Origin of the sequence: Streptococcus sp. 1343 (assembly GCF_013277355.1) — a bacterium.
GTDB lineage: Bacteria > Bacillota > Bacilli > Lactobacillales > Streptococcaceae > Streptococcus > Streptococcus pseudopneumoniae.
In genome coordinates, this window is sequence record NZ_VMMT01000035.1 from 1 (window position 1) to 41,925 (window position 41,925).

Sequence of the window (41,925 nt, forward strand, 5' to 3'; positions counted from 1 at the left end):
AGATGTTTTTTGATTTTAGGATAGTATTATTTTATCATATAAATTAGGAGAGCTCAAATCAATTTAGAAGTGAATAGCATAAAAAGGAGGGGTAGGCATTCCCTCCTTTTGTGTTTTTTATAAGTTGTTTTCTATAGAAAGCTTACATCATGCCGCCCATCATGCTTGGATCCATTGTCGGAGCCGGAGCTACTGGTTCTGGTTTATTGGCTACAACTGCTTCCGTAGTCAAAATCAAGCTGGCTACAGATGCTGCATTTTGAAGAGCTGAACGGCTCACTTTAACTGGGTCGATGATTCCCTCTTCAATCATGTTGACCCACTCGCCAGTTGCTGCGTTGAAGCCTGTACCAACTTCAGCATTTTTCAAACGATCGATAACGATTGAACCTTCAAATCCTGCATTGTGGGCGATTTGACGAACAGGTTCTTCCAAAGCACGGAGAACAATATTGCGTCCTGTTGCTTCGTCTCCTGTCAATTCCAAGGTAGCAACAGCTGGAATCACATTGGCAAGAGCTGTTCCACCACCTGCAACAATACCTTCTTCAACAGCTGCACGAGTAGCGTTGAGGGCATCTTCAATGCGGAGTTTCATTTCTTTCAACTCAGTTTCAGTTGCGGCTCCGACCTTAATAACCGCTACACCACCTGACAATTTGGCCAAGCGTTCTTGCAATTTTTCACGGTCAAATTCAGAAGTTGTAGTTTCGATTTGAGACTTGATAACCGCAACACGGTGAGAAATCGCTTCAGGATTTCCTGCACCTTCTACAATAACCGTACTATCTTTGTCCACGGTCACTCTCGCTGCTTGACCAAGAGCTTCAATTGTCGCATCTTTCAACTCAAGACCAAGGTCTTCTGTGATAACTGTTCCGCCTGTTAAGATGGCGATATCTTCAAGCATGGCTTTGCGACGGTCACCAAAACCAGGTGCCTTGACTGCTACTACGTTGAAGGTTCCACGAATCTTGTTCAAAACAAGAGTTGGAAGAGCCTCACCATCCACATCATCCGCAATAATCAAGAGTGGACGATTGCTTTGGAGAATGCTTTCCAAAAGTGGCAAGATTTCTTGGATATTGGAAATTTTCTTGTCTGTAATCAAAATGTACGGATTTTCAAGGTCAGCCACCATTTTTTCGCTATCAGTCACCATGTACTGTGAAAGGTAACCACGGTCAAACTGCATTCCTTCTACGACTTCAAGCTCTGTTTCCATACCACGTGACTCTTCGATGGTGATGACACCGTCTTTGCCAACTTTTTCCATTGCTTCAGAGATGTACTCACCAACTTTTTCAGAACGAGAAGATACGGCTGCAACTTGAGCGATAGCTTCTTTATTGGCAACAGGGATGGCGTTGTTTTTCAAAGCTTCAACTGCTGCGGCAACTGCTGTTTCAATCCCACGACGAATACCGATTGGATTTGCGCCTGCTGTGACGTTTTTGATTCCTTCACGGACGATTGCTTGGGTCAAAACAGTTGCAGTTGTAGTTCCATCACCTGCGATATCATTGGTTTTTGAAGCTACTTCTGATACCAATTTGGCACCCATATTTTCAAAATGGTCTTCTAATTCGATTTCTTTGGCAATGGTCACACCGTCATTGGTAATCAAGGGTGAGCCAAATGATTTTTCAAGAACGACATTGCAACCTTTTGGTCCCAAGGTTACTTTAACAGTATCTGCAAGGATATCGACACCACGGACCATAGCTGAACGGGCATCTGATGAAAATTTAATTTCTTTTGACATACTTACTTTCTCCTTCTATTCTTCAATGATTGCCAAGATGTTAGCTTCGCCTACGATGATATACTTTTCATCGCCATCTTTGACATCAAGACCTGCGTGGGCTTCAACTAAGACACGGTCTCCAGTTTTAACACTTGGAGCAACCAAGTCACCGTTCAAGGTACGAACACCTTGTCCAGTAGCCACAACTTGGGCTGTTTTGGTTTTTTCTTGGGCTGAGCCTGCAAGGACAAAGCCCCCAACGGTTTGTTCTTTTTCTTCTATTTTTAAGACCACACGGTCCCCTAATGGTTTCAACATCTGATTTCCTCCATAATGAGATAGATATTATTAGCACTCTTTGAACTTGAGTGCTAATTCATAATTCTATTGTATCACTTGGTCAGAAATAGTCAAGAAAAAAGTCTGACTTTCTCAAGATAAAAAGCCTGAGACCAACTCAGACTTTTTAATTCTTAAAATGGCAATTCTTCCTCTTCCAAGACTAGGTCTGCCAAGTCTTGACCTGCATTATTTTCACGCATGGCACGTTGAGCACGACTTTCCAAGAGTTGGAATCCAGTAACAAGTACTTCAGTCACATAGTTCATTTGACCATTTTTCTCAAAGCGACGGGTACGCAATTCTCCATCCACAGAAATAAGACTACCTTTGGTTGCATAGCTTGCCAAGGTTTCTGCTAGTCTGCCCCATAGAACCATATTAACAAAATCAGCTTCACGTTCCCCGTTTTGGTCTTTGTAACGACGGTTGACTGCAATAGTCGCTCGCGCTACTGACTTGTCATTGTTGGTTTTGTGCAATTCTGGTGTAGACGTTAAACGTCCAATCATGATAACTTTATTATACATATTTTTTCCTCCTACTTATCTATTCGCAGGAAATCAAAAAAAGTTACAGAAATTTGTAACTTTTCGAGAAAATTTTTTATTTTTTATGAACCATGAAACCTGTCGCCTGTTGATTGGCCATAATGGTCATATCTGTAATCTGAACACGACGAGGTTGACTGGTCACATAGACTACTGTGTCTGCAATGTCTGGTGCCTGCAAGGCTTCGATTCCCTGATAAACCGTCGCAGCCCGCTCTTTGTCACCATGAAAACGTACCGTCGAAAAATCTGTTTCGACAATTCCAGGCTGAATGGTCGTCACCTTGATATCCGTTGCGATGGTATCAATTCGCAGACCATCTGAAAAGGTCTTAACCGCTGCCTTGGTAGCTGAGTAAACAGCGGCACCAGCATAGGCGTAGATTCCTGCGGTTGACCCCATGTTGATGATATGTCCTTGATTGGCTTTTACCATTGCTGGCAAGAAAGAGCGAGTGACTGCCATCAAACCTTTGACATTGGTATCCAGCATGATCAACATATCCAACTCTTCATAGTCCTGATAGGGTGCCAAGCCTAGAGCCAGTCCGGCATTGTTGACCAGAATATCAATCTGACCTATCGTTTCTAGAATATCAGAGCAGACAATCTTTACCATGATCATATCCGTCACATCTAGTTGAAAGGTCCAGACATTTTGATTTGGGAAAGCTTCTGCAAACTCCGACTTGAGGACTTCTAGTCTGTCTGTCCGTCGTCCGGTTAGAACGACATTCTCACCCTGCTCCAGATAAGCACGCGCAATCGCTTCACCAATACCTGATGTCGCTCCTGTAATTACTACATTTTTTGCCATCTCATTTCCTTCTAGCTGGTCTATCAGATACTAACAGCTTCTTAGGCGGTCCAGTGTTTAGCTGGATCAAATGGAGTTCCAACAACTTGGTCTTCTGATAATTCAATAACACCACGTTTTTGCGGAGCATTTGGCAGATGCAATTCACGAGGACTGCACATCATGCCAAAACTCTTTTCACCACGAAGTTCACCTGGGAAAATAAGATTGCCTTTGGGCATCATAGCTCCAGGAAGAGCCACAATGGTTTTCAACCCAAGACGCGCATTAGGAGCCCCTGCAACGATTTGTACAGTCTTGTCACTTGATACTGCAACTTGGCAGATGTTGAGGTGGTCACTATCTGGATGAGCTACCATCTCGACAATTTCACCAACAACAAACTTAGGTTCCTTGTCATTGATAATTTCTTCTTTAAAACCTTCCGCCTGCAATTCTTGGTTCAAACGAGCGACTTGCTCATCTGTCAAAAAGACTTGACCGAACTCTGCAATTTCAAATAAACTTGAAACTTCAAAAATATTCCAAGCCACTGTTTCCCCATTATCTTTGAGAAAAACACGGGCTACCTTGCCTTTGCGTTCTACATCCAGTTTGGCATCTCCGCTATTTTTCACGATGACCATAAGGACATCACCGACATGTTCTTTGTTGTATGTAAAAATCATTGTTTTCTTTTTCTCCTATTTCAGTCCTGCTAAAAAGTCGTTAATTTGTTGCTTACTTTTACGGTCGCGATTAACAAAACGACCAATTTCCTTGTCCTTTTCTAGAACAACAAGGCTAGGAATTCCATAAACATCCCAGAGTTTAGCCAAATCCATATACTGGTCTCGGTCCACACGAATAAAGGTGAACTCTGGATTGGTCTCCTCAATTTCTGGCAAGGCAGGATAGATATAACGACAATCGCCACACCAGTTTGCTACAAAAAGGAAAACCTTCTTCCCATCTTTTTCCACTAAAGATGCTAATTCTTCTAAACTTGCTGGTTGTATCATAAGACTTCCTCCTCATAGACTAGGTCTTCATTTTCATAGACAAAGGTATAATGACGGCCATCCTCAAAAATGACGCCACCAACCAAGCTCTCTAGACTGCTTTCATAGACTTGAACATAGAGGGTCGCAATTTCCCCCATGTCTGAAAAATGGTCTCGCACAATCGCTGTCAACTCTTCCTGAGTCTTCATGAGCTTACGGTCATCTGCAACTTTTTTCGTAGCAAGGGCAAGGCTCCCAATACCAAGCAGGGCCAGACCTGCCATCCACATTTTTTTAGCTTTCATACCATTCATTTTAACACAAAAAAGGCTTTAGGACAAATGAGGAAGCAGCAGAAAAGCAAGTAAAAAGCCTCTTCCTTTAAGGAAAAGGACTTCTTATACTCAATGAAAATCAAAGAGCAAACTAGGAAACTAGTCGCAGGTTGCTCAAAGCACTGCTTTGAGGTTGTATATAGAACTGACGAAGTCAGCTCAAAACAGTGTTTTGAGGTTGTTGATGAAGCTGACGTGGTTTGAAGAGATTTTCGAAGAGTATTATTCTTATTGCCAGGCACCTAAGTTGCCAACGTAGTAACCATCAGGTGTGTAGGTATTGCGAAGCATCTTACCTGATGAAGCTAGATCATACCACTTGCCATTATCTTTGACCCAATCATTCGCAATCATGGCACCAGAAGAACTTACATAGTACCATTTTCCCTTGTCATAAACCCAAGCGCTTGCTTTCATGGCTCCTGAGCAATTAAAGGTTCAAAAAACTGTCCAATATCCTTCATTTTTTTAAAGCATTTTACACTACATCATCCACGCTGTAGGACATAGATACATCAAACGTAAGAGCCAAAATATCGAAAAATATACAACTTTTAAAGGCAACATTTCATTTTTTAAAGTCTAACAACCATAGAACTGAAATCAGAGCAAGGCTTCAATTTCCTACTCTTAGTACGCCTATTTTGATGATTGAAGTGAAGATTTTTTATTTAACGTAGACAATTCCCAACTTCCCAAAGGCCACATCTCCACGGATAATCAAGGTTTTGCTGGTTGGGGCTAGAGGGGCATCTGCCTTGGCTACACCACAGAAAGTTTCCACCTTCAAATCAACTCTCCAATGTTGGGGAACATAGATAACTGCATTGCCAAAACCAACTTCTACTTTCAGGGTTGCAGTGTCTCCTAAAATCTCTGCATTGTCGTAATATATCTTGGCATTTCCGAAGCCAACTTCTACTTGGTCTTCTACCAATTCTTGATTTTGCTTGTAGAAAGTCCCAGTCCCAAAAGCGACTTCCTTATCTGTAAGAATGGTCTTTTCACCATCATACCACCATTTTTTCCCGTTCCAAGTTCTGTTAGAATGAGTGAGTACGCTGACACCCATTACGATTAAAATACTAGCCCAGAACAATGACTGATTTGGAATCGGTAAAATGTCATAAAAATGATTAGCAATCATGAGAGCTACAAAAGTTGTAAAAACTGCTGATGTCAGATGACGACGAAGCAAAGCTTCAACTGATTGATAGGCAAAAAATGCAATACCAAGCAAGGGCCAAATATGCCCTCCCAGAGAAGGGATTCCAAAATTTCCTTGTAATAATATTAAAGCCGCCAAAATAAGCAACACAATACCAAATGCTTTCTTTTTCATGTTCTTACCTCATGTTTCTTAGATTTTCTTTTAGGAGGGATTGGTAATGCCGTGACACATGAACCTCCTTGTGGGTCTGATAAAAGGAAATGGTGCCCGTTCCTGAAAAGGACTTGTCCACCGAATAGATTTGCCGAATATTAGCGATCGTTGACTTGGATACCCGACTAAAATAACGAGGAAGGATAGCCTCTAACTCATAGAGTTTAAGCCGAACCTCGTAGGCGTCTTTCTGGGTATGGGCGTAAATCTTGCTACCTTCTGTCTCAAAGAAGAGAATTTCCGACAAGTCCAGATAATATTCACCTGTTCCCTTGTAAAAAATCAACCTAGGAGACTTGGATTCTTGCAAGAGGCGCTGTAAATCCGCAATCTCATCTGTCAAAGCCGCTGCCTTGATGACAATTTCAGTTTCCTCTAAATTGCTGTCAATTTCGATTCGTAACTTCATTCCATCTCCTTTCTGACTCTACTATATCAAAGGCAAAATAAGAAAACAAGAGCAAAAAAGCAAGTGGTTACTTTAGGCACGTAAGTGGTTCTAGGACCGCCTTATACTCTTCGAAAATCAAATTCAAACCACGTCAGCGTCGCCTTACCGTACTCAAGTACAGCTTGCGGCTAGCTTCCTAGTTTGCTCTTTGATTTTCATTGAGTATTAACTTACAGGTCAAAATAGAAAGAAAAGCACACCCCACACAAGACCACAAATATAACCAACTACTACATCCTTGGGATAATGCACTCCCCCTAAGACTCTCACTAGACCGAGGAGGGCTGATAATGTCAAACAAATCATCCCCATAGTTAGACTAGCATGCAAGCAAGCCATGGAGATAATGGTTGCTGAAAAGACATGACGACTGGGCATAGACTGACCAGGACTATCTCTGTCAAGCAAGGGTTTAATATCCCATTCCTCATAAGGCCTAGGGGCATTGATTTTCTTACGGAAAAGAGACAAAATTACAAAACCTGACGCAGGGACAAACACATAGATACAGACCTGTTTCCCTAAGCCTTCTTGGAAATAGGTAGTGGCTAACAAGGTTAGATAAACTATAGGCATAACTACTGTCATCAACCGATTGAAAGTTCTTAACAAGCTCAGAAGAAAGGGCTTATTTTCAATCTTACTAGCAATGTGGCCATACCATTCTTGATAATTTTTCATTTCAATTTCTCATATTTTTCTAGAACTTGTTGAGATGTTTTCCCCTTGGCAAGCCAATCTACTAATTTATCCAAGCGACGTATTTCTTGCAACAAAGGATCATCAATTTCCTCAATACTAACCCCACAAATCTTTCCTGTAATCGCTATCCGTTCAGGAGCATAAGACGGCGCCTGTCGAAAAAAATCTCCATCAGTAAGATCTTTATTCAGACAAGTGAGGATGTCACTCACTTCATAACCTGTCAGCCAACTGGTCACTTGGTGAACGGATTCTGCCCTTCCCCCCTTTCGCTCGACCTTGGCAAGCAAGGCTAGATAGACCGCAACAAATTTCATATTGTATAATTTCTGACTCATACTTCTCTCTTTCTATGTATACTAGTATAAATAAGAAAAAGAAGGCCGTCAAGCCTTCTTTCGATTTATTCTTCTGCTTCGTATTCTGTAAATTGACTGTTGTAGAGGTCAGCGTAGAAACCAGCTTGCGCCATTAGCTCATCATGATTGCCTTGCTCGATGATATTTCCATCTTTCATAACCAGAATAAGATCAGCATTACGAATGGTTGACAAGCGGTGGGCGATGACGAAGGAAGTTCTGCCCTCCATCAAACGATCCATGGCTTTCTGAATCAATTCCTCTGTACGGGTATCAACAGAAGAAGTCGCCTCATCTAGGATTAGGAGTGGCGCATCTTTTAACAAAGCACGAGCAATGGTCAAGAGTTGTTTTTGTCCGACAGACAAGGTCACTGTATCATCCAAGACGGTATCATAAGCATCTGGTAGGGTCATAATAAAGTGGTGAATCCCTACAGCCTTGCTGGCTTCAATCACACGCTCATCACTAATACCTGTTTGGTTATATATGAGATTGTCGCGAATAGTCCCTTCAAAGAGCCAAGTGTCCTGCAAGACCATTGAAAAGGCATCATGTACTTCCGAACGCTTCATCTCCTTGGTATCCACGCCATCGATGCGGATACTTCCCTTATCAATCTCATAAAACTTCATCAAAAGATTGACAATGGTTGTCTTCCCAGCTCCGGTCGGTCCGACAATGGCAACCTTTTGACCTGCATGAGCAGTCGCAGAAAAGTCATGGATAATGGTTCGCTCTGGTGTATAACCAAAGGAGACTCGATCAAAGACTACTTGACCTTTCATATCGCTCAATTGTCTTTCTTTATGGGATTCGTCTTCCATTTCCTCTTCAGCTAGGAATTCGAAGACACGTCCCATGGCTGCACTAGCCTGCTGCAAACTAGTAATCCCTTGGGCGATTTGTGAAAGAGGCTGAGAAAAGATACGAACGTAGGCCATAAAGGCAACGATAATCCCGATACTGATGTGCCCATTTAAGGCCAAGGCCGCACCAACGATAATCACCAAGGCATAGCTAAAGTTCCCAATAAACATCATAATCGGCATCATAATCCCTGAAATAAATTGAGATTTCCAGATACTATCATACAGACGATGGTTTAATTTCGCAAACTCTTCTTTCGTGCTCTCGATGGCATTGTAACTGGTCACCACATTATGGCCAGAGTACATTTCCTCCACATAGCCATTGACAGCCGCCAAATCCTGTTGTTGACTCTTAAAGAAGCCCTGCGATTTGCCCATAAAGACGAACACGAAAACAAAACCAATAAGGGTTGACACAACCGTCACCAAGGCTAAAATCCAGTTCATTCCAAACATGGTTACCAAGACTGCCACGACCAGTAAACTAGATGAAAGAACTGTTCCCAGACTTTGATTGAGGGACTGAGCTGCAGTGTCAACGTCATTGGTTACACGAGACAAAGTATCCCCCTGAGAGTGTCCATCAAAATATCCCAATGGTAGGCGATTGATTTTCTCTGCAATAGCTCTTCTCAAACGCTCTGAAAAACGTTGAATAGCTGTTGTAAACAGAAAGGCCTGTAAATAATTTGATAGAAGTCCGATCACATAAATCACGGCCAAAAAACCACCAATAGCTGCAACCGCCGCGACATCCACACTTGTTTCCAGACCACTGGCAATAATATTAGTCATTTCCTTGATGCGAATCGGCCCATAAACAGTAATGATATTGGATACGATTGTTGCTAGAAAGGCTATCAGAAGGGCAAACTGGAGGCCTGCAAGATAGGGTTTACTCTGTTTCCAAAGAGACATTTTCTTATTTTCCATGTTCCAATTCCTCCTTCGATAGTTGTGAATAGGCAATTTCTTGGTAAACTTCGTTATTAGCTAGAAGTTCCTTGTGGGTGCCTTGTCCCACGACTTTTCCTTGATCCAAGACCAAAATCAAATCAGCATCCATAATCATTGAAATACGCTGTGCGACGATGAGTTTGGTCATAGACTTGGTTTTCTCTGCTAGCTCTTGACGAAGAACTCGATCTGTCTTGTAGTCCAAGGCTGAGAAGGAGTCATCAAAGATGAGGATTTCTGGCTTCCGAGCTAATGCACGCGCAATTGCTAGACGCTGTCTTTGACCACCTGAGAAGTTGGTTCCTCCTTGGGCCACTTCTGACGCTAAGCCCGCTTCCTTGTCTTCGATAAAGTTCTTAGACTGGGCCAATTCCAAAGCTTGCCACATAGCCTGCTCACTAAGTGGTGTTTCTTGACTCTGTCCAAAGTCTAGATTGCCCTTGACATCACCTGAAAAGAGAACCGCTTTCTGAGGAATATAGCCAACCTTGTTGCGCAAATCTTCTAAGGCATAGTCTTGAACATTGACACCGTCCACCAGAATTTCTCCTGCTGATACATCATAGAAACGTGGAATCAGATTGACCAGAGTTGATTTACCAGAACCTGTTGACCCAATAAAGGCCACTGTTTGACCAGCTTCTGCTCTAAAGCTAACATTCTCAATAACCGCCTCCGAATTTGCCGCATAGCGGAAGGTCACATCCTTAAATTCGACCTGACCTTGGAGGTTTTCATCAGCCTGCTGCACTTGAGCAGGATTTTGGATAGAAGAATGCAAATCTAAAACTTGATTAATCCGCTTAGCAGAGACCATGGTTCGGGGAAGAACGATGAAGAGCGCCCCCATGAGAAGGAAGCCCATGACAACCTGCATGGCATAAGACATGAAAACAACCATGTCACTAAAGAGAGGCAGACGCGCTGTCGCAGCAGCATCGTTGATTACATAGGCCCCAATCCAGTAAATCGCCACACTCAAACCACTTGAAATCCCCATCATGATGGGATTTAAAATGGCCATAAGACGGTTGACAAACAAATTCAAGCGTGTCAATTCATCATTTGCTGCTGCAAATTTTTCATTTTGGTAATCCTCTGCATTATAGGCACGAACGACACGAATACCTGTTAAACTCTCACGAGTGATACTGTTCAGTTTATCAGTCAGACTTTGAATCAAGGACTGTTTCGGAAAGGCTAGCGTCATCAAGACTGTTGTCATTAAAACGTTGACAATCACTGCCACAAGTACGGCCCAGAGCCAGTATTCTGAATGACCTAAAATCTTCCCGATAGCCCAAATAGCCATAATTGGACCACGCGTAACCACTTGCAAGCCCATAGTAATCAACATCTGAACCTGAGTAATATCATTGGTGGTACGAGTTAAAAGACTGGGAATAGAGAATTTCTTAATCTCTGTCTGCGAGTAATCCAAAACTCGGTTAAAATATCACTTCTCAGCCTACTAGTATAAGAAGCCGCCACTCGGGATGCAAAAAATCCAACTGCAACTACGGACAAGAAGGCAAGAAAGGACATTCCCACCATCATACTCGCCGGCTGCCACAACTCATCTAAATTAGTTCCTTGACTACCTAGCAAATCCGTAATTTTCGAGATATAGGTCGGCACTTCCAACTCCAGATAGACCGAAAAGCAAGTAAAGAGAATGGCTAGTAAAATCATCCCCCATTCTTTTCTACTAATTCGTTTGGCTAATTTCTTCATTCTCTCCTCCTATTCCCTTGATATTTGCCTGTAGTTGACCGAGAACTTTCTCAAAAATCAGTAATTCATCTTCATCAATGTCTTCCATCAACTGCTTGTCTATGCGTTCAAAAAAAGCCTTAACCTCTTGCATCTGAGAACGTGCTTTGTTCGTCAGACGAACAAATTTAGCCCGCTTATCGCTGGGATTCTCCTCCAATTCCACCAAACCATTTTGCACCATACGCTTGACCAAATTACTAGCAACAGACTTGGTAATATTGAGTTCCTGCTCGATATCTTTAATCAAGACCAAGTCTTGGTTTTTCTCACGATTATCCAAAAAACGTACAACCTGACCTTGAGGCCCACCCATAAATTCAATACCACAACGTTTGGCTTCCTTTTGCACCATGAGGTGAATCTGATGACCAAAACGCTTAAAGACTAACATCGGTTTGTCCATACAAACTCCTTTCTAACTATCACATTTAGTTCCCCTAGGAACTAAATAAGTTTCCGTGAGAACTATTTTACCACTTTGAAAAGAGATGTCAAGAAAAAGTTTCCTAGAGAACTATTTTTTTGATTTAAAAAATCCCAAGTGATTTTTTCACTTAGGATCATATTTGCTAGGTTAATTTAGAACCCGTCTACGTTTGTGTAGATTTTTTGTACGTCTTCGTCGTCTTCAAGAACGCTGTAAAGTTTTTCAAAGGTTTCAAGGTCATCGCCTGACAATTCCACTTCTGACTGAGGAATCATTTCCAATTCAGTCACTTGGAATTCTTCGATACCTGACTCACGAAGGGCAACGATAGCCTTGTGAAGGTCAGTTGGAGCTGTGTAAACTGTGATTGTACCTTCTTCTGCTTCTACATCATCCACATCCACATCTGCTTCAAGCAATTGCTCAAAGACTGCATCGGCATCTTCACCTGCAAATACGATAACTCCCTTGTTGTCAAAGAGGTATGAAACCGAACCTGAAGCGCCCATGTTTCCTCCGTTTTTACCAAAAGCTGCACGGACATTAGCCGCTGTACGGTTGACATTTGAAGTCAAAGTATCCACGATCAACATAGAACCATTTGGTCCAAAACCTTCGTAACGTCCTTCTGTAAAGGTTTCGTCTGTGTTTCCTTTTGCTTTATCAATCGCTTTATCAATAACGTGTTTTGGCACTTGGGCTTGTTTAGCACGGTCGATAACGAATTTCAAAGCTGAGTTTGATTCTGGATCTGGATCACCTTTTTTAGCTGCTACATAGATTTCTACACCAAATTTTGCATATACTTTAGAGTTAGCTCCATCTTTAGCCGTTTTCTTGGCTACGATATTGGCCCATTTACGTCCCATTAGGAATCTCCTTTTTTCACATTTTAATCTTTCTTATTATAACACAAGTTTTTTCGATTTTCACTAGAGGAAATGGATTTTATTCAGTAAATCCAACTAGGATAGCACTTTTGTTGCCAAGATGGTCTTGCCTTTCCATCCTTATCAACATTCAAAAAACAAACTAGACCATTATCTGAAAATAGAAAGTTTCTACCAAGTTTGACAAAGTCCGCTCAAACTACTGTTTAGAGTTTGTAGATATAATCGACAAAAACAATCATACTGCACCTTTTATTGACAGTCTACTCCAGACATATCATAGTTCAAGTAAATACTTTGAAATTCAACAGTTCTTATAGGCGCTATTGTATTCTAAGAAATCAATAGAAGAATTTCTAACCAAACATCTATTACTCAATGAAAATCAAAGAGCAAACTCGAAAACTAGCCACAGGTTGCTCAAAACACTGTTTTGAGGTTGCAGATAGGGCTGACGTAGTTTGAAGAGATTTTCGAAGAGTGTAATTTATGTGTTCCTGAAACAGAAATGTATGCTCTTTTTGATTTCACATGATACTGAAGTTAGACTAGTACAACGGCACTTCTAAAACAAGTAAAAGGTAGCTAATTCCCTGTATAGCAAGGAGTTTCACTACCCATTTTACTTTTTCTTACAGCTACGGTTTGATAGACTCATTTTAAAATCACGAGCCTAGTCATTTTCTACCTTATCCTCTACCTGAGGATAAAGAGTCGTTCCCCAAATAGAAATCGTCCGCTTACGCACTAGTGGCAAATCGGTTTTTTCATAAACCGTACGCCACCATTCCCAGGCAAGTCCGGTACACTCTCTAATTTTGACAGAGAGATTGCGAACATTCCCTTTTAAAGGAATACTAGTGGTAAAATGAGCCGTCAAATCCTGCCCATTTCTGTCCCAAGCCTTAGGAGTCAAAACTTCCTTACCTTGATTATCATAGGATAATTCATCCCAAGTAATGTAATATTGGGCAACATAGGCACCACTATGATCCAAAAGTAAATCTCCGTTTCTATAGGCTGTCACCTTAGTCTCAACATAGTCTGTACTGTTTTGAAAGGTCGCAACTACATTGTCCCGTAAAAAAGAAGTTGTATAAGAAATCGGCAAACCTGGATGATTGGCTGTAAAGCGACTGCCTTCTTGAATCAAGTCCTCTACCATATCCACCTTGCCTGTTACAACTCGGGCACCCGAACTCGGATCCCCTCCTAAAATAACCGCCTTCACTTCTGTATTGTCCAAAATCTGTTTCCACTCTGTCTGAGGAGCTACCTTGACTCCTTTTATCAAAGCTTCAAAAGCAGCCTCTACTTCATCACTCTTACTCGTGGTTTCCAACTTGAGATAGACTTGGCGCCCATAAGCAACACTCGAAATATAGACCAAAGGACGCTCTGCAGAAATTCCTCTCTGTCTTAAATCCTCTACCGTTACAGTATCTTGAAACACATCTCCTGGATTTTTAACAGCATCTACGCTGACTGTATAATAAATCTGCTTAAAATTAACAATCTGAATCTGCTTTTCGCCCGAATGGACAGAATTAAAATCAATATCAAGAGAATTCCCTGTCTTTTCAAAGTCAGAACCAAACTTGACCTTGAGTTGTTCCATGCTGTGAGCCGTGATTTTTTCATACTGCATTCTAGCTGGGACATTATTGACCTGACCATAATCTTGATGCCACTTGGCCAACAAATCGTTTACCGCTCCGCGAACACTTGAATTGCTGGGATCTTCTACTTGGAGAAAGCTATCACTACTTGCCAAACCAGGCAAATCAATACTATAAGTCATCGGAGCACGATCGACCGCAAGAAGAGTGGGATTATTCTCTAACAAGGTCTCATCCACTACGAGAAGCGCTCCAGGATAGAGGCGACTATCGTTGGTAGCCGTCACGGAAATATCACTTGTGTTTGTCGACAGGCTCCGCTTCTTTCTTTCGATAACAACAAACTCATCGGGTAGTTGATTCCCCTCTTTGATGAAACGATTTTCAATACTCTCTCCCTGATGGGTCAAGAGTTTCTTTTTATCATAATCCATAGCTAGTATAAAGTCATTTACTGCTTTATTTGCCATATTCTTCCTCCTAATAAGTTCCTGGATTGAGTTGCATAAACTCAGACTTGTTCAGCGAAATCAGCCGTGGTTGGACTAAGTGATCCAAAATTTCCTCGTACAATTCTTCTGAGACATTGCGTCGCCGTCTAGCTAGATAAGAAGTCGGAATGACCGTATTATCCAACATAAATACCTTATCTAAGTCAATCAAGGTTGGTCTTGTAAAAGGATTACGAGCTAGATCCGGCTCTTCTATCATAAAGTTCTTGACCAAACGTCTGGTCAAGAGAGCTGGTTTGAAGGTCTGATTTTTAACCAACTCTTTGTTTTTAGTCATGCTGTTGTCAATACAAATATACATATGATTCTTCACAGCCAAATCGCTACTAATAGTCGGAAAAGGCAAATAAAGAGCTACAACATCTCCTCTCTTAATCAAGCAAGAGCACCCCCTTTTCTCCTAATGTAACATAGACAGGATTGACCAAGTCTTCTGATTGACTCAGTGTTTCCAAAGTTTGAGTTTGGCGCCCTGTCAATTTAGTAGCATCTTGTCTCTTCAATACAAAATGCTTGTCGCCAATAACCTTGACACTATAATCCTTCTCCAAAGCTGACTGGTAAATCCACATCAGATATTGTCTGTCCTGAGAACTCAAGAGAGAAGGATGTTCAAGTCTCCCGATAGTCTGATAAAAATCAAAAACAGGAGCCAAAGCTTGCCAATCTGACTGGCTAGTTGTCAAGGCTAGAAAAAGGGCTTTGCGAGCTGATACTTCTTGATTAGCCTTGAGAGTCCCCTTGCCCTCCAAGTTTTTTAAAAAGTGGGAAACTCCAGAAAGCAAATCTTTCTCTAACTGCGAGAAATAAAAACCTTGCCTTCCCAGACACAAGTCTCTCAAGTCGCTTTCTCTAGCAAATAAGAGTTCAAACAGTTGATAATAAAAGAAAAATATCTGGCACTGAGTTGCGCTCATCTTTTCCTTGTCGGCTTCTTTTTTTAACCAGAGCAAGGGCAATAGGTAGCTGGATTGAGACATTTCCTCCACCTCCTACTCTTTTTTCTCTGGAGCATCTGCACTAGCTGCCACTTCTTTTGACTGGATACTTTCCCACTGGTTGATTTCCTCTGAGATAAGACCTTCGCATGTCTTGACAAATAGGGCAAAAGTCTTGGTTTTTCCTGCATATTTCTCTGTTTGGCATTGATAGAGGAATTTTTCTCTCTCCAGGAGTTGCGCAGTCTTTTGGTAAGAAATCCAATGTTCCTTTGCATTATACAAATTGAGAATCCCTTCACACAGCAAGCCTAAACTGGATAAGGCAACCGAAATCAAACGGTAGCGATCACCTGGCATAGGAACAGCACAAAAGACAGCTATGAGGAAACCTGCCACGATTTCTGTTATTTTTAATACCTTATAGCGTCTACGATGTTGAACGCTTTTCTTTAAAAAATGAGCTATCTGCACGTCCAATCGATCTGTCAGGTACATTTCTTCTGGCGTCATGTTCGTAACCCCTTTCATTTACTTTGATAATCATAGTATAACATATTTGAATATCAAAGTATAGTAAAAACTGAACTATAACTTATTATAAAATCTAAATATGAAATATTTGTGAAATAAGGGAAAAATATCACAAAAAGGATGGAACAAAAAGTTTCAAAATGATAAAAACGCATAATACCTTGCCTTAAAAAGCTTGATATTATGCGTTTTATCAGAGAAAGATTTTCTGAATGTTCACCTCAAATTGAGTTTTTCCAACATTCTATCAATCACTATTCTAGCTGGTTTCCGACTCGGCTAAGTTTGACTTATCTTAACTGAGCAAGAACAGCTTTGAGTTTCTCAATCAACTCCTCTTCTGTGTGGTCAGACTCTTTCTCATTGGCTAGGAAGGCAACTGCTTGAGCGAGAGCTTCTCGTGCTTGGTCAAGGACTTTCGCATCTACATTTGTAAGGTCGCTTTCTTGCAGAACCTTAGTCAGTTCCTTAGTCAATTTCTTGAGTTCTGACTCTTTCTTGCGACGAGCGATGAGGAAGAGAAGGAGACCAAGAAGGGCGAGCAGGCTAGCAATCATGGTACCATATGGAAGATGACCTTGCTCTTTGCTTGTTTCTTGCATTTCCTCTTTATCCTTAGTCGCTTGCTTACCTTTCAAGGATTCGAGTGCTTCTTTGATCTTAGCAGTCATCTCTCTCAAGTCTGCTTCCGTCAAGTCAGTATTTCTAAGGGCTTCTTGACCCTCTCCGAGAATGATCTTCACAGCGTCGATGACAGATTGATCAATACCATCCAAGTCTTTCAAACGAGTTTCCAAGTCTCCAATCAAATCTCTTAAGACGGATTTATCAACCTGTTTCTCTTGACTCGATTGAGTGCCACCAGCAAAGGTTACACTTCTCCGGTTACGGATTGGTGGTGTCACACTGGTGTTAGTGTTGCCACCGTTATTAGTGTTGCCACCGGTGTTGGTGTTGCCACCGTTATTAGTGTTGCCACCGTTATTAGTGTTACCACCATTGTTAGTGTTGCCACCGGTGTTAGTGTTGCCACCAGCGTTAGTGTTGCCACCATTGTTAGTGTTGCCACCATTGTTGGTGTTACCACCGGTGTTAGTATTGCCACCATTGTTGGCGCTTGCTGTGGCTGTGACCTTATTGATTTCAGCAATACCAGCAGTCTTCGCATTCTCTACATCAGTTTGTGTCTTAGCTTTATCAATCTCAGCTTCCGCTGCTGTAACTGCTGCCTCTACTTGACGATTAGCGGCTTCCTTCTCTTCATTTGTGATATGAGGAGTTCCTGCTAGAGCGTTTTTCTTCTCGTCAGCTTTTCTGCGTAGTTCTTGCTTAGCTTGAGTGTTAGCAGTTCCTGTGGCTGTAACGTTATTAATTTCAGTAACTCCTGTAGTTTTGGCTGTATCTACCGCTGTATTTGTTGTTGCTGTATCTACGTTTGAGATTGCTGTTGTTTCTTTCTCTGTTACTGTTCGCTTAGCTGTAGCTTTTTCTTCATCTGTTAAGCCTGCTTGTTTGTCTATCTCACCTCGTTTAGTATTTGCGGCTTGTTTGATAGCTTCTTTTGCTTCAGGTTTTTTAGTTCCTGTGGCTGTAACGTTATTAATTTCAGTAACTCCTGTAGTTTTGGCTGTATCTACCGCTGTATTTGTTGTTGCTGTATCTACGTTTGAGACTGCTGTTGTTTCTTTCTCTGTTACTGTTCGCTTAGCTGTAGCTTTTTCTTCATCTGTTAAGCCTGCTTGTTTGTCTATCTCACCTCGTTTAGTATTTGCGGCTTGTTTGATAGCTTCTTTTGGCAAATCTTTCCCTATCGGGTTCACGCCGTTAATATTTTCCAACCCCTTGTGCAAGGCATCATCCACCTTAATAAGGCTGTCGGCATTTTCAATATCGCGTGTAGCTTGACGTGCATAGGTATTAACTATTGCAGTAGCACCATCTCGCTCTACAGACGAAAGGCTTCCATTCTTACCAAGGCTATCATTTTTACGTTGTCTCGCTTTCTCTATTTCATCCTTAGCATCACCTTTTGCCTCGGCATATGTTCTGGCATGCCATTGGTTTGCAAGAAATAATTCGGCCCCCTCTCTGCCTCTTAATCCAAAAGCATATACCAGTTTTTTAACATCATTATTTCCCACGGTATTAAATGACAATCTATATTTTCTGTCACTATTGGGCAATTCAAAATAGTATAACTCTCCTCTACTTGAATTGATAATGTCAAACTTTCCATCTGAAACCTTTTGATTTTCTCGGCTTTCAGCTCGTCTCTCATAAGGATTGGTTCCTCTAGGTCCCCTCCTTGCCAAATCGTTTAGACTTCCAGACGGCATTGGATTCAATGTGAATCTATTATTAACGCCAGTAGACGTCGTAGTCCCTTTAGTAACCCTACCAAATTGCGCTCTTGAGTCTCTAAGTAGTTCTAAAATACTACTAGTATTTGGAGATCTAGTTGTAGTTCCTCCACTTTTTTCTGTTATGCTAAAAGCATCCGAATTGTGTTTAAATTCTTGACCCGAAGGAACAGTAAACCAAACTTGTGTATTCCCCGGTAATCTCCTGTGCTGATTATTAATTTCAATATCCCAATGAAATCCATCTTCCGTTGATGTTACTGTAGCTTTAATATATTTTTCAGCCTCTGATACCAGCTTCGTTGAGTTATCTCTATATTTTCTATTTGAATAGAAAACATAGGTATACTTATCATAAGGAGAATTTCCCCTATCACCTGATTTCTCAAAATAACTTTCTTGAGCTGTTCTAAAGGCTTCAGAGTAGTTTTCGCCAGCTCTTGCAGCTCTTGTAACTCTCGAACTACGAAAGTCAGAGTAGCCACCATCACGTGGTTGAGGAGTTACTCCTCCAGCTGTAGTTTCCTCACCATATTTTTCTTCCAGCACTCCTTCGATGAGGTCTCGGGATTTTTTCAGGTCGACTAGGGCAGCTGCAAAATCTTCTTGGCTGATGGTATCACCCTTAGAAAAAGCTTCATTGAACTTATCAGCTGCTGCTTTTGCTGCTTGGATTTTATCTTCCGACGCTTGATTTTCTTTAAGTCGTTTGACAATAGACTCTAATTCATCTTTTAGTCCATAGACGCCGTTTTCACCTTCTGTCGTATTAGTGTAGGTTGGGAGTTCTCGTGGAGTAGATTGAGAGTTGGCTTCAGGTGCTGCTTCCTTTCCTCCATCAGTTGGACTAACTTGGTTCGCAACTGCTCCAGGCTCGATTGTTCCCCCTCTTTTACGACGCTTTCCACCAGTTGCTTGCTCAGTTGCAGTTCCGTTTGGTTCGACAAGCTTATTATTTGTCGAACTTGCTTCACCCAAGTCTGTCAATTTTGGTAGCGATGGCTCCAAGGCTTGATTGACACGGCTCGTCAGCTCTTCCATAGCTCTTACTTGCTCATCAACTTGCGCTTGCGTCGCTTTTGGATTTTCTAAGACAGCCTTAGCTGCTGCTAGACCTGCTTCCACTTCATCGTGAAGCGCTTTCATGGAGCTAAGAGTTAGTTTTTCCAACAAAGCTTGCAGATTGCCTTGGGTACTTTTTGCCACTGTCGTATCAGCGGCAGATATAGCCTGGTCTTGCTCTTTTACTCTCTCTGATTGAGAAGTTTCTTGAGCAGCTGGTTTTGCCTCTGGTTTGGTAGGAGCAAGGTCAGCTGTTTCCTGCCCCTTACTAGCGTCCTCGGCTTTAGTCTCTGGAGAGTTTGACTCCCTTGTAGACTGGAGCTCAGCCGACGGTTCAGTCTGAGAGACCTTCTCTGACTCTTCCCCATCTGAATTTCCAGCAGATCCAGCAACTACATCACTGGCTGTTGCCGAAGATACCGCAGGTGCCTGCGCTTGCACCCCATTTGCAAAGAACATCAGAGCCGCAACCGCAACGCTAGCAGCCCCAAAATGGTATTTACGGATGGAATAACGGAAAATTTTCTCTCCATTACCATCATTCTTTTTCTTGAACATAAGTGAATCCTTTCCTCGCCTGAGGGTTTCTCCGAGCTTAGAAAGCGCGCAAAAAGCCGACAGACGATAATATATCAATTATATAGTAACACTTCTGACATACAAATCAACCCCACCGCTGATAGTATAGAGTCAGGAAATGCAAGAAAAAAGCGACATTATATATATATGCACAGATGTGTAAAGCCTTTTGATACAACCTATTTTTTAACAAAGATACAATAGTTATACTACATTTATATATGCTCAACATCCTCTGTGCCAATGTTACAATATTATTACATTTTGATTACACAAACATTTCGAAATATATGATAGAAGGCTGAGTATTTTATAGTAATTCTCTTCCTATCAATTAGGTCAACAGTCGAGTGTTACACCCTATCCTCATCAAAGGACTATGATCAGCATTTCCTAGCCGCTAGGACGCTCCAAATCACCTATTCTAAGTCCATCACTAGCTTGGTCAGTAAGATACCTACGACAAGGCGACGTTGACGTGGTTTGAAGAGATTTTCATTGAGTATAATTTTAACTTCTTACTTTTCATTCCTATTCCTTAAATAAAAAGCTCACTAAAAAAGTGAGCAACATTTCCAATGAGATACTTCTGTTGACGAGCGCGTCTCTCCGCCCCCTCATTGCCTTGCGAAGAGGCTTGGCGAATCGAAAGGAGGTGTTTTTTCCTGTTTTCAATTCTACTTATTTTTGCACATTTTTTTAATTTTATCAAACAAAAAAACGCAAGTCGAAGCCTGCGAAAAGTTTTTTATAACCATTTAATTTCTTTCACATCTGTTTTACGAACTTTAGCATATTTCTTAGCGCTTGTAAAATGTAGAGTAACCGGTTTAAACACTCCACTTTTATCTCTTCGTAAACCTAAAATTGCGGATCTTTTGTTTCTATCTTCAAAAAATATGACGTCCAACTTCATAGTGTTTTTAGATAAATCTTTGGCTAGGATACAACAACTTGTTATCTTAGAATAGAAGATATCACCGATAAAACTATACAAAGATATCCTTTCTATAACATCGTTGTACATGGGATTATTTTTATATTCTTCCAAAATAAAAACACCAGCTTGAATAGCAGGTATTGTTTGACTAGCATAATCTCGTGTGATTTTGTGCAAGCCAAATAAGTGATGTAAATCAGTCAAGCAAAAATCTACTTCGAAAGTCTCTAAATGCTTATAATTCGTTGATACTTGACATGTTTTTCCATCGAATTTCTCTTGATAATCTAAAATACAATCAAGTAATTTCAACGACAAACTCCATATTTTCTCAAAATAAAAAAAGCACGGGGCAGTTCTCACTACTGCCCAAAGTGGATGATTAGAGTCGGCTTCTCTAACTCCCTATGTTGTGCTTATTAGGCTTATCGCAAGGGAACAGTTTTTAGCTCTGCCAAGCCACATAGCGTGCTTACTACTATGTGTCCATGTCTCCATGGATTGCCGAGCGGTTTAACGACGTTTTGGGAGTCGGGATAACGAGAAAAGTGATACTTTTACGTTTTTTCCAACTTAATTATGACATCTTTCTTTAAAAAAGTCAATATTTATCGCTTTCTTTAACGAAAAAAATCCCACAAGAACGAATCCTGTGGGGAGATACACATTTTAGAAAAGCTTTCCTTTATTCTACTATTTTTCTTGTATTTTATCATTCAGTATGATAAAATACAAGTTTTTTGATAAAATAACCAAAAACTACTCGCTATCCCTTCTCACATTACCCTACATATCGTTTGACATGCGACTGATAGTTCAGGGAAACTTCAAGGACAACTTTTCTCTCATCCCCTATGTAGGTCATTTCTACTCTTATAGGCTCAATTTGACACTTTTCTTCTTCGAATTGCTCATATGCCTACTGAATAGTGAGTTCGATTTATCCAAATTTATTTTTGTCTATTTTGATGAACACTTCCACGAAGATAGTCTGAAAAAGAAGCCGCCCCAATTTTCCTTCTCTTTTTAAGCATATTATTCCAGATATGATTGCCCTCTTGTTCAGTAATAAATTGCGCTTTAAACGCTTCAACCAGTATATCTCCTGTTGTCATATGTTCTAAAGAAAATTCTTCTACATATGGTTTAACATCTCTTAGGTTATTACTTCCTAATATCCCATTATGCTTTTTCGCTAAGGAAATAGAAGCCGCTTCTCCCTTACCAATAACCTTGTTACTATCATGATTTCTTGTTAAATTTCTATATAATTCGTATTCTTCAGTTCCAATGTCTATGCTCACAATCTCAGCCGAACCCTTAGCTACTAACTGGTCTATCCTAGATTTTAAGTGGGGAATTGTAGGTATATTGATTTCATCATACACCTCTTGTGGAATAACAATTTTACCCGAATAGAGCTTTTCTAAAAGATGTTCAGTGCCAACCCATAAAAATGCTGAAATACAATCTGTATCAATAAATACACGACTAGTCAAACGACAACTCCCCCTCTTCATCTAGCCCATATACAATATCATATCTGAAAGCATCTAGTAGCAGTTCCTCATACTTCCCTTGCGAAATTCTGTTATTTTCTAAAAGTTGTCCAGTCGATTTAATATAGTGTCCTAATACCATTTCCTTTTTACTTTCTGACAAAGGACGATATAAACTTGTATCATAGCCTAATCTTGAAGCTGTCTCTATAACACTAATATCCATATTTTTAATTTCTTCTGCATCAAGGTATCCATCATTCCGCAATCTATATAACATAGCTTTATGACTGATACCATAAAACTGACCCAATTTTATAATATCTTCTACTTCAAGATGAGTTCTATTAGCATTTTCTCTGATTTCCTCAACCATCCTATACAGTGAAGATGGGGAAACTAAAAAATATGAAGCAAACTGATCCGCTTTTCTTTCAGTTTCATCTCCTTCACCAATCAAGATAAGACTGACTGAACTCTTCTTCACCTCATCATAATAAAGATGATACAGTTCATGTGCTAAAGAAAATCCTTGTCTTCCTAATGACATGTCTGAATTGATTACAATGAGACTTGACTGAGTTCCTTTATAACAGACTCCGCTAATATTCTTTCCGAGTCCATAAAATACCAGCGTCAAATTCTCTATCTTTTGTACCAATTTAAAAATATCTATCGGCGCTTCACCGTCAGCTCCCAACTTTTTTCTAAGATTTGAAGCTTTATTACTTAAATCCATTTTATCAATCATTTATTTTGTCTCCAATAGCTGATCTATCTCAAATTGATTCAATACAATTTTATTGATTTTCGCTAAAACTTTAAGATCTTGGTCTACTATTTTATTTTTTCTAAACGATATTACACACTGTTGTTCAGCTTGTTCGCCAAACAAAAGATATTCAACCGTACAGCAAAACAGGGCAGATAGTTTCTCAATAACATCCGACGTGATATTCCTTTCACCTTTTTCCATTTTGGCAATCATGCTTTGATTCAAAGACAAATATTCAGCAATCTTATCTTGAGTAAGATTTGAAGATATTCTAAGTTCTTTTATTCTTTTTCCAACATCACATACATTTATCATATTCATACACCTCTCATAAAAAGAATAGCACACTCTTGTCATAAAGTAAATTTTTTAAATAAAAAAATTATGACAAAACAAGGAAGCAATTTATTGATACTGCTTAAAAATCCAAAATTGATGATAGTAAACCTATTTGATGAGTTCCTATCAAAAATCGTATCTTCAACCTCAAAACAGTACTTAAAGCTATCCGACTCGATTTACATTGTCAAATTTAGATTTTATTTTAGCATAACTTTCTAGTTTGCTTTTTGATTTTTATTTAATATAGTAGCAAAAATTGAAGGAAATATCTCCACAAGAAAACGCATACTATTAAGCTTTTTCAAGACCTAATAATATGCGCTGTTCTGATTTGAAAGACATTCCATTATTATTTTACTGTTATCAAGCCTTCAGGCTCGACTGTAAATTCTGGTTTTTCTGCTATCGTGCCATCTTCTTTAAGGTAATACCAGCCATCATTTGATTTGACAAAGGCATTAGAAACCATGTCCCCATTTTGACTATCAAGATAGTACCAAGTCTCCTTGTATTTGATCCAGCCTGTTTTCATAGCACCTTCTCCATCGAAATAGTACCACTTCTCAGCGATTTTCTTCCAGCCTGTCGCCATTTCGCCTGACTGGTCAAACCAGTACCAGTTGCCGTCTGTGTGCTTCTTCCAGCGGTCTGCAAGCATATATCCTGAACCGTCAAAGTAATACCAGGTACCATTAACTTTCTCAAACTTATCTTTTGGATAAGAACCATCTGAGTGTACATACCAGGTGCCAGTATCGTTCTGTCGCCATCCTGCTTCAATCGTCAAGCCGTTTTCAATATCCTGCTTGAATTGCTCACGACTAATGCCCCAGCTTGCAAGATAAGGATAAGGGTCAACATGATCTGAGTTGTTGTCAGGTTGGTTATTGGTGCAATATTCGTGTGTCTTGATACCTGCTAAATCAGCAGTATCAAGCGTTTTAGGTATCCCAGCCTCGTCTGCTAGATTACGCAAGAGTTCGATATAGAGACGATAGTCAATCAGAAACTCTTCTTTCGATTCATGGCTTTCAATCAGTTCAACTTGTGCATAACCTTCTGCATTCCAACCGCCCCCAACGTCCCAGGCACCATTATCAACAGGTCCTACCTGCATAACACGACCATTACCGACTACGTGAGAAAAGAAGCCCAATTCAGGATCTTTTCTGTAATGGTAGTCAGCCTCATTTTGAACCGTTGAATTACGGTTGCCTGTGGAATGGGCATGGACTTGCCTATATGGTTGCACGCCAACTTGAGGCAAATCTGTTCTTAATTTACTCACATCAATTTCCATATTCTACTCCTTATCGATTAAGACAACTCATTTTTTACAATCCAGAGCTAGAAACTCCTTTATTTATACCTCATAAAGAATACAATCCTAGTCACGATTAGGCTTGTAGATAGAACTTCAAAACGCACTATTTTGACACTGTAAATAGGACTGATAAGGTCTGCATTCTATCTACAAAAACACCCCAAACTAAAAAGCTTTTCAAAAGTATATTTTTACAGTCTCTATATGTCCTTTTCATAAATACTATACTTTATTATATCATATAAAAGAAGTCAAAAGTCTGTTAAACTATTTTCAAGACCAAACTAAAGATGACAGCACAAGTTTTTCGATTTTCACTAGAGGAAATGGATTTTATTTAGCAAATCGAGCTAGGATGACACTTTTGTTGCCAAGATGACCTTACCTTCTTTTATTAAAGGATGACGGAAAAGCGAAAAGTACAGTTGAATGGTCATGGCAACCCAGATGAGGGGTTCGCAAAGGATAACTCCCTTATAGCCTGCCCAAGGGATAATCAAGACCACAAAAGCGATTTTCCCGACTAGTTCGATAAAGCTAGAAACCAGCGGAAGGACTTTTTGCCCCAAGCCCTGCAAGCAATTGCGATAAATTAACAAGAGGCTCAAAATGGGATAAAAGGCTGAACTGATTTGCAGATAGAGACTACCATTTTCTACCAAATAGCTATCCGTCGAACTAGCCAAGAAGGAAACCAAGGCTGGACTGGCAAAAAAGAGGAAGACACAAACAAAAACTGCCCAGGACATACTCAAACGACTACCGATTCGAAGACCTTGGACAATGCGATCTGGTCGCTTAGCTCCTAGATTCTGAGAAGCAAAGGTCGTCATCGAAGCAGAAATAGCGGTCATAGGAAGAAGGGCGAAGGCCATAATGCGTCGAGCCGCCGTCTGGGCACTAATAATCACTGCGCCAAAGGTATTGACAGAAGACTGTAAAATCACACTGCCGATGGACACAATCGAACTCATCAAGCCCATAGCCAAACCTTGCTCCAAGAGATCGGCGTACAAGGACTTATCCCATTTGAAATGCTTGCGTTGAGGCAAAAGTTCTGGCACACTCTTACGAATATAGTAAAAGCAGAGAACCGCTGATAAACCTTGCGAAATAATGGTAGCAAGTCCCGCGGATTGAACTCCCAGTTGCAGTTGCGTAATAAAATAGAGATCGAGAACCACATTAACCAAGGCAGAGAAAATCAGAAATCCAAGGGCGGCTAGACTGTCACCAATGGACCGCAACAAACCTGCAAAGAGATTATAGGCAAAGCTGACGCCGACACAGGTCACAATCATAGAAATATATTGATAGGACTGGGGAAGGATTTCAGCAGGGGTATCTAGGTACTGTAAAAGAGGATACAAACCAAGAAAGCCCAGCAGCATCACTACAACACTCAAAAGAGCCCCTAAAATCCAGGTGGATGCTACTGCTTCCTTGATTTTAGTGAAATTCCGAGCTCCATAATAACGGGCAATGACAATCCCCATGCCATTTCCAACACCAAGAGTAAAACCTACAATCAGGTCAAAAATCGCTGTCGTCGCCCCTACCGCTGCCAAGGAGTCTTGTCCAAGAAAACGTCCAACAATCAAGACATCAGCAGTGTTATAGAGTTGCTGAAAGATATTAGACAGCAAGATTGGGAAGGCAAAACTCAAGAGAGAAGGAAGAATCGGACCATGTATCAGGTCCACTGTTCGTTTTTTATTCATAAGGCTATTACATCAGCTTTCTAGTGGAGCCACAAGAAACAGCAAACTATAGTCAATCTGAAATCTTGAATCAAAAATCGAAAAAGTAGCGGATTTCTCCACTACTTTAACAGCTTATTCTTCAATTTCGATTTCAAGTTCATCGCCTAGGTCAAGTGTCACTTCTTCATTCACAGAATCTGCTTGAACTGCTTCATCTTTTTTGTTTTCAGTATCTTGTTCTGAAGCTTCTTCTCCATCAATCAAGCCAAATTTAGAACGGACTTGCTTATCAATTTCATCAAAGATTTCTGGGTGCTCTGCCAAATATTTCTTAGAATTCTCAGAACCCTGACCGATTTTTTCATCCTTGTAAGAATACCAAGCTCCTGCTTTTTTGATAATATCCAAGTCGCTTGCAATCTTCAAGAGTTCACCAGTCTTAGAAATTCCTTCTCCGTACATAATTTCAACTACGGTTTCCTTAAACGGTGGAGCTACCTTATTTTTTACAACCTTAATCTTAGTTTCTTTACCGACATTGGTTTCTTTTTGGTCACCAGTTCCCTTAATTTGTGTGTTACCACGAACATCTAAGCGGACTGAAGCATAGAATTTCAAAGCACGTCCGCCAGGTGTTGTTTCTGGATTTCCAAACATGACCCCAACTTTTTCACGCAATTGGTTGATAAAGATAGCAATTGTTTTGGTTTTATTGATAGAAGCACCAAGTTTACGCATGGCCTGACTCATCATACGGGCCTGCAAACCAACGTGGCTATCACCGATATCTCCATCAATCTCCGCACGAGGTACAAGGGCCGCAACTGAGTCGACCACGACAAGATCTACAGCACCTGAGTCAATCAATTTTCCTGCAATTTCAAGACCTTGCTCTCCTGAGTCTGGTTGTGACAAGAGCAATTCGTCAATGTTAACACCAAGGGCCGCAGCATAAGCTGGGTCAAGGGCATGCTCCGCATCGATAAAGGCTGCAATCCCACCTTCTTTTTGCGCTTGTGCAACTGCATGAAGGGCAACCGTCGTCTTACCAGATGACTCTGGTCCATAGATTTCGATGATACGTCCCTTAGGATAACCACCTGAACCAAGGGCAATGTCAAGAGCTAAAGAACCTGAGCTCATCACTTGCACCTTTTGCTCCGCACGTTCACCCAAACGCATGATTGATCCTTTACCAAAGTCTTTCTCAATCAATTTAAGAGCATCATTCAAGGCCTTTTCACGTTCTGCCCCAAATTTTTTTGAAATTTCTTCTAATTTTTTTGGTTTTTTCGCCATTCTATTCTCCTACATTCTAATGATCCTCAGACCTATCTACTATTATATCAAAAGTTAGTCACTTAATAAAGCCTTGCGAACTAGGTTAAAGGCATGCATAACCGCAATGTGACGTACATCTGCTCGACTTCTGCCTCCAATATTCACCTTGATAACCTCAGTTCCTTGCTCTTGAGCCAAGCCTATGAAGACTGTCCCAGCTGGATATCCTTCTAGGCTATCTGGTCCTGCCACTCCAGTCAAACTAATTCCAAAATCAGACTGGATCTTGATTCGTGCCTGCTCAGCCATCTTCTGAGCTGTAAATTCAGACACCACACCATGTTCTTCCAAATCCTTGACAGGAATATCCAACATTTTTGATTTTTCCTCCAAGCTATAGGTCACAAAACCACCCTTAAATATACTTGAAGCTCCTGACAAATCCGCTAGACTAGCTTGGAAAAGACCTGCCGTCAAACTCTCTGCAGCCGTGATGGTTTTCCCTTGCCTTTTCAGTTCTTCTACCACAATGCTGGCTAAACTAGTCTCTTCCCCATAACCATAGCAAAGTTCTCGTAAAGAAAAGCCTTCAAAAGTTTGGCGATTCAAGATTTGGTTTTCTAAGATATCCAGCGCTTGATTCGCCTCTTCTTGACTGCTAGCCTTTGTTGACAGACGTAGAGTGACTTCTCCTGTCTTGGCATAAGGTGCCAAGGTCGGATCTGTTTGATTCTCAATTAAATCAGCCAAAATCGTCACCAGCTGACTCTCGCCAATTCCAAAGAAACGAAGAACTCGGGAATACAGCTTTCTCCCTGTCATCAACTTGGGTAAAAGTTGGTTTAAGACCATAGGTTTCAATTCACTCGGTGGACCTGGAAGGACGACGTAGGTCACTCCTTCGACTTCCAAAATGCCTCCCACAGCCAGTCCTGTTTCGTTGGGCAGTGGAGTCGCTCCTTCTACAATTTGAGCTTGTCTTTCGTTATTAGGTGTTCGGGCATAGTCTGGTCTCTGGGCAAAAAAGACATCCAACTTCTCCTGGGTCTGAGGATCGAAGACTAATTCTTTCCCTAAAAATTTAGCCAGAGTTTGTTTGGTCAAATCGTCCTCAGTCGGCCCTAAACCACCTGTCAAAATCACCAGACTGCTACGTTGACTGGCAATCTCAAGCAAAGACAAGAGACGAGCTTCATTGTCTCCTACAGCCGTCTGAAAATATACGTCTACCCCAATTTCTGCTAGTTTTTCCGACAAAAACTGAGCATTGGTATTGACAATCTGTCCTGTCAAAATCTCTGTTCCAACAGCAATGATTTCTGCTTTCATGTTTCCTCCTACCTATCTATTCGTATTTTTTTGAAAAAATCGCAGGAATTTTCCTACGATTGATTTTTTATTTGTATCAAAAGTTAATTATCTTCATCACCAACAGGGGCTCTGCCAAATAAATCTTCAAATAAAACCGCATTAGTTTCAAGCTGAGTGACTTCTTCTTGTCCCAAAGAACGTCGGAGTAAATTTTGCATTTCCAACATATGGGCTCTCGAAACAATCTGGTAAGAAACACCTTGAAGCATCTCTCCTTCACCCTGCAACTGCTGAGTTTCAATGGTTTTAAATGAATCTTTATACCCTAGCAAGTTAGGGATACTTTTTGCAGACAAATCAATATTGGTCTGCATATTGTCACTCAAAGCTTTTAGAATCTCTTGATAATGACCAACGCTATTTAAACTGAGAGCTTTTTCCATGACTTTTTGAATAACTTCACGTTGACGTTTTTGACGACCATAATCCCCCTCAGGATCTTGGTAACGCATTCGTGCATAGACTAGGGCTTCTTCTCCCCCAATATGTTGCTCCCCAACACCAATAGAAATGGTATTAAATTCTTCTTGGTCACTGATAGAAATTGGGAAACCTAGGGTATTATTGACTGTAATACCACCTACTGCATCCACTAGTTTTTGTAACCCTTTCATATTGACCATCACATAGCGATCAATATGGATATTCATCATTTTTTGAATGGTTTCTATAGCAAGCTCTGCTCCACCATCTGCATATGCTGAATTCAGTTTCGCTTCATGAACCTGACCATTCCCTGATTCAATGCGGGTCAGAATATCCCGCTCTAAACTCATCATCGTTGTTTTTTTCGTTTTAGGATTCACTGTCATCAAGATCATGCTATCACTTCTACCGACCCAAGTTTCAGTTCGTTCAGCATTTCCGGTGTCAACCCCCATTAACAGAATGGTCAAAGGTTCAGTTGCTTCAATAACCTTGGTTTCTTCGCCGATTTTTTTATAGGTTTTAGCTAAGGTTTCTGTCCCTTGCTGATAAATAGTATAAGCAAAAATACCTGCTCCTACTACAGTTACAGAAAGTAAAGCTAGCACCATTCCAATAATTTTTTTAACCATATTTCTACTAATCGATCAGTTTACCCATCAAGTAAACATCGATAAATTTCCCTTCTTCTATATATGCCCCACGCTCTTGGCGACCTTCAATTATAAAGCCATGCTTTTGATAAAGATGAACTGCTGCTTGATTACGAGTTTGGACAGTCAGTTGGAGACGACGCAGAATGCCACTTGCTTGTGCCCACTCTATCGCTTCTTCTAGCAACAAACTTCCCAAGCCATTATTCCAATATCTTTTGCCAATCACAATGAAGAGATCTCCAATATGACGTACTCTCTTGCGCTGGTCAGCTGTAATATTTACAATACCAGCAATTTTATCATTTAAGAATGCAAGTAAGGTTATCTGATTGTCCGAACTAGCTTGCTTGTTGAGGAATATTTCCATCTCCTCACTGGTCAAGAGAATACCATCTCTGTCTAGGCTGGTAAAATCTGTCTCTAAACTTACACGATTTAAAAAGGCCACTAATTCAGCTGCATCTTTGGGCTCTGCTTCCCTAATGAGCAATTCATACTCCATGTTGAAGCTCCTCTAAAAGCTTTTCTGCACGCAAACCCTTTGCTTGGAAATGTAATCTGCGACCGTCTTCTTCTTTTAGAATTTCCAACTCTAAATAAGTATCTGGCAAGGCATCTCCTAAGAGATTGCCCCACTCAATAACAGTCACTCCGCCACCAAAGAGAAACTCATCCAAATCGATAGAATCCGCATCTCCTTCAATTCGATAAACATCTAAATGGAAAAGCGGAAGACGCCCCTCATACTCTCTTACGATAGTATAGGTTGGACTTTTAATCATTTGAGAAATCTGTAAACCTTTAGCAAGTCCTTTAGTAAAGGTCGTTTTACCTGCACCCAGTTCTCCAGTTAAGATTAAAACATCATTCTTTGCTAATAGATGACCCAAACGCTCCCCTAAGGCTTGTAGCTCTTCTTCATTTTTTGTGTACATACTCTTATTATACCAAAAACTTTTCTTTTGTGTCTATTTTCCTGCTAAACTTATACTCAATGAAAATCAAAGAGCAAACTAGGAAGCTAGCCGCAGGCTGTACTTGAGTACGGCAAGGCGACGCTGACGTAGTTTGAAGAGATTTTCGAAGAGTATTACCATCATAACATCCATAAAAACAAGCTTTCTCTAAAAGAAAATGAGCGTAGCAATGACCAATACAAGATCTCGGAAAATATGACCATAAAAGGAAACTTCCTTCTTGACCGAATTTGGGACAAGATAGGCTGCAAAAAACAAACCCAGTCCAATATACATCAGAAGAGAGACAATGGTCATTGGATTTCTTAAAAAGAGAAGTGTTGCTAAAATAGTCACCAACACTGTCTTTTTTCTGTCTAGCATAGCAAGAAAATCGCGCATGTATTTTTTCAAGGGTAAAAAAATCAGCAAATCTAGCCCAAATAGAAAGAAAAAGGATGGCAATAAAAAGTCAACTAATTCTTGCTGCAGCGTATTTTTAATGAACAAGTTATCTGACAAGACAAGGACAGCTCCTAATAAATTAATTAAGAGTAACATACTGTAAAAAAGCTTCACTGACTTCTTACTGGCTAGGACACTATGGACTTCTTGCTTACGGGTATAAAGATAATTTACTCCAGCACAGATTCCTGAAACGAAGACCATACTTCCGATGAAAAAAGCTGTACTTTGTTTAAAGGACAAGATGCATTCCTTCCATAGAAAACAGCTACTCAAACTGATTTGAATTAAAGCTAACAAAAATAAGATTCTCATTGATTTCATCTTTTCTCTCCCTTCCTACCAATCATTATACTAGGAGAAAAGAGAGAACTGTTTTCAATCTTCTCAAATGTCTCTTTTAGACGCTAAACAAACATGAGAGACTACTACTCAATGAAAATCAAAGAGCAAACTAGGAAGCTAGCCGCAGGTTGCTCAAAACACTGTTTTGAGGTTGCAGATAGAGCTGACGTGGTTTGAAAAGATTTTCGAAGAGTATAAAGTCGCAACAACTGTGTCAATTGCACCAATTTAGTAAGAAAGTATAAAAAAAGAACACCCCGAAAGGTGCTCTGTATAAGTATAGTAATTCTTTCGAATTAACGTTTACTAAATTGTGATGCTTTACGAGCTTTCTTAAGACCTGGTTTCTTACGTTCAACTTTACGTGAGTCACGTGTAAGAAGTCCTGCGCGTTTCAATGAATCGCGGAAGTCTGGGTCTACTTGAAGAAGGGCACGAGCGATACCGTGACGGATAGCTCCTGATTGACCAGCGTATCCACCACCTACAACGTTAACGAAAACGTCGTATGAACCTACAGTTGAAGTAACTGCGAATGGTTGGTTGATGACAAGACGAAGGTCAGCGTGTGGGATGTACTCTTCAACATCTTTTTTGTTAACAGTGATTTTACCAGTTCCTGGAACAAGGCGAACGCGTGCAACAGCGTTTTTACGACGTCCAGTACCTGCATATTGTGCTTGTGACATACTTTATTGTTCCTTTCCTTAGATAAGTCCTGAAATGTCAAGAACTTCTGGTTGTTGTGCAGCGTGAGTGTGCTCAGCTCCAACAAATACTTTCAACTTCATACCTTGAGCGCGTCCAAGAGTATTGTGTGGAAGCATACCTTTAACTGATTTCTCGATCAAACGTACTGCATTTTTAGAACGAAGTTCACCTGCAGAGATTTGTTTCAATCCACCTGGGTGGTTTGAGTGAGTGTAGTAGATTTTATCAGTTGCTTTTTTACCAGTCAATTTAACTTTTTCAGCATTGATAACAATCACAAAGTCACCTGTATCAGTGTGTGGTGTAAATGTTGGTTTGTTTTTTCCGCGAAGTACGCTAGCAACTACTGCAGAAAGACGTCCAAGTGGTACATCAGTTGCGTCAACTACGTACCATTTACGTTCAACTTGGCCTGGTTTAGCCATAAATGTTGTTTTGTTCATGATTTCTCCTATATATAGTTCGATTTTTGTTTACGGTGATGGGTGTTCCTTCCCATCGAAAAGTATTTGGAAGGTTCCGGGGCCTTTCAAATGGGGTAAACAATACCGCCTACTATCATACCAAATTTCACCCCTAAAAGTCAATAGATATGAAAAATATTTTTCGGTAACTTCTCAAAGGTAACTTCTCAAAGTAACTGAAAGTTATATAATCAAGTTAATTTGGGAATTTACCTATTAACTTCGATAGATTTTTGGAATTTTTTTCCTTATTTTTCCCTGTAGCTAAAATCCTTTTCAAAAAATCACCTTTTCTTGATTTTTAATCCTATTTGCTGTATGATAAGGGAAAAGAAAGGGGGCAAAAATATGGCTTTTACCAATACCCAGATGCGGTCGGCTAGTTTTGGCATTGTTACCAGCTTGCCTGATGACATCATTGACTCTTTTTGGTATATTATTGACCACTTCTTAAAAAATGTCTTTGAATTGGAAGAAGAACTCGAGTTTCAATTGCTTAATAACCAAGGAAAAATTACCTTTCACTTCTCAAGTCAACACCTCCCTACAGCCATTGATTTTGACTTTAACCATCCTTTCGACCCTCTTTATCCCCCGAGAGTACTGGTTTTAGATATGGACGGTAGAGAAACTATCCTCCTCCCAGAAGAAAATGACCTATTTTAAAAAGCTCTAACCTTCAGTTACAAACGACTGAAAACTAGAGCTTTTTCTATTTTTTCAAAGCATTATACAAGTTGCGGATCGGTTGCTTTAATGTAGGATGGATAAAATGAGGCGCAATTTCCTGTAAGGGCTCAAGGACAAAAAGGCGTTCCGCTATGTAAGGATGAGGCAAGATAAGGTCATCTGTATAAAGGACCTGGTCCTCCACAAAGAGCAAGTCCAAATCAATCAAACGAGGCCCCCAATGTACTTCTCTCACCCGTCCCATCTCTGACTCAATGGCTAACAAGGTCTCTAATAGAACTGGGGCCGGCAACCAGGTTTCAACCTCAACCACTTGATTAGCAAAGCTATCTTGCTCCACACCACCCCAAGGCTCCGTCGTCAAGACACTGGACTCTTTGAGAATATGGATACCTCGAGCTCGTATTTTCTCAATGGCCTGTTTCAAGTTTGCTTGTTTATCTCCCATATTGCTTCCTAGGGCGATAAAGGCTCGTTGCTTGCGACGATGAATGGTCACTGAGCAAGTGTCTAATGGCAAATGAACTGGCGCCCAAGGCTTTTTCAATTCCAACTTCATTTCTTGGACAAGAGGATAAGTCTCAAAAGTACGTTCCAAAAGTTTATAGGCTACCGTTTCAATCAAATCCTCAGTTGTTTCCTGAAACCAAGTCGTCCACTGCTGGCACAATTCTCCGTAATGGACAGAGGCTGTCAAATCCAAGTCTGTAGCCGCCTTGGTCATATCATAGGATAGGATGGCTGAAACGACAAACTTCTGCCCCAATTCTTTCTCACTAGGAAAAAGACCATGATAGGCAAAAATTTCCAAATCCTTAATCTGCAGTTGATCCATAATGATTCCTTTCTAGAAAAATCCGCTTCAAGCGGATTCTTTTTATACTCAATGAAAATCAAAGTACAAACTAGGAAGCTAGCCGCAGGCTGCTCAAAACACTGTTTTGAGGTTGCAGATGGAAGCTGACGTGGTTTGAATTTGATTTTCGAAGAGTATTATAGTCCCATTAAACGATAAGCTTGGTCTCGAAGGTCCTTATCTGTTTCAAATAGACCACGAGCTACTGTCGTCAAGGTTGCAGTGCCTGGTTTTCTGACACCACGCATGCTCATACACATATGCTCTGCCTCAATGACAACAAAGGCTCCTTTAGCACCTAGATAGTCCATCAAGGCATCGGCCACTTCGATATTCAAACGTTCTTGAATTTGCGGCTTTTTAGAATAAACTTCAACCGTACGGGCTAGCTTAGACAAACCTGCCACACGACCATCTGGAATGTAGGCAATATGTGCTCTCCCATAAAATGGCAAGAAGTGGTGTTCACACATGGTATGGAAAAAGATATCCTTTTCTACCACCATATTATCGTCAATAATCTCAAAGGATTTTGACAAATGTTCCTCCGCTGTTTGACCAAGACCTGAAAAAATCTCTTGGTACATACGGGCCACACGAGCAGGCGTTTCCTGCAAGCCCTCGCGATTAACGTCCTCTCCTACAGCCTCGATAATCATTTTTACAGCTGCTTCAATCTTTTGTGTATCCATTCTCGTTCTTCCTCTCCATCAGATAGGCTCTCACTTGGCTCAAGAAATACAAGGAACCCGTGACAATCCTAACTGTTTGTTTCTCTTCTTTTTTATCTGTCAATTTCTGCTCTAGAAAATCCTGCCAACCTTGGTAGCTGAGATTTCTAGACTTAGCCGCCTCTTTCAGCACGCTTTCATCAGTTGCCCGACTATCATCAAAATGTGTCAGGGTAAGCTTGGTATCTGGCATTGTCCCCAGCAAGTCCAACATATCCTCCAAGGCCTTGGTTTTGATACAAGTAAAGAGGATTTCCTTACGATAATCCGCAAAGCGTTCTTGCAAGGTTGCTACTAAAGCCTTTATGGCATGAGGATTGTGGGCTCCATCTAAAATTATCAAGGAATCTCTTGACACGATTTCCAAACGCCCTGGCCAACTTGTTTCTTCCAAGGCTTGAGCAAGCAAGTGATTGCTTGCTAGTTTTCGCCCATCTTCTTGACAAAAAGTATCAAGTAAAGCTAGAGCCATCCCAGCATTCTCTATCTGGTGCAAACCAAGCAGGCCAGTCTGGAAGCGACCTTGTCTGACATCACTGGTATAGTCAAATACTTCACCCGTTACCACACTCTCTTGGTGACTGACATGATAATTTGCCCCGTAGGCAAGTCTCGACGCATCTTTCCCTTCCGCAATGCGGTCAATCATAGCCAAAGCTTCTGGAGCGATACGACCTGTCACCAAGGGAATACCTTGTTTGATAATACCAGCTTTCTGCTCTGCTATGGCTTCCAAGGTGTCACCAAGTAGGGCTACATGGTCCAATCCAATGGTCGTAATTCCTGTTAAAATTGGCTGGCAGACATTGGTACTATCTAAAAGCCCACCCATGCCGACTTCCATGATAGCCACATCTACTTGCTCTGAGGCAAAGTAATCATAGGCTATAGCTGTAATTATTTCAAACTCAGTTGTCCCCTGCAAATTGGTAGCCGATTCCCCTTCCAACAAAGACTGATAGTCTGCCATGAGGGCTTCTAGTCTAGCCTCTGGGATAGATTCCCCATTGATGCTAATCTGGTCTGTATAATGAATGAGATAGGGCGAGCTAAACACGCCAACTCTCAGCCCTAGCTTTTCTAGCATCTTTTTCAAAAAAGCAATGGTCGAACCCTTGCCATTGGTCCCTCCGATATGGATGACCTTGAGTTTGAGATGGGGATTGCCACGCAAAGCTAATAGTTCCTCCATTCGTTCCAAGCCAAAATGCGGTTGGTCCGTCCGGTAGTTAGCAATCCACTGATTGTTTTGAATTTCTTTCATCTTATTTATATTGTTTTAAATCTAAATCTTCCGCTTCATCAGCCAGACGAATGGCGGAGGCAATTTCAACTGCCATCCTGTGACTAACTACATCATGCACGCGCACCACTTCCACACCCTGTCTCGCAGCGATACTGGTTACATGAGCCGAAGCCGTATCTCGATTGCGGAAACCAAGTTCTGTCTCAGGATTGACTTCAAAACCATTTTCTTCAAGAATATTGATGACAAACCGCTTGCGCGACACTCCGAGAAAGATTGGATAGCCTTTCTGATGTAGTTTATCCAGATCCCGTAAAAGAAGCAGATTTTCTTTCTTGGTCAGACCAAAGCCAATTCCTGAATCCAGCAGGATGTTTTCTTGAGCAATCCCTGCTTCCTCTGCTCTCGCTAGTGCTCGTTCAAAAAAAGTCTCCATCAACTCTTCGATTGGCAATTTTTCAAAGTCAGCTAACTCTTCCTCTGTAAAAGCTTGTCCAAAACCAAAATGAGGAAAGATGAGCGAGCTAGGATGCTGAGGTCGAGCCATGACTGGGTTAAACATAATGACCACTTTCGCTCCAGCCTTAGCAACCACATGAGCCATTTTCTCATCTCCCATGAGGCCAGTGATATCATTGACCAGATTGGCACCAGCAGCCAAAGCAGCCTCTGCCACCTGACTTTTCCAAGTATCAATAGAAATGAGGACATCACTTTCCTTGCGAATCGCTTTAATCACTGGAACAACACGCTGGATTTCCTCTTCTATCTCAACATAGCTATAGCTACTTCCCGGCCGAGTTGATTCTCCACCGATATCTAGCATACTGGCTCCTTCTGCTATCAATTTACGAGCCTGCCGGAGTGCCTGCTCAAGAGCAAAAAATTGACCACCGTCCGAAAAGGAGTCTGGGGTTACATTGATAATTCCGCAAATAGCTGTCTTTGCATGATTGGCTTTACTTGACATATCGGTCACTCCCTCAAGGCTTTTCATCATATTATTTCTCTATTTTACCATAAAAAGAAAAAAATGGACACGATTGCATTCATCTTTTTCCCAGTAGAAACAAGTAAGCAATTGTCAAAAATCTTAAACAGAAATCCCTAATGTCCGACTCATGATCACCACAAAAGCCAACAAACAGAAAAAAACTCCATTAACAATCATGTGAAGTAAGATAGACATTTCCAAACGTTGGGTTTTATAAACTGTCCAAGTTAGCACAGTTGACATTCCTCCATAGATAAGAAGAGAAGGTAGATTTGTCGGTAAATGAAGCAAGGCAAAGATAATAGCACCGACTATATAACCCACATTTTCTTTACCACGAAAGAGTTTTTTAGGAATCACTCCTCGACATAAAATCTCCTCACAAATAGGAGCTATTAGAACCAGTAAGAAAAAACTGGAAATTAAGGAACTATTCTGGACCAAATCATTAATATTTGATTGATTGCTGGTTGTTGTTTCATTCATCAAATGCAGTAAGACCACACCAAGAATATTAAAGGCAAGAATCACTAGATAGCTTAAGGCCAATCTAGCCAAATCCTTAGCCTTGAAAAACGATAAACCAAAACTAGCCAACTGTGTTTTCCTAGCACCTATTATAAATACAGTTAAAACCACAAGAGATAAGACCCCTACTAATAGTCCCGTTTGAAGCAGTGGAAATTTTCTGCTAGTTAAAAAAGTTGCTAGGGCTAAAGGAAACTGAGAAAACAAAAGCCCTACTAGAAAGATTATTAACCACTTCCCCCTGTTTAATACTTCATCCCAAATATTCTTTTTTATCATCAATCATACTCCTACCATTCAATCAAAATCACCTACCTAGTTTGAAGCAATTTTCAAGTAACTATAATATAAAAAGGGGAGAACCCCTTTTTATATTATAGCATTTATAGGGCCATGCTGATATAGTTAAGGATAAACAAGGCATCCAAAATCCAAATCATGACATGGACATCTTTAGCTTGACCTTTAACAATCTTAGTCAAAGTGTAAGTCAAGAAACCAACTGCAATCCCTTGAGTGATAGAGTAGCTGAATCCCATAAAGATAGATGTGAAGAAAGCAGGAACCGCTTCAGACATATCGTCCCAATGGATATTTTTCAAGCTAGCCAACATCATAATCCCAACGATAATCAAGATTGGAGCTGTAGCGGCTGTTGGTACAATCGCTAGAAGTGGGCTAAAGAAGCTTGAGATCGCAAAACAGATTGCCACGACCAAGGCTGTCAAACCAGTACGTCCACCTGCACCGATACCAGCAGCAGACTCAACATAAGTCGTTACATTCGAAGTACCTGCGATGGCACCAATTGAAGTACCAATCAAGTCAGAGTAAAGAGCCTTGTCCAACTTAGCTGATTGGTGATTTTCACCATTTGTTGCTACAATACCAACTTTTTCACCTGTACCGATCAAGGTACCAATCGTGTCAAAAATATCTGTCAATGAGAAGGCTAGAATGGCCATCAGAGTTTCAGGCAAGCGAGCTGTATCTGAAATCAAAGCTCCCAAACCTTCTGAACCAAGAGCTGCACCAAAGACTGTCTTCAAATCTTCAAAGGCTGCACCAACATGGTTATTAGCAAAATCGATGCTTGACAAATCTACCAAACCAACTGCAATAGCAAGAACAGTTGTTGTCAAGATAGAGAGGATAATTCCCCCTTTAATTCCTTTGATAACAAAGAAGATTGTGATAGCAAGTCCTGCAAGAGCCACCAAAACAGCTGGATTATTAAAGCTGACCAAGCCTGGAACTGCTGAAGCATTTGCTGCAATCGTTGCTTGAGCTTTGTCAGCCCCTTCTCCTACAACAGTATAGTTGCCTGGATCAATCGTAAATTTCAAAAGCCCAGCATTCTTAATCCCCACGTAGGCAAGAAAGACACCGATACCAGCTGAAATAGCTGAACGAAGGGCGTTTGGAATCGATTCAATGATCATTTTACGAACATTTGTCAAGGTAATAATCAATGAGATAATTCCACAGATAAAGACCATAGCTAGAGCTTCTTGCCATGAATAACCAAGCCCGAATACAACTGTAAAGGTGAAGAAGGCATTGAGTCCCATACCTGGCGCTTGGGCATAAGGTAAGTTAGCGTAGAAGGCCATCATCAGGGTACCAGCAACTGCACCGATAATCGTTGCGAGGAATACACCCTGAGCAGGCATTCCTGTTTGCGAAAGAATTTGTGGGTTTACAAAGAGAATATAGCTCATTGCAAAGAAAGTTGTTAAACCAGCGAGAACCTCTGTACGAACGTCTGTACCATTCTCTTTTAGTTTAAATAATTTGTCCATTATCAATCTCCTTTTAATTTTTACGAACAATAATAGAATTATATCATTTATCATTCACTTTTTCAATATCTTTGATTAATTTATTTAAGAAATTGATTCAATTTCATTTTTTGTTTGGAATCTGCTTTTCTCTCTGCTTTTTGTTATAATAGTAGACATCTTATCTGGAAAGACACTAGAAAGGACCATATGACGAAAAAAATTATTGCAGTTGACCTGGATGGAACCCTGCTCAACTCGGACAGTCAGATTTCTGACTTTACCAAAAAAACCATCAAAAAAGTTGCTGAAAAAGGCCATCAGGTTATTATTACGACAGGTCGCCCTTACCGTATGTCAAAAGATTTTTACCGTGAACTGGGCTTAGACACTCCTATGATTAACTTCAACGGATCCCTTACTCATTTACCAGACCAAGTTTGGGATTTTGAAAAGTGTTTGACTGTAAACAAAAAATATCTGCTAGATATGGTTCAACGTTCAGAGGACATTCAAGCCGATTTTATCGCTGGAGAATATCGTAAAAAATTCTACATTACAAATCTCAATGAAGAAATTGCCAATCCCAAACTATTTGGTGTAGAAGCTTTCCAGCCTGAAGATCAATTCCAGCCTGAATTGGTGACCAAGGACCCTAACTGTATCCTCTTGCAGACCAGAGCCAGTGACAAATATGCCTTGGCAAAAGACATGAACGCCTTCTACCAGCATCAACTTTCTATCAATACCTGGGGAGGTCCGCTCAATATCCTTGAATGTACCCCAAAAGGTGTCAACAAGGCCTTTGCTTTGGACTACTTGCTCAAGATAATGAATCGCGACAAAAAAGATTTGATTGCCTTTGGAGATGAACACAATGATACCGAAATGCTCGCTTTTGCTGGGAAGGGTTATGCCATGAAAAATGCCAATCCAGAGCTACTCCCTTATGCAGATGAGCAAATTTCTCTGACCAATGACCAAGACGGTGTTGCCAAAACCCTACAAGACTTATTCTTATAACCTATACTGATACTCAATGAGAATCAAAGAGCAAACTAGGAAGCTAGCCGTAGGTTGCTCAAAGCACTGCTTTGAGGTTGTAGATGAAGCTGACGTGGTTTGAAGAGATTTTCGAAGAGTATGACCAGCTTGCAAGCTGGTCTTTATGCTCTTTTCACAGTCTCATCAACCAGTTATACTCATCTACTTTCAAAAAGCATTCTAGTCCATCTCCGATTAACGATGGACTTTATCACCTCCTTCTCCAGTCCTTGTATGACATCTTGAAGTTGATTCATGACATCTTCCAAAGTTCGAAAGGCTTTATTCTTAAATCCACGTTTACGAATCTCTTTCCACACTTGTTCAATGGGGTTCATCTCTGGTGTATGGAGGAATAAAGGTAAAGCCAATATTAGTCGGAATCTTTAAGGTACTTGATTTATGCCATATGGCATTGTCCATAACGAGTAAAAGATAATCATCTGAATAAGCTTGTGAAAGCTCTTCTAAAAAGGCGTTCATCCACTCAGTATGACATCCACCAGCGATTAAGAAAAATGATTCGCCTGTATGGGCATCAACAGCTCCATAACAATAGCAAAATTCTCGTATATAGTGACTATGGACATGTGGACCTACTCC

The 41,925-nt window shown here is 40.7% G+C and carries 41 protein-coding genes and 4 pseudogenes; 3 read left to right on the forward strand and 42 right to left on the reverse strand.

Annotated elements, in window-relative coordinates; genetic code table 11:
* Positions 1 to 142: 142 nt before the first annotated feature.
* The 7 genes from groL to HT709_RS05535 form a co-directional block, all read right to left on the reverse strand.
* Positions 143 to 1,765, reverse strand: coding sequence for a chaperonin GroEL (groL, locus tag HT709_RS05505; RefSeq protein ID WP_138699794.1), 1,623 nt, complete (start codon positions 1,763 to 1,765; stop codon positions 143 to 145).
* Between the two features lie 15 nt (positions 1,766 to 1,780).
* Positions 1,781 to 2,065 carry a co-chaperone GroES gene (groES, locus tag HT709_RS05510; RefSeq protein ID WP_000917330.1) on the reverse strand — a complete coding sequence of 95 codons (285 nt, stop codon included), beginning with the start codon at positions 2,063 to 2,065 and terminating at the stop codon, positions 1,781 to 1,783.
* A 155-nt stretch (positions 2,066 to 2,220) separates the two neighbouring features.
* Entirely contained in the window at positions 2,221 to 2,616 is a 396-nt protein-coding gene (locus HT709_RS05515) for a single-stranded DNA-binding protein (protein WP_000282467.1), read from the reverse strand.
* A 76-nt stretch (positions 2,617 to 2,692) separates the two neighbouring features.
* Complete coding sequence (locus tag HT709_RS05520) at positions 2,693 to 3,454, reverse strand: SDR family NAD(P)-dependent oxidoreductase (protein WP_138699795.1); 762 nt, start codon at positions 3,452 to 3,454, stop codon at positions 2,693 to 2,695.
* A 41-nt stretch (positions 3,455 to 3,495) separates the two neighbouring features.
* Positions 3,496 to 4,122 carry a YtpR family tRNA-binding protein gene (gene ytpR, locus HT709_RS05525; RefSeq protein ID WP_138699796.1) on the reverse strand — a complete coding sequence of 209 codons (627 nt, stop codon included), beginning with the start codon at positions 4,120 to 4,122 and terminating at the stop codon, positions 3,496 to 3,498.
* Positions 4,123 to 4,137: 15 nt separating this feature from the next.
* Positions 4,138 to 4,455 carry a thioredoxin family protein gene (locus tag HT709_RS05530; RefSeq protein WP_138699797.1) on the reverse strand — a complete coding sequence of 106 codons (318 nt, stop codon included), beginning with the start codon at positions 4,453 to 4,455 and terminating at the stop codon, positions 4,138 to 4,140.
* Entirely contained in the window at positions 4,452 to 4,751 is a 300-nt protein-coding gene (locus tag HT709_RS05535) for a DUF4651 domain-containing protein (RefSeq protein ID WP_001013971.1), read from the reverse strand. The genes HT709_RS05530 and HT709_RS05535 overlap by 4 nt, the downstream gene beginning before the upstream one ends.
* A 93-nt stretch (positions 4,752 to 4,844) precedes the next feature.
* On the opposite strand from HT709_RS05535, the gene HT709_RS12040 reads away from it, so the two are divergent.
* Entirely contained in the window at positions 4,845 to 4,976 is a 132-nt protein-coding gene (locus HT709_RS12040; RefSeq protein ID WP_264175841.1) for a hypothetical protein, read from the forward strand.
* A 24-nt stretch (positions 4,977 to 5,000) separates the two neighbouring features.
* Here the strand turns inward: HT709_RS12040 and HT709_RS05540 are convergent.
* The 28 genes and pseudogenes from HT709_RS05540 to rplM form a co-directional block, all read right to left on the reverse strand.
* A pseudogene (locus HT709_RS05540) lies at positions 5,001 to 5,198 on the reverse strand (N-acetylmuramoyl-L-alanine amidase family protein); the annotation flags it as partial.
* 241 nt (positions 5,199 to 5,439) lie between these two features.
* Complete coding sequence (locus tag HT709_RS05545) at positions 5,440 to 6,114, reverse strand: membrane protein (RefSeq protein WP_000725711.1); 675 nt, start codon at positions 6,112 to 6,114, stop codon at positions 5,440 to 5,442.
* 4 nt (positions 6,115 to 6,118) lie between these two features.
* Positions 6,119 to 6,565, reverse strand: coding sequence for a LytTR family DNA-binding domain-containing protein (locus HT709_RS05550; protein WP_000776605.1), 447 nt, complete (start codon positions 6,563 to 6,565; stop codon positions 6,119 to 6,121).
* A gap of 219 nt (positions 6,566 to 6,784) precedes the next feature.
* Positions 6,785 to 7,288, reverse strand: a complete 504-nt coding sequence (locus HT709_RS05555) for a phosphatase PAP2 family protein (RefSeq protein ID WP_000800914.1) — start codon at positions 7,286 to 7,288, stop codon at positions 6,785 to 6,787.
* Complete coding sequence (locus HT709_RS05560; protein ID WP_000078815.1) at positions 7,285 to 7,647, reverse strand: DUF2200 family protein; 363 nt, start codon at positions 7,645 to 7,647, stop codon at positions 7,285 to 7,287. The genes HT709_RS05555 and HT709_RS05560 overlap by 4 nt, the downstream gene beginning before the upstream one ends.
* 65 nt (positions 7,648 to 7,712) lie before the next feature.
* Positions 7,713 to 9,473, reverse strand: a complete 1,761-nt coding sequence (locus HT709_RS05565) for an ABC transporter ATP-binding protein (RefSeq protein WP_000428272.1) — start codon at positions 9,471 to 9,473, stop codon at positions 7,713 to 7,715.
* A pseudogene (locus HT709_RS05570) lies at positions 9,463 to 11,231 on the reverse strand (ABC transporter ATP-binding protein). The gene HT709_RS05565 and the pseudogene HT709_RS05570 overlap by 11 nt, the downstream one beginning before the upstream one ends.
* The gene (locus HT709_RS05575) at positions 11,206 to 11,676 is read right to left on the reverse strand and encodes a MarR family winged helix-turn-helix transcriptional regulator (protein ID WP_000360544.1); all 471 of its coding nucleotides are present in this window, start codon (positions 11,674 to 11,676) and stop codon (positions 11,206 to 11,208) included. Before HT709_RS05575 ends, HT709_RS05570 begins: the two are co-directional and overlap by 26 nt.
* A gap of 176 nt (positions 11,677 to 11,852) precedes the next feature.
* A complete protein-coding gene (locus HT709_RS05580; protein ID WP_000532877.1) occupies positions 11,853 to 12,569 on the reverse strand; it encodes a YebC/PmpR family DNA-binding transcriptional regulator in 717 nt (238 codons plus the stop codon).
* 694 nt (positions 12,570 to 13,263) lie between these two features.
* Positions 13,264 to 14,679 (reverse strand): cholesterol-dependent cytolysin pneumolysin, encoded by a 1,416-nt coding sequence (ply, locus tag HT709_RS05585; protein ID WP_001284352.1) that lies wholly within the window; start codon positions 14,677 to 14,679, stop codon positions 13,264 to 13,266.
* A 10-nt stretch (positions 14,680 to 14,689) separates the two neighbouring features.
* The gene (locus tag HT709_RS05590; protein ID WP_000595757.1) at positions 14,690 to 15,100 is read right to left on the reverse strand and encodes a hypothetical protein; all 411 of its coding nucleotides are present in this window, start codon (positions 15,098 to 15,100) and stop codon (positions 14,690 to 14,692) included.
* Positions 15,093 to 15,701: a hypothetical protein gene (locus tag HT709_RS05595; RefSeq protein ID WP_000083606.1), complete on the reverse strand. Its 609-nt coding sequence runs from the start codon at positions 15,699 to 15,701 to the stop codon at positions 15,093 to 15,095. Before HT709_RS05595 ends, HT709_RS05590 begins: the two co-directional genes overlap by 8 nt.
* Positions 15,702 to 15,713: 12 nt before the next feature.
* A complete protein-coding gene (locus tag HT709_RS05600; RefSeq protein ID WP_000186951.1) occupies positions 15,714 to 16,172 on the reverse strand; it encodes a DUF4231 domain-containing protein in 459 nt (152 codons plus the stop codon).
* A 311-nt stretch (positions 16,173 to 16,483) separates the two neighbouring features.
* On the reverse strand, positions 16,484 to 20,173 hold the full coding sequence (locus HT709_RS11795) for a DUF1542 domain-containing protein (RefSeq protein WP_240156674.1): 3,690 nt from the start codon (positions 20,171 to 20,173) through the stop codon (positions 16,484 to 16,486).
* A 769-nt stretch (positions 20,174 to 20,942) separates the two neighbouring features.
* Positions 20,943 to 21,497, reverse strand: a complete 555-nt coding sequence (locus HT709_RS05620) for a PBECR4 domain-containing protein (protein ID WP_306416194.1) — start codon at positions 21,495 to 21,497, stop codon at positions 20,943 to 20,945.
* Positions 21,498 to 22,210: 713 nt separating this feature from the next.
* Positions 22,211 to 22,633, reverse strand: a pseudogene (locus tag HT709_RS05625) (hypothetical protein); the annotation flags it as partial.
* A complete protein-coding gene (locus HT709_RS05630; protein WP_309598697.1) occupies positions 22,626 to 23,372 on the reverse strand; it encodes an ImmA/IrrE family metallo-endopeptidase in 747 nt (248 codons plus the stop codon). The gene HT709_RS05630 and the pseudogene HT709_RS05625, both read right to left, overlap by 8 nt.
* Before the next feature lie 12 nt (positions 23,373 to 23,384).
* Positions 23,385 to 23,729: a helix-turn-helix transcriptional regulator gene (locus HT709_RS12045; protein ID WP_001056000.1), complete on the reverse strand. Its 345-nt coding sequence runs from the start codon at positions 23,727 to 23,729 to the stop codon at positions 23,385 to 23,387.
* A 370-nt stretch (positions 23,730 to 24,099) separates the two neighbouring features.
* Positions 24,100 to 25,050: an N-acetylmuramoyl-L-alanine amidase family protein gene (locus HT709_RS05640; RefSeq protein WP_000401884.1), complete on the reverse strand. Its 951-nt coding sequence runs from the start codon at positions 25,048 to 25,050 to the stop codon at positions 24,100 to 24,102.
* A gap of 374 nt (positions 25,051 to 25,424) precedes the next feature.
* The gene (locus tag HT709_RS05645; RefSeq protein WP_138700175.1) at positions 25,425 to 26,795 is read right to left on the reverse strand and encodes an MATE family efflux transporter; all 1,371 of its coding nucleotides are present in this window, start codon (positions 26,793 to 26,795) and stop codon (positions 25,425 to 25,427) included.
* A 114-nt stretch (positions 26,796 to 26,909) separates the two neighbouring features.
* Entirely contained in the window at positions 26,910 to 28,076 is a 1,167-nt protein-coding gene (recA, locus tag HT709_RS05650; RefSeq protein WP_001085465.1) for a recombinase RecA, read from the reverse strand.
* Between the two features lie 54 nt (positions 28,077 to 28,130).
* Positions 28,131 to 29,387, reverse strand: a complete 1,257-nt coding sequence (locus tag HT709_RS05655) for a competence/damage-inducible protein A (RefSeq protein ID WP_023936469.1) — start codon at positions 29,385 to 29,387, stop codon at positions 28,131 to 28,133.
* Positions 29,388 to 29,470: 83 nt separating this feature from the next.
* Positions 29,471 to 30,487, reverse strand: coding sequence for an LCP family protein (locus tag HT709_RS05660; RefSeq protein WP_000239276.1), 1,017 nt, complete (start codon positions 30,485 to 30,487; stop codon positions 29,471 to 29,473).
* Between the two features lie 7 nt (positions 30,488 to 30,494).
* Positions 30,495 to 31,013, reverse strand: a complete 519-nt coding sequence (locus HT709_RS05665) for a GNAT family N-acetyltransferase (protein WP_023936471.1) — start codon at positions 31,011 to 31,013, stop codon at positions 30,495 to 30,497.
* The gene (gene tsaE / locus HT709_RS05670; protein ID WP_023936473.1) at positions 31,003 to 31,446 is read right to left on the reverse strand and encodes a tRNA (adenosine(37)-N6)-threonylcarbamoyltransferase complex ATPase subunit type 1 TsaE; all 444 of its coding nucleotides are present in this window, start codon (positions 31,444 to 31,446) and stop codon (positions 31,003 to 31,005) included. The genes HT709_RS05665 and tsaE overlap by 11 nt, the downstream gene beginning before the upstream one ends.
* 189 nt (positions 31,447 to 31,635) lie before the next feature.
* The gene (locus tag HT709_RS05675; protein ID WP_050208075.1) at positions 31,636 to 32,256 is read right to left on the reverse strand and encodes a hypothetical protein; all 621 of its coding nucleotides are present in this window, start codon (positions 32,254 to 32,256) and stop codon (positions 31,636 to 31,638) included.
* Between the two features lie 317 nt (positions 32,257 to 32,573).
* The gene (rpsI, locus tag HT709_RS05680) at positions 32,574 to 32,966 is read right to left on the reverse strand and encodes a 30S ribosomal protein S9 (protein ID WP_000075973.1); all 393 of its coding nucleotides are present in this window, start codon (positions 32,964 to 32,966) and stop codon (positions 32,574 to 32,576) included.
* Between the two features lie 18 nt (positions 32,967 to 32,984).
* Positions 32,985 to 33,431 carry a 50S ribosomal protein L13 gene (rplM, locus tag HT709_RS05685; protein ID WP_001044624.1) on the reverse strand — a complete coding sequence of 149 codons (447 nt, stop codon included), beginning with the start codon at positions 33,429 to 33,431 and terminating at the stop codon, positions 32,985 to 32,987.
* A gap of 369 nt (positions 33,432 to 33,800) precedes the next feature.
* Here rplM and HT709_RS05690 point away from each other — a divergent pair, with 369 nt between their 5' ends.
* Positions 33,801 to 34,118: a DUF960 domain-containing protein gene (locus HT709_RS05690; RefSeq protein ID WP_172925586.1), complete on the forward strand. Its 318-nt coding sequence runs from the start codon at positions 33,801 to 33,803 to the stop codon at positions 34,116 to 34,118.
* A gap of 46 nt (positions 34,119 to 34,164) precedes the next feature.
* Here HT709_RS05690 and folK read toward each other — a convergent pair whose 3' ends face one another.
* From folK to HT709_RS05720, 6 genes are all read right to left on the reverse strand, one after another.
* Positions 34,165 to 34,977: a 2-amino-4-hydroxy-6-hydroxymethyldihydropteridine diphosphokinase gene (folK, locus tag HT709_RS05695; protein ID WP_172925587.1), complete on the reverse strand. Its 813-nt coding sequence runs from the start codon at positions 34,975 to 34,977 to the stop codon at positions 34,165 to 34,167.
* 158 nt (positions 34,978 to 35,135) lie between these two features.
* The gene (gene folE / locus HT709_RS05700; protein ID WP_000380921.1) at positions 35,136 to 35,690 is read right to left on the reverse strand and encodes a GTP cyclohydrolase I FolE; all 555 of its coding nucleotides are present in this window, start codon (positions 35,688 to 35,690) and stop codon (positions 35,136 to 35,138) included.
* Positions 35,671 to 36,993 carry a folylpolyglutamate synthase/dihydrofolate synthase family protein gene (locus HT709_RS05705; protein WP_172925588.1) on the reverse strand — a complete coding sequence of 441 codons (1,323 nt, stop codon included), beginning with the start codon at positions 36,991 to 36,993 and terminating at the stop codon, positions 35,671 to 35,673. Before HT709_RS05705 ends, folE begins: the two co-directional genes overlap by 20 nt.
* 1 nt (position 36,994) lies before the next feature.
* Positions 36,995 to 37,975, reverse strand: a complete 981-nt coding sequence (folP, locus tag HT709_RS05710) for a dihydropteroate synthase (protein ID WP_172925589.1) — start codon at positions 37,973 to 37,975, stop codon at positions 36,995 to 36,997.
* Between the two features lie 93 nt (positions 37,976 to 38,068).
* Positions 38,069 to 38,776 (reverse strand): type II CAAX endopeptidase family protein, encoded by a 708-nt coding sequence (locus tag HT709_RS05715; RefSeq protein ID WP_172925590.1) that lies wholly within the window; start codon positions 38,774 to 38,776, stop codon positions 38,069 to 38,071.
* Positions 38,777 to 38,880: 104 nt separating this feature from the next.
* Complete coding sequence (locus tag HT709_RS05720) at positions 38,881 to 40,299, reverse strand: NCS2 family permease (RefSeq protein ID WP_172925591.1); 1,419 nt, start codon at positions 40,297 to 40,299, stop codon at positions 38,881 to 38,883.
* 189 nt (positions 40,300 to 40,488) lie between these two features.
* Here HT709_RS05720 and HT709_RS05725 point away from each other — a divergent pair, with 189 nt between their 5' ends.
* A complete protein-coding gene (locus tag HT709_RS05725) occupies positions 40,489 to 41,301 on the forward strand; it encodes a Cof-type HAD-IIB family hydrolase (protein ID WP_050261843.1) in 813 nt (270 codons plus the stop codon).
* 179 nt (positions 41,302 to 41,480) lie between these two features.
* On the opposite strand, the pseudogene HT709_RS05730 reads toward HT709_RS05725, so the two are convergent.
* Positions 41,481 to 41,925, reverse strand: a pseudogene (locus tag HT709_RS05730) (IS630 family transposase); the annotation flags it as partial.

Excerpts from the sequence above, each read along its gene's own strand:
- HT709_RS05515 (WP_000282467.1), bottom strand. The coding sequence starts at position 2,616 with ATGTATAATAAAGTTATCATGATTGGACGTTTAACGTCTACACCAGAA.
- HT709_RS05580 (WP_000532877.1), bottom strand. The coding sequence starts at position 12,569 with ATGGGACGTAAATGGGCCAATATCGTAGCCAAGAAAACGGCTAAAGAT.
- HT709_RS05655 (WP_023936469.1), bottom strand. The coding sequence starts at position 29,387 with ATGAAAGCAGAAATCATTGCTGTTGGAACAGAGATTTTGACAGGACAG.
- tsaE (WP_023936473.1), bottom strand. The coding sequence starts at position 31,446 with ATGTACACAAAAAATGAAGAAGAGCTACAAGCCTTAGGGGAGCGTTTG.
- HT709_RS05645 (WP_138700175.1), bottom strand. The coding sequence starts at position 26,795 with ATGAATAAAAAACGAACAGTGGACCTGATACATGGTCCGATTCTTCCT.
- HT709_RS05535 (WP_001013971.1), bottom strand. The coding sequence starts at position 4,751 with ATGAATGGTATGAAAGCTAAAAAAATGTGGATGGCAGGTCTGGCCCTG.
- HT709_RS05545 (WP_000725711.1), bottom strand. The coding sequence starts at position 6,114 with ATGAAAAAGAAAGCATTTGGTATTGTGTTGCTTATTTTGGCGGCTTTA.
- ytpR (WP_138699796.1), bottom strand. The coding sequence starts at position 4,122 with ATGATTTTTACATACAACAAAGAACATGTCGGTGATGTCCTTATGGTC.
- groES (WP_000917330.1), bottom strand. The coding sequence starts at position 2,065 with ATGTTGAAACCATTAGGGGACCGTGTGGTCTTAAAAATAGAAGAAAAA.
- HT709_RS05675 (WP_050208075.1), bottom strand. The coding sequence starts at position 32,256 with ATGAAATCAATGAGAATCTTATTTTTGTTAGCTTTAATTCAAATCAGT.
- HT709_RS05725 (WP_050261843.1), top strand. The coding sequence starts at position 40,489 with ATGACGAAAAAAATTATTGCAGTTGACCTGGATGGAACCCTGCTCAAC.
- recA (WP_001085465.1), bottom strand. The coding sequence starts at position 28,076 with ATGGCGAAAAAACCAAAAAAATTAGAAGAAATTTCAAAAAAATTTGGG.
- HT709_RS05530 (WP_138699797.1), bottom strand. The coding sequence starts at position 4,455 with ATGATACAACCAGCAAGTTTAGAAGAATTAGCATCTTTAGTGGAAAAA.
- rpsI (WP_000075973.1), bottom strand. The coding sequence starts at position 32,966 with ATGTCACAAGCACAATATGCAGGTACTGGACGTCGTAAAAACGCTGTT.
- HT709_RS05560 (WP_000078815.1), bottom strand. The coding sequence starts at position 7,647 with ATGAGTCAGAAATTATACAATATGAAATTTGTTGCGGTCTATCTAGCC.
- HT709_RS05555 (WP_000800914.1), bottom strand. The coding sequence starts at position 7,288 with ATGAAAAATTATCAAGAATGGTATGGCCACATTGCTAGTAAGATTGAA.
- HT709_RS12045 (WP_001056000.1), bottom strand. The coding sequence starts at position 23,729 with ATGAATATGATAAATGTATGTGATGTTGGAAAAAGAATAAAAGAACTT.
- HT709_RS11795 (WP_240156674.1), bottom strand. The coding sequence starts at position 20,173 with ATGTTCAAGAAAAAGAATGATGGTAATGGAGAGAAAATTTTCCGTTAT.
- groL (WP_138699794.1), bottom strand. The coding sequence starts at position 1,765 with ATGTCAAAAGAAATTAAATTTTCATCAGATGCCCGTTCAGCTATGGTC.
- ply (WP_001284352.1), bottom strand. The coding sequence starts at position 14,679 with ATGGCAAATAAAGCAGTAAATGACTTTATACTAGCTATGGATTATGAT.
- HT709_RS05630 (WP_309598697.1), bottom strand. The coding sequence starts at position 23,372 with ATGGATTTAAGTAATAAAGCTTCAAATCTTAGAAAAAAGTTGGGAGCT.
- HT709_RS05720 (WP_172925591.1), bottom strand. The coding sequence starts at position 40,299 with ATGGACAAATTATTTAAACTAAAAGAGAATGGTACAGACGTTCGTACA.
- HT709_RS05550 (WP_000776605.1), bottom strand. The coding sequence starts at position 6,565 with ATGAAGTTACGAATCGAAATTGACAGCAATTTAGAGGAAACTGAAATT.
- HT709_RS12040 (WP_264175841.1), top strand. The coding sequence starts at position 4,845 with ATGAAAATCAAAGAGCAAACTAGGAAACTAGTCGCAGGTTGCTCAAAG.
- HT709_RS05600 (WP_000186951.1), bottom strand. The coding sequence starts at position 16,172 with ATGACGCCAGAAGAAATGTACCTGACAGATCGATTGGACGTGCAGATA.
- folE (WP_000380921.1), bottom strand. The coding sequence starts at position 35,690 with ATGGATACACAAAAGATTGAAGCAGCTGTAAAAATGATTATCGAGGCT.
- rplM (WP_001044624.1), bottom strand. The coding sequence starts at position 33,431 with ATGAACAAAACAACATTTATGGCTAAACCAGGCCAAGTTGAACGTAAA.
- folK (WP_172925587.1), bottom strand. The coding sequence starts at position 34,977 with ATGGATCAACTGCAGATTAAGGATTTGGAAATTTTTGCCTATCATGGT.
- HT709_RS05565 (WP_000428272.1), bottom strand. The coding sequence starts at position 9,473 with ATGGAAAATAAGAAAATGTCTCTTTGGAAACAGAGTAAACCCTATCTT.
- HT709_RS05660 (WP_000239276.1), bottom strand. The coding sequence starts at position 30,487 with ATGGTTAAAAAAATTATTGGAATGGTGCTAGCTTTACTTTCTGTAACT.
- HT709_RS05640 (WP_000401884.1), bottom strand. The coding sequence starts at position 25,050 with ATGGAAATTGATGTGAGTAAATTAAGAACAGATTTGCCTCAAGTTGGC.
- HT709_RS05665 (WP_023936471.1), bottom strand. The coding sequence starts at position 31,013 with ATGGAGTATGAATTGCTCATTAGGGAAGCAGAGCCCAAAGATGCAGCT.
- HT709_RS05595 (WP_000083606.1), bottom strand. The coding sequence starts at position 15,701 with ATGTCTCAATCCAGCTACCTATTGCCCTTGCTCTGGTTAAAAAAAGAA.
- HT709_RS05575 (WP_000360544.1), bottom strand. The coding sequence starts at position 11,676 with ATGGACAAACCGATGTTAGTCTTTAAGCGTTTTGGTCATCAGATTCAC.
- HT709_RS05715 (WP_172925590.1), bottom strand. The coding sequence starts at position 38,776 with ATGATAAAAAAGAATATTTGGGATGAAGTATTAAACAGGGGGAAGTGG.
- HT709_RS05520 (WP_138699795.1), bottom strand. The coding sequence starts at position 3,454 with ATGGCAAAAAATGTAGTAATTACAGGAGCGACATCAGGTATTGGTGAA.
- folP (WP_172925589.1), bottom strand. The coding sequence starts at position 37,975 with ATGATGAAAAGCCTTGAGGGAGTGACCGATATGTCAAGTAAAGCCAAT.
- HT709_RS05690 (WP_172925586.1), top strand. The coding sequence starts at position 33,801 with ATGGCTTTTACCAATACCCAGATGCGGTCGGCTAGTTTTGGCATTGTT.
- HT709_RS05705 (WP_172925588.1), bottom strand. The coding sequence starts at position 36,993 with ATGAAAGAAATTCAAAACAATCAGTGGATTGCTAACTACCGGACGGAC.